At 72.1% G+C, this 56,426-nt stretch carries 51 protein-coding genes, 1 pseudogene and 1 riboswitch (1 of these 53 running past the window's edge); of the genes and pseudogenes, 38 read left to right on the top strand and 14 right to left on the bottom strand.

Annotated elements, in window-relative coordinates:
• The 9 genes from carA to metK form a co-directional block, all read left to right on the top strand.
• Window positions 1–923 carry the 3' portion of a glutamine-hydrolyzing carbamoyl-phosphate synthase small subunit gene (gene carA / locus ACYUD3_RS28985; RefSeq protein WP_470975982.1) on the top strand. 250 nt of this gene lie to the left of the window's left edge, so only the last 923 of its 1,173 coding nucleotides appear in the window; the start codon falls outside the window, past its left edge; it ends in the stop codon at window positions 921–923.
• Window positions 916–4,224 carry a carbamoyl-phosphate synthase large subunit gene (gene carB / locus ACYUD3_RS28980; RefSeq protein ID WP_470975979.1) on the top strand — a complete coding sequence of 1,103 codons (3,309 nt, stop codon included), beginning with the start codon at window positions 916–918 and terminating at the stop codon, window positions 4,222–4,224. Before carA ends, carB begins: the two co-directional genes overlap by 8 nt.
• Before the next feature lie 60 nt (window positions 4,225–4,284).
• The gene (locus ACYUD3_RS28975) at window positions 4,285–5,385 is read left to right on the top strand and encodes a quinone-dependent dihydroorotate dehydrogenase (RefSeq protein ID WP_470975977.1); all 1,101 of its coding nucleotides are present in this window, start codon (window positions 4,285–4,287) and stop codon (window positions 5,383–5,385) included.
• On the top strand, window positions 5,382–6,251 hold the full coding sequence (pyrF, locus tag ACYUD3_RS28970) for an orotidine-5'-phosphate decarboxylase (protein ID WP_470975974.1): 870 nt from the start codon (window positions 5,382–5,384) through the stop codon (window positions 6,249–6,251). The genes ACYUD3_RS28975 and pyrF overlap by 4 nt, the downstream gene beginning before the upstream one ends.
• A 244-nt stretch (window positions 6,252–6,495) precedes the next feature.
• On the top strand, window positions 6,496–6,819 hold the full coding sequence (locus ACYUD3_RS28965; RefSeq protein WP_003977346.1) for an integration host factor: 324 nt from the start codon (window positions 6,496–6,498) through the stop codon (window positions 6,817–6,819).
• Between the two features lie 60 nt (window positions 6,820–6,879).
• Window positions 6,880–7,473, top strand: a complete 594-nt coding sequence (gmk, locus tag ACYUD3_RS28960) for a guanylate kinase (protein WP_470975971.1) — start codon at window positions 6,880–6,882, stop codon at window positions 7,471–7,473.
• Window positions 7,474–7,529: 56 nt separating this feature from the next.
• On the top strand, window positions 7,530–7,802 hold the full coding sequence (rpoZ, locus tag ACYUD3_RS28955; RefSeq protein ID WP_470975969.1) for a DNA-directed RNA polymerase subunit omega: 273 nt from the start codon (window positions 7,530–7,532) through the stop codon (window positions 7,800–7,802).
• 142 nt (window positions 7,803–7,944) lie between these two features.
• The gene (gene coaBC / locus ACYUD3_RS28950) at window positions 7,945–9,147 is read left to right on the top strand and encodes a bifunctional phosphopantothenoylcysteine decarboxylase/phosphopantothenate--cysteine ligase CoaBC (RefSeq protein WP_470975966.1); all 1,203 of its coding nucleotides are present in this window, start codon (window positions 7,945–7,947) and stop codon (window positions 9,145–9,147) included.
• Window positions 9,148–9,386: 239 nt separating this feature from the next.
• Entirely contained in the window at window positions 9,387–10,595 is a 1,209-nt protein-coding gene (metK, locus tag ACYUD3_RS28945; protein WP_470975963.1) for a methionine adenosyltransferase, read from the top strand.
• Between the two features lie 64 nt (window positions 10,596–10,659).
• On the opposite strand, the gene ACYUD3_RS28940 is transcribed toward metK, so the two are convergent.
• Complete coding sequence (locus tag ACYUD3_RS28940; RefSeq protein ID WP_470975960.1) at window positions 10,660–11,187, bottom strand: toll/interleukin-1 receptor domain-containing protein; 528 nt, start codon at window positions 11,185–11,187, stop codon at window positions 10,660–10,662.
• Between the two features lie 103 nt (window positions 11,188–11,290).
• Here ACYUD3_RS28940 and ACYUD3_RS28935 point away from each other — a divergent pair, with 103 nt between their 5' ends.
• Window positions 11,291–13,432: a primosomal protein N' gene (locus tag ACYUD3_RS28935; protein WP_470975957.1), complete on the top strand. Its 2,142-nt coding sequence runs from the start codon at window positions 11,291–11,293 to the stop codon at window positions 13,430–13,432.
• A gap of 492 nt (window positions 13,433–13,924) precedes the next feature.
• Here the strand turns inward: ACYUD3_RS28935 and ACYUD3_RS28930 are convergent, their stop codons facing one another.
• Window positions 13,925–14,467: a hypothetical protein gene (locus tag ACYUD3_RS28930; RefSeq protein ID WP_470975954.1), complete on the bottom strand. Its 543-nt coding sequence runs from the start codon at window positions 14,465–14,467 to the stop codon at window positions 13,925–13,927.
• 262 nt (window positions 14,468–14,729) lie between these two features.
• On the opposite strand from ACYUD3_RS28930, the gene fmt reads away from it, so the two are divergent.
• The 10 genes from fmt to ACYUD3_RS28880 all read left to right on the top strand — a co-directional run bounded on the left by fmt (window position 14,730) and on the right by ACYUD3_RS28880 (window position 25,074).
• Window positions 14,730–15,662: a methionyl-tRNA formyltransferase gene (gene fmt / locus ACYUD3_RS28925; RefSeq protein WP_470975951.1), complete on the top strand. Its 933-nt coding sequence runs from the start codon at window positions 14,730–14,732 to the stop codon at window positions 15,660–15,662.
• Window positions 15,663–15,755: 93 nt separating this feature from the next.
• Window positions 15,756–17,168 (top strand): RsmB/NOP family class I SAM-dependent RNA methyltransferase, encoded by a 1,413-nt coding sequence (locus ACYUD3_RS28920; protein ID WP_470975948.1) that lies wholly within the window; start codon window positions 15,756–15,758, stop codon window positions 17,166–17,168.
• A gap of 96 nt (window positions 17,169–17,264) precedes the next feature.
• Window positions 17,265–17,945 (top strand): ribulose-phosphate 3-epimerase, encoded by a 681-nt coding sequence (gene rpe / locus ACYUD3_RS28915; RefSeq protein WP_470975946.1) that lies wholly within the window; start codon window positions 17,265–17,267, stop codon window positions 17,943–17,945.
• Between the two features lie 63 nt (window positions 17,946–18,008).
• Entirely contained in the window at window positions 18,009–19,052 is a 1,044-nt protein-coding gene (locus tag ACYUD3_RS28910) for a sugar-binding transcriptional regulator (RefSeq protein WP_470975943.1), read from the top strand.
• A gap of 93 nt (window positions 19,053–19,145) precedes the next feature.
• Window positions 19,146–19,565, top strand: coding sequence for a guanyl-specific ribonuclease (locus tag ACYUD3_RS28905; RefSeq protein ID WP_470975940.1), 420 nt, complete (start codon window positions 19,146–19,148; stop codon window positions 19,563–19,565).
• Window positions 19,562–19,876 (top strand): barstar family protein, encoded by a 315-nt coding sequence (locus tag ACYUD3_RS28900; protein ID WP_470975937.1) that lies wholly within the window; start codon window positions 19,562–19,564, stop codon window positions 19,874–19,876. The genes ACYUD3_RS28905 and ACYUD3_RS28900 overlap by 4 nt, the downstream gene beginning before the upstream one ends.
• A 152-nt stretch (window positions 19,877–20,028) precedes the next feature.
• A complete protein-coding gene (locus ACYUD3_RS28895) occupies window positions 20,029–21,471 on the top strand; it encodes a GuaB1 family IMP dehydrogenase-related protein (protein ID WP_470975934.1) in 1,443 nt (480 codons plus the stop codon).
• A gap of 155 nt (window positions 21,472–21,626) precedes the next feature.
• A complete protein-coding gene (locus tag ACYUD3_RS28890; protein ID WP_470975931.1) occupies window positions 21,627–22,079 on the top strand; it encodes an Lrp/AsnC family transcriptional regulator in 453 nt (150 codons plus the stop codon).
• 415 nt (window positions 22,080–22,494) lie between these two features.
• Entirely contained in the window at window positions 22,495–23,352 is an 858-nt protein-coding gene (locus ACYUD3_RS28885) for a carbon-nitrogen hydrolase family protein (RefSeq protein WP_470975928.1), read from the top strand.
• 21 nt (window positions 23,353–23,373) lie between these two features.
• Entirely contained in the window at window positions 23,374–25,074 is a 1,701-nt protein-coding gene (locus tag ACYUD3_RS28880) for a flavin monoamine oxidase family protein (protein WP_470975925.1), read from the top strand.
• 42 nt (window positions 25,075–25,116) lie between these two features.
• Here ACYUD3_RS28880 and ACYUD3_RS28875 read toward each other — a convergent pair whose 3' ends face one another.
• Together ACYUD3_RS28875 and ACYUD3_RS28870 are read right to left on the bottom strand one after the other, a co-directional pair.
• Complete coding sequence (locus tag ACYUD3_RS28875) at window positions 25,117–25,818, bottom strand: DUF5995 family protein (protein WP_470975922.1); 702 nt, start codon at window positions 25,816–25,818, stop codon at window positions 25,117–25,119.
• Between the two features lie 60 nt (window positions 25,819–25,878).
• Window positions 25,879–27,060 (bottom strand): MFS transporter, encoded by a 1,182-nt coding sequence (locus tag ACYUD3_RS28870; protein ID WP_470975919.1) that lies wholly within the window; start codon window positions 27,058–27,060, stop codon window positions 25,879–25,881.
• 138 nt (window positions 27,061–27,198) lie between these two features.
• Between ACYUD3_RS28870 and ACYUD3_RS28865 the strand changes: the two genes are divergently transcribed.
• Entirely contained in the window at window positions 27,199–28,749 is a 1,551-nt protein-coding gene (locus tag ACYUD3_RS28865; RefSeq protein WP_470975916.1) for an ROK family transcriptional regulator, read from the top strand.
• Window positions 28,750–28,804: 55 nt separating this feature from the next.
• Here ACYUD3_RS28865 and ACYUD3_RS28860 read toward each other — a convergent pair whose 3' ends face one another.
• The gene (locus tag ACYUD3_RS28860) at window positions 28,805–29,542 is read right to left on the bottom strand and encodes an SDR family oxidoreductase (RefSeq protein WP_470976345.1); all 738 of its coding nucleotides are present in this window, start codon (window positions 29,540–29,542) and stop codon (window positions 28,805–28,807) included.
• A gap of 125 nt (window positions 29,543–29,667) precedes the next feature.
• Window positions 29,668–30,552 (bottom strand): RNA polymerase sigma-70 factor, encoded by an 885-nt coding sequence (locus ACYUD3_RS28855; protein ID WP_470975913.1) that lies wholly within the window; start codon window positions 30,550–30,552, stop codon window positions 29,668–29,670.
• 195 nt (window positions 30,553–30,747) lie between these two features.
• A riboswitch (FMN riboswitch) is annotated at window positions 30,748–30,878 on the top strand.
• Between the two features lie 152 nt (window positions 30,879–31,030).
• Between ACYUD3_RS28855 and ACYUD3_RS28850 the strand changes: the two genes are divergently transcribed.
• The 9 genes from ACYUD3_RS28850 to ACYUD3_RS28810 all read left to right on the top strand — a co-directional run bounded on the left by ACYUD3_RS28850 (window position 31,031) and on the right by ACYUD3_RS28810 (window position 38,412).
• Window positions 31,031–31,624 carry a riboflavin synthase gene (locus tag ACYUD3_RS28850; RefSeq protein ID WP_470975910.1) on the top strand — a complete coding sequence of 198 codons (594 nt, stop codon included), beginning with the start codon at window positions 31,031–31,033 and terminating at the stop codon, window positions 31,622–31,624.
• Entirely contained in the window at window positions 31,621–32,241 is a 621-nt protein-coding gene (locus ACYUD3_RS28845) for a nicotinamide mononucleotide transporter family protein (protein WP_470975907.1), read from the top strand. The genes ACYUD3_RS28850 and ACYUD3_RS28845 overlap by 4 nt, the downstream gene beginning before the upstream one ends.
• Complete coding sequence (locus ACYUD3_RS28840; protein WP_470975904.1) at window positions 32,238–33,587, top strand: bifunctional 3,4-dihydroxy-2-butanone-4-phosphate synthase/GTP cyclohydrolase II; 1,350 nt, start codon at window positions 32,238–32,240, stop codon at window positions 33,585–33,587. Before ACYUD3_RS28845 ends, ACYUD3_RS28840 begins: the two co-directional genes overlap by 4 nt.
• Window positions 33,588–33,616: 29 nt before the next feature.
• Window positions 33,617–34,102, top strand: a complete 486-nt coding sequence (gene ribH, locus ACYUD3_RS28835) for a 6,7-dimethyl-8-ribityllumazine synthase (RefSeq protein ID WP_470975901.1) — start codon at window positions 33,617–33,619, stop codon at window positions 34,100–34,102.
• Window positions 34,103–34,136: 34 nt separating this feature from the next.
• Window positions 34,137–34,409, top strand: a complete 273-nt coding sequence (locus ACYUD3_RS28830) for a phosphoribosyl-ATP diphosphatase (protein WP_470975898.1) — start codon at window positions 34,137–34,139, stop codon at window positions 34,407–34,409.
• 42 nt (window positions 34,410–34,451) lie between these two features.
• Entirely contained in the window at window positions 34,452–35,300 is an 849-nt protein-coding gene (gene hisG, locus ACYUD3_RS28825) for an ATP phosphoribosyltransferase (protein WP_470975895.1), read from the top strand.
• A gap of 30 nt (window positions 35,301–35,330) precedes the next feature.
• Window positions 35,331–35,777, top strand: coding sequence for a PH domain-containing protein (locus ACYUD3_RS28820; RefSeq protein ID WP_470975892.1), 447 nt, complete (start codon window positions 35,331–35,333; stop codon window positions 35,775–35,777).
• Window positions 35,778–36,043: 266 nt separating this feature from the next.
• Window positions 36,044–37,369, top strand: a complete 1,326-nt coding sequence (locus ACYUD3_RS28815; RefSeq protein ID WP_470975890.1) for a hemolysin family protein — start codon at window positions 36,044–36,046, stop codon at window positions 37,367–37,369.
• Entirely contained in the window at window positions 37,366–38,412 is a 1,047-nt protein-coding gene (locus ACYUD3_RS28810; protein WP_470975887.1) for a hemolysin family protein, read from the top strand. The genes ACYUD3_RS28815 and ACYUD3_RS28810 overlap by 4 nt, the downstream gene beginning before the upstream one ends.
• A gap of 144 nt (window positions 38,413–38,556) precedes the next feature.
• On the opposite strand, the gene ACYUD3_RS28805 is transcribed toward ACYUD3_RS28810, so the two are convergent.
• Both ACYUD3_RS28805 and ACYUD3_RS28800 read right to left on the bottom strand, forming a co-directional pair.
• Entirely contained in the window at window positions 38,557–40,419 is a 1,863-nt protein-coding gene (locus ACYUD3_RS28805; RefSeq protein WP_470975885.1) for an AAA family ATPase, read from the bottom strand.
• Between the two features lie 499 nt (window positions 40,420–40,918).
• Window positions 40,919–41,503 (bottom strand): uridine kinase family protein, encoded by a 585-nt coding sequence (locus ACYUD3_RS28800; RefSeq protein WP_470976342.1) that lies wholly within the window; start codon window positions 41,501–41,503, stop codon window positions 40,919–40,921.
• 226 nt (window positions 41,504–41,729) lie between these two features.
• Between ACYUD3_RS28800 and ACYUD3_RS28795 the strand changes: the two genes are divergently transcribed.
• The 3 genes from ACYUD3_RS28795 (at window position 41,730) to ACYUD3_RS28785 (ending at window position 44,074) form a co-directional block, all read left to right on the top strand.
• Entirely contained in the window at window positions 41,730–43,067 is a 1,338-nt protein-coding gene (locus ACYUD3_RS28795; RefSeq protein WP_470975882.1) for a peptidase C39 family protein, read from the top strand.
• 96 nt (window positions 43,068–43,163) lie between these two features.
• Entirely contained in the window at window positions 43,164–43,304 is a 141-nt protein-coding gene (locus tag ACYUD3_RS28790; RefSeq protein WP_470975879.1) for an SCO1431 family membrane protein, read from the top strand.
• A 107-nt stretch (window positions 43,305–43,411) separates the two neighbouring features.
• Window positions 43,412–44,074 carry a TetR/AcrR family transcriptional regulator gene (locus ACYUD3_RS28785; RefSeq protein WP_470975876.1) on the top strand — a complete coding sequence of 221 codons (663 nt, stop codon included), beginning with the start codon at window positions 43,412–43,414 and terminating at the stop codon, window positions 44,072–44,074.
• 666 nt (window positions 44,075–44,740) lie between these two features.
• Here ACYUD3_RS28785 and ACYUD3_RS28780 read toward each other — a convergent pair.
• Window positions 44,741–45,190: a hypothetical protein gene (locus ACYUD3_RS28780; protein ID WP_470975873.1), complete on the bottom strand. Its 450-nt coding sequence runs from the start codon at window positions 45,188–45,190 to the stop codon at window positions 44,741–44,743.
• Window positions 45,191–45,454: 264 nt separating this feature from the next.
• Here ACYUD3_RS28780 and ACYUD3_RS28775 point away from each other — a divergent pair, with 264 nt between their 5' ends.
• The 4 genes from ACYUD3_RS28775 (at window position 45,455) to fxsA (ending at window position 49,671) form a co-directional block, all read left to right on the top strand.
• On the top strand, window positions 45,455–45,895 hold the full coding sequence (locus ACYUD3_RS28775) for an Lrp/AsnC family transcriptional regulator (protein WP_010357977.1): 441 nt from the start codon (window positions 45,455–45,457) through the stop codon (window positions 45,893–45,895).
• A gap of 80 nt (window positions 45,896–45,975) precedes the next feature.
• Window positions 45,976–47,574, top strand: coding sequence for an amidohydrolase (locus ACYUD3_RS28770; protein ID WP_470975869.1), 1,599 nt, complete (start codon window positions 45,976–45,978; stop codon window positions 47,572–47,574).
• A 610-nt stretch (window positions 47,575–48,184) separates the two neighbouring features.
• Window positions 48,185–49,012 carry a polyprenol monophosphomannose synthase gene (locus tag ACYUD3_RS28765; RefSeq protein ID WP_470975866.1) on the top strand — a complete coding sequence of 276 codons (828 nt, stop codon included), beginning with the start codon at window positions 48,185–48,187 and terminating at the stop codon, window positions 49,010–49,012.
• A 95-nt stretch (window positions 49,013–49,107) separates the two neighbouring features.
• Window positions 49,108–49,671, top strand: coding sequence for an FxsA family membrane protein (fxsA, locus tag ACYUD3_RS28760; protein WP_470975863.1), 564 nt, complete (start codon window positions 49,108–49,110; stop codon window positions 49,669–49,671).
• Window positions 49,672–49,813: 142 nt separating this feature from the next.
• On the opposite strand, the gene ACYUD3_RS28755 is transcribed toward fxsA, so the two are convergent.
• The 4 genes from ACYUD3_RS28755 to yczE all read right to left on the bottom strand — a co-directional run bounded on the left by ACYUD3_RS28755 (window position 49,814) and on the right by yczE (window position 53,242).
• On the bottom strand, window positions 49,814–50,188 hold the full coding sequence (locus tag ACYUD3_RS28755) for an RNA polymerase-binding protein RbpA (protein ID WP_470975860.1): 375 nt from the start codon (window positions 50,186–50,188) through the stop codon (window positions 49,814–49,816).
• Between the two features lie 277 nt (window positions 50,189–50,465).
• Window positions 50,466–51,797 carry an MFS transporter gene (locus ACYUD3_RS28750; RefSeq protein WP_470975857.1) on the bottom strand — a complete coding sequence of 444 codons (1,332 nt, stop codon included), beginning with the start codon at window positions 51,795–51,797 and terminating at the stop codon, window positions 50,466–50,468.
• Window positions 51,798–51,824: 27 nt separating this feature from the next.
• Window positions 51,825–52,592: a glycerophosphodiester phosphodiesterase gene (locus ACYUD3_RS28745; protein ID WP_470975854.1), complete on the bottom strand. Its 768-nt coding sequence runs from the start codon at window positions 52,590–52,592 to the stop codon at window positions 51,825–51,827.
• Window positions 52,589–53,242, bottom strand: coding sequence for a membrane protein YczE (yczE, locus tag ACYUD3_RS28740; RefSeq protein WP_470975851.1), 654 nt, complete (start codon window positions 53,240–53,242; stop codon window positions 52,589–52,591). The genes ACYUD3_RS28745 and yczE overlap by 4 nt, the downstream gene beginning before the upstream one ends.
• Window positions 53,243–53,342: 100 nt before the next feature.
• On the opposite strand from yczE, the gene ACYUD3_RS28735 reads away from it, so the two are divergent.
• A complete protein-coding gene (locus tag ACYUD3_RS28735) occupies window positions 53,343–54,851 on the top strand; it encodes an SCO1417 family PLP biosynthesis transcription factor (protein WP_470975848.1) in 1,509 nt (502 codons plus the stop codon).
• A gap of 77 nt (window positions 54,852–54,928) precedes the next feature.
• Here the strand turns inward: ACYUD3_RS28735 and ACYUD3_RS28730 are convergent.
• Window positions 54,929–56,344: pseudogene (locus ACYUD3_RS28730) on the bottom strand (hypothetical protein); the annotation flags it as partial.
• Window positions 56,345–56,426 lie beyond the last annotated feature (82 nt).

Here is a 56,426-nt window from a genome sequence, read left to right as displayed (position 1 = left end):
AGTCGGGCCGCATCTGGGTCTCCGGCTACGTCGTGCGCGACCCCGCGCGCGTGCCCTCCAACTGGCGCGCCAAGCGTTCGCTGGACGCTGAACTGGTGGCGCAGGACGTCGTCGGCATCCATGGCGTCGACACCCGCGCCCTCACCCGTCACCTGCGCGAGCGCGGCTCCATGCGCGCGGGCATCTTCTCCGGCGAGCGAATCGCCCCGGACGACGAACTCCTCGCCCGCGTCCAGGCCCAGCCCCCGATGAAGGGCGCCTCCCTGTACGAGGAGGTCGCCACCAAGGAGGCGTACGTCGTCCCCGCGATCGGCGCGAAGCGCTTCACGGTCGCCGCGATCGACCTCGGCATCAAGGGCATGACCCCGCACCGCATGGCCGAACGCGGCATCGAGGTGCACGTCCTGCCCGCGACGGCCACCGAGGCCGACGTGTACGCGGTCGACCCGGACGGCGTGTTCTTCTCCAACGGCCCCGGCGACCCGGCGACCGCCGACGGCCCCGTCGCGCTCATGACGGCGGTCCTGAAGCGGAAGACCCCGCTGTTCGGCATCTGCTTCGGCAACCAGATCCTCGGCCGCGCCCTCGGCTTCGGCACCTACAAGCTGAAGTACGGCCACCGGGGCATCAACCAGCCCGTGCAGGACCGTACGACCGGCAAGGTCGAGGTCACCGCGCACAACCACGGCTTCGCCGTCGACGCCCCGCTGGACAAGGTCAGCGAGACCCCGTTCGGCCGCGCCGAGGTCTCCCACGTCTGCCTCAACGACGACGTGGTCGAAGGGCTCCGGCTGCTCGACCAGCCCGCGTTCTCCGTCCAGTACCACCCCGAAGCGGCGGCAGGGCCGCACGACGCCGCCTACCTGTTCGACCGCTTCACGTCTTTGATGAGCACAGTCCTGTTGGAGGGCCAGCGTGCCTAAGCGCACCGATATCCAGTCCGTCCTGGTCATCGGCTCCGGCCCGATCGTCATCGGCCAGGCCGCCGAGTTCGACTACTCCGGCACCCAGGCCTGCCGCGTCCTGCGCGCCGAGGGCCTGCGGGTCATCCTGGTCAACTCCAACCCGGCGACGATCATGACCGACCCGGAGATCGCCGACGCCACCTACGTCGAGCCGATCACCCCCGGCTTCGTCGAGAAGATCATCGCCAAGGAGCGCCCCGACGCCCTCCTGCCCACCCTGGGCGGCCAGACGGCCCTCAACACCGCGATCTCCCTCGCCGAGAACGGCACCCTCGACAAGTACGGCGTCGAGCTGATCGGCGCCAACGTCGAGGCCATCAACAAGGGCGAGGACCGCGAGCTGTTCAAGGAGGTCGTCGAGGCCGTCCGCGCCAAGATCGGCCACGGCGAGTCGGCCCGCTCGGTCATCTGCCACTCCATGGACGACGTCCTCGCCGGAGTCGACACCCTCGGCGGCTACCCGGTCGTCGTGCGGCCCTCGTTCACCATGGGCGGCGCCGGGTCCGGGTTCGCGCACGACGAGGAGGAGCTGCGCCGCATCGCAGGGCAGGGCCTCACGCTCTCGCCGACCACCGAGGTCCTCCTGGAGGAGTCCATCCTCGGCTGGAAGGAGTACGAGCTGGAGCTGATGCGCGACAAGCACGACAACGTCGTGGTCGTCTGCTCCATCGAGAACTTCGACCCCATGGGCGTGCACACCGGCGACTCCATCACCGTCGCCCCCTCGATGACGCTCACCGACCGCGAGTACCAGATCCTGCGCGACATCGGCATCGCCGTGATCCGCGAGGTCGGGGTCGACACGGGCGGCTGCAACATCCAGTTCGCCGTCAACCCCGAGGACGGCCGGGTCATCGTCATCGAGATGAACCCGCGCGTGTCCCGCTCCTCCGCGCTCGCCTCCAAGGCGACCGGCTTCCCGATCGCCAAGATCGCCGCCAAGCTGGCCGTCGGCTACACGCTGGACGAGATCCCCAACGACATCACCCAGGAGACCCCGGCCTCCTTCGAGCCGACGCTCGACTACGTCGTCGTCAAGGCCCCCCGGTTCGCCTTCGAGAAGTTCCCGCAGGCCGACTCCACCCTCACGACCACCATGAAGTCGGTCGGCGAGGCCATGGCCATCGGCCGCAACTTCACCGAGGCCTTCCAGAAGGCGCTGCGCTCGCTGGAGAAGAAGGGCTCGCAGTTCGCCTTCACCGGCCCGGTGGGCGACAAGACCGAGCTCCTGGAGGCTTCCGTACGACCTACCGACGGTCGTATCAACACCGTCATGGAGGCCATCCGCGCGGGTGCCACCCCGGAGGAGATCTTCGCGTACACGAAGATCGACCCCTGGTTCGTCGACCAGCTCTTCCTGATCAAGGAGACCGCCGACGGACTGGCCGCCGCCGAGCGGCTCGACGCCGACCTGCTCGCCGAGGCCAAGCGGCACGGCTTCTCCGACCAGCAGATCGCCGAGATCCGCGGCCTGCGCGAGGACGTCGTCCGCGAGGTGCGCCACGCCCTCGGGGTCCGCCCGGTCTACAAGACGGTCGACACCTGCGCCGCCGAGTTCGCCGCGAGGACCCCGTACTTCTACTCGTCCTACGACGAGGAGAGCGAGGTCGCCCCGCGCGAGAAGCCCGCCGTCATCATCCTGGGCTCCGGGCCCAACCGCATCGGCCAGGGCATCGAGTTCGACTACTCCTGCGTCCACGCCTCCTTCGCGCTGAGCGACGCCGGGTACGAGACCGTGATGGTCAACTGCAACCCCGAGACCGTCTCCACCGACTACGACACCTCCGACCGGCTCTACTTCGAGCCGCTCACCCTGGAGGACGTCCTGGAGATCGTCCACGCCGAGCAGCAGGCCGGACCGGTCGCGGGCGTCGTCGTCCAGCTCGGCGGGCAGACCCCGCTGGGGCTCGCGCAGGCGCTCAAGGACAACGGCGTACCGATCGTCGGCACGCCCCCGGAGGCCATCCACGCGGCCGAGGACCGGGGCGCCTTCGGGCAGGTCCTCGCCGAGGCGGGCCTGCCGGCCCCCAAGCACGGCACGGCGACGACCTTCGCGGGCGCCAAGGCCATCGCCGACGAGATCGGCTACCCGGTCCTGGTCCGCCCCTCCTACGTCCTCGGCGGACGCGGCATGGAGATCGTCTACGACGAGGCCCGGCTGGAGACCTACATCGCCGAGTCGACCGAGATCAGCCCCTCGCGTCCGGTCCTCGTGGACCGCTTCCTGGACGACGCGATCGAGATCGACGTCGACGCCCTGTACGACGGCGAGGAGCTGTACCTGGGCGGCGTCATGGAGCACATCGAGGAGGCCGGCATCCACTCCGGCGACTCGGCGTGCGCCCTGCCCCCGATCACGCTGGGCGGGCACGACATCAAGCGGCTGCGGACCTCCACGGAGGCCATCGCGCGCGGGGTCGGCGTCCGCGGTCTGATCAACATCCAGTTCGCGATGGCCGGCGACATCCTGTACGTCCTGGAGGCCAACCCGCGCGCGTCGCGGACGGTCCCCTTCACCTCCAAGGCGACCGCCGTCCCGCTGGCCAAGGCCGCCGCCCGGATCTCCCTGGGCGCGACCGTCGCCGAGCTCCGCGCGGAGGGCCTGCTGCCCGCGCGCGGGGACGGCGGCGAGCTGCCCATGGACGCGCCGATCTCCGTCAAGGAGGCCGTCATGCCGTGGTCGCGCTTCCGCGACATCCACGGCCGGGGCGTCGACACCGTCCTCGGCCCGGAGATGCGCTCCACCGGCGAGGTCATGGGCATCGACTCCGTCTTCGGCACGGCGTACGCCAAGTCCCAGGCCGGCGCCTACGGACCGCTGCCCACCAAGGGCCGCGCGTTCATCTCGGTCGCCAACCGCGACAAGCGCACGATGATCTTCCCGGCCCGCGAGCTGGTCGCCCACGGCTTCGAGCTGCTGGCCACCTCCGGCACCGCCGAGGTCCTCAAGCGCAACGGCATCAGCGCCACGGTCGTGCGCAAGCAGTCCGAGGGCACCGGACCGGACGGCGAGCGGACCATCGTCCAGCTCATCCACGACGGCGAGGTCGACCTCATCGTCAACACCCCCTACGGCACCGGCGGCCGGCTCGACGGCTACGAGATCCGCACCGCGGCCGTGGCCCGCTCCGTGCCCTGCCTGACGACCGTCCAGGCGCTCGCCGCAGCCGTCCAGGGCATCGACGCCCTCGGCCGCGGGGACGTCGGCGTACGGTCCCTCCAGGAACACGCCGAGCGGCTGACGTCGGCCCGGGACTAGCAGCCAGCGACGAGGGGGACACCGGCGAGACGGTGTCCCCCTCACTCATGAGGACATGTGATGTACGGACTTTTCTTCCGCCTGTTCTTCCAGCGCATGGACCCCGAGAAGGCCCATTACCTGGCCTTCCGCTGGATCCGGCTGGCCGCCCGCGTCCCGGTGCTGCGCACCTTCGCCGCCGCCGCGCTCGCGCCGCGCCACAAGGAGCTGCGCACCGAGGCGTTCGGGCTGCGGATGCACGGCCCCTTCGGGCTCGCCGCCGGCTTCGACAAGAACGCCGTCGCGATCGACGGCATGGCGATGCTGGGCTTCGACCACGTCGAGATCGGCACCGTCACGGGCGAGGCGCAGCCCGGCAACCCCAAGAAGCGGCTCTTCAGGCTGGTCGCCGACCGGGCGCTGATCAACCGCATGGGCTTCAACAACGACGGCTCCCTGGCCGTCGCCGCCCGCCTGGCGTCCCGCGAGCCCGTCTTCAGGACGGTCGTCGGCGTCAACATCGGCAAGACCAAGGTCGTCCCCGAGGAGGAGGCCGCCGCCGACTACGTGAAGTCCGCCGAACGGCTCGCGCCGTACGCCGACTACCTGGTCGTCAACGTCTCCTCGCCCAACACCCCCGGGCTGCGCGACCTCCAGGCCGTCGACCACCTGCGCCCGCTCCTGGGGGCCGTGCGCGAGGCCGCCGACCGGGCCGTCCCGGGGCGCCGGGTGCCGCTGCTGGTGAAGATCGCCCCGGACCTCGCGGACGAGGACGTCGACGCCGTCGCCGACCTGGCGGTGGAACTCGGGCTCGACGGGATCATCGCGACGAACACGACCATCGCGCGCGAGGGACTGCTCTCCGAAGCCTCCTTGACGAAGGAGACCGGCGGCCTCTCCGGCGCGCCCCTGAAGGCACGCTCCCTGGAGGTGCTGCGGCGCCTCTACGCGCGCGTGGGCGACCGCATCACCCTGGTCGGCGTCGGCGGCGTCGAGACGGCCGAGGACGTCTGGCAGCGCATCCTGGCCGGCGCCACCCTGGTCCAGGGCTACAGCGCCTTCGTCTACGAGGGCCCCTTCTGGAACCGAGCCCTGCACAAGGGGCTCGCGGCCCGCCTGCGTACGAGCCCGTACGCGACCCTCGCCGACGCGGTCGGCGCCGACGTGAGGAAGACGGCATGACATCCCCGGGGACTTCTCTGGAAGCGCGGCCCGCTTTCGGCGCACGGCTGCGGCGGGCCATGGACGAGCGTGGCCCTCTGTGCGTGGGCATCGACCCGCACGCCTCGCTGCTCGCCCAGTGGGGCCTCAGCGACGACGTGGCGGGCCTGGAGCGGTTCAGCCGCACGGTCGTCGAGGCGGTGGCCGGCACGGTCGCCGTGCTCAAGCCGCAGGCCGCGTTCTTCGAGCGGTTCGGCTCGCGCGGGGTCGCGGTCCTGGAGCGGACCGTGGAGGAGGCGCGGGCGGCCGGGGCGCTGGTCGTGATGGACGCCAAGCGCGGGGACATCGGCTCGACGATGGCCGCGTACGCGGAGGCGTTCCTGTGCGAGGGCTCCCCGCTGTTCTCGGACGCCCTGACGGTCTCCCCGTACCTCGGCTACGGCTCGCTCGCCCCGGCCGTCTCCCTCGCCCGGGAGAACGGCTGCGGCCTGTTCGTGCTCGCGCTGACCTCCAACCCGGAGGGCGCCGAGGTGCAGCACGCGGTCCGCGAGGACGGCCGCAGCGTCGGCGCGACCGTCCTGGCCCACCTGGCCGCCGAGAACGCCGGCGAGGAGCCCCTGGGGTCCTTCGGCGCCGTCGTCGGGGCCACGCTGGGCGACCTGTCGGCGTACGACCTCGACATGGGCGGCGCGCTGCTGGCGCCCGGGGTGGGGGCGCAGGGGGCGACGCCCGCGGATCTGCCGAGGGTGTTCGGGGCCGCCGTCTCGCGGGTGGTGCCGAACGTGAGCCGGGGAGTGCTGCGGCACGGGCCCGACGCGAAGGCGCTGGCGGCTGCCGCGGAGCGGTTCGCGGCGGAGATCCGGGCCGCTGTGGGGGCCGCTGACTAGCGACTTCTCGCCGGTCCTGAGGTGGATACACCCTCAAATCAGGGGAGTTATGCCTGGAATGTCCGGTCCGACAGAGGCTGACCAGGACTTTTCCGCTGTTCTCGCTGACTCAGGCGGAGTTGGCCGCTAGTCTCCGACGGAGAGTGAAGGGCAAGCGTGTGTTGCTCGTAGCTCGCCAGGTGTGGGGCGACTAGGTTCCTCACCGGTCCGTATCCGACAGTTCGACATCCGAGGTGACGTAGGCGTGGCTCTTCCGCCCCTTACCCCCGAACAGCGCGCAGCCGCGCTCGAAAAGGCCGCCGCGGCTCGCCGGGAGCGGGCCGAGGTCAAGAATCGACTCAAGCACTCCGGCGCCTCCCTGCACGAGGTCATCAAGCAGGGCCAGGAGAACGACGTCATCGGCAAGATGAAGGTCTCCGCGCTGCTGGAGTCCCTGCCGGGCGTGGGCAAGGTCCGCGCCAAGCAGATCATGGAGCGGCTGGGCATCTCCGAGAGCCGCCGTGTGCGCGGTCTCGGTTCCAACCAGATCGCTTCCCTGGAGCGCGAGTTCGGCAGCACCGGCTCCTGATCCGGGGCGCGCCCGGGCAGGGCGTCCCGGGCACTCCGGGATTGCTGGAATAATCGCCCCATGGCTGCAACACCCCGGGGGACGACCCCCGAGCCCCCGGACGTACGTCCGCGGCTGACCGTGCTCTCCGGCCCCTCAGGGGTCGGCAAGAGCACGGTCGTCGCTCATATGCGCAAGGAACACCCCGAGGTCTGGCTCTCGGTGTCGGCGACGACCCGCAAGCCCCGCCCCGGCGAACGGCACGGCGTCCACTACTTCTTCGTCGGCGACGACGAGATGGACAAGCTGATCGCCAACGGTGAGCTCCTGGAGTGGGCCGAGTTCGCGGGCAACCGCTACGGCACCCCGCGCCAGGCCGTCCTCGACCGGCTGGAGAGCGGTGAGCCGGTGCTGCTGGAGATCGATCTCCAGGGCGCCCGGCAGGTCCGCGAGTCCATGCCCGAGGCCCAGCTGGTCTTCCTCGCGCCGCCCTCCTGGGAGGAGCTGGTGCGCCGGCTCACCGGGCGCGGCACCGAGCCGCCCGAGGTGATCGAGCGGCGGCTGGACGCGGCGAAGATCGAGCTGGCGGCGGAGCCGGAGTTCGACGAGACGCTGGTGAACACCTCCGTCGAGGATGTGGCGCGTGAGCTGCTAGCCTTGATGGATGTCGTGTGATCGTGACGATCACCGTGCTTTTTCATCCTTCTTTCCCATCCATCGGAAGGTAGAGCGTGTCCTCTTCCATCTCCGCGCCCGAGGGCATCATCAACCCGCCGATCGACGAGTTGCTTGAGGCCACGGACTCCAAGTACAGCCTCGTGATCTACGCGGCCAAGCGTGCCCGTCAGATCAACGCGTACTACTCGCAGCTCGGTGAGGGTCTGCTCGAGTACGTCGGTCCGCTCGTCGACACGCATGTCCACGAGAAGCCGCTGTCGATCGCGTTGCGTGAGATCAACGCGGGGCTGCTGACGTCCGAGGCCATCGCGGACCCGGTTCAGTAGTCCAGTAGCAGGACTCGGCTTAGGTAGTATTTTCGGCTTTTGGTTGAGTTATCCACAGGTCCGGCAGCGCGCTGTCGGACCTGTGGTGTGTCATGGAGTCGTACACGGAAGTCCGTACGCGGGTCGGGATCGGGGAGTGCCGGTGGAGAAGCCGAAGGTCGTCCTGGGGGTCAGCGGCGGGATCGCCGCGTACAAGGCGTGTGAGCTGCTGCGCCGGCTGACCGAGTCGGGGCATGACGTCCGCGTGGTGCCGACCGCCGCCGCGCTGCACTTCGTCGGCGCCGCCACCTGGTCCGCGCTCTCCGGGCACCCGGTGTCGACCGAGGTGTGGGACGACGTCCATGAGGTGCCGCACGTCCGCATCGGACAGGGCGCCGACCTCGTGATCGTCGCCCCCGCCACCGCCGACCTGCTCGCCAAGGCGGCCCACGGTCTCGCGGACGACCTCCTCACCAACACCCTCCTGACCGCCCGCTGCCCGGTGGTTTTCGCGCCCGCGATGCACACGGAGATGTGGGAGCACCCGGCGACGCGGGAGAACGTGGCGACCCTGCGCCGCCGCGGAGCTGTCGTGATCGAACCGGCGGTCGGCCGTCTGACCGGGGTCGACACGGGCAAGGGGCGGCTGCCCGACCCGGCGGAGATCTTCGAGGTGTGCCGAAGGGTCCTCGCGCGGGGGGTGCGCGAGCCGGACCTGGCCGGGCGGCACGTGGTGGTGAGCGCCGGCGGCACCCGCGAACCCCTCGACCCGGTCCGTTTCCTCGGCAACCGCTCCTCCGGCAAACAGGGCTACGCCCTGGCGCGCACGGCGGCGGCGCGCGGCGCGCGGGTCACGCTGATCGCGGCGAACACTAATCTCACAGACCCGGCGGGTGTGGATGTCGTCCAGGTGGGTACGGCGGTGCAGCTGCGGGAGGCGGTACTGAAATTCGCAGCGGATGCGGATGCAATCGTGATGGCCGCCGCGGTCGCCGACTTCCGTCCCGCGAACTATGCGAGCGGAAAGATCAAGAAGAAAGACGGCCAAGATCCGGAACCGGTCGCGCTGGTGCGTAATCCGGACATCCTCGCCGAGATATCGGCCGGACGCGCCCGGCCGGGCCAGGTGGTCGTGGGCTTCGCCGCGGAGACCGACGACGTGCTGGCGAACGGACGCGCGAAGCTCGCCCGTAAGGGGTGTGACCTGCTGGTCGTCAATGAGGTGGGGGAGCGCAGGACCTTCGGCTCGGAGGAGAACGAGGCGGTGGTCCTGGGCGCCGACGGCAGCGAGACGGCCGTGCCGCACGGGCCCAAGGAGGCTTTGGCCGAAATCGTGTGGGACCTGGTGACGGAACGCCTCGGCTGACGGTTGGATGCGCCTTCCGGACCCGTCGAGCCTCACTCGATTCGGGCGCGGCGCCTCTGGTCAACGGCGCGGAGCATTGGGCAGAATGCTCGTGCCGCAGGTCACGGCGCTCCCGAGAGGCGAGACACGTGGGCCCGTGGTGGGGTACGACCGATAAACTGTTCCCGGACACGCCGGGCGCAGCTCCCGTCGTGCCCACCAATGATCAGCCAGCAGCCGCTGCAACCACAGGGAGCGTTGTGTCCCGTCGCCTGTTCACCTCGGAGTCCGTGACCGAAGGTCACCCCGACAAGATCGCTGACCAGATCAGCGACACCATTCTCGACGCGCTGCTGCGCGAGGACCCCAAGTCCCGCGTCGCCGTCGAGACGTTGATCACGACCGGCCTCGTCCACGTCGCCGGTGAGGTCACCACCCAGGCGTACGCGCCGATCCCGCAGCTGGTCCGGGAGAAGATCCTGGAGATCGGCTACGACTCGTCGAAGAAGGGCTTCGACGGCGCCTCCTGTGGCGTCTCGGTCTCCATCGGCGCGCAGTCCCCTGACATCGCGCAGGGTGTCGACACCGCGTACGAGTCCCGGGTCGAGGGCGACGAGGACGAGCTGGACAAGCAGGGCGCCGGCGACCAGGGCCTGATGTTCGGCTACGCGTCCGACGAGACGCCCACCCTCATGCCGCTGCCGATCTTCCTCGCGCACCGCCTCTCCAAGCGCCTCTCGGACGTCCGCAAGAACGGGACCATCCCCTACCTGCGCCCCGACGGCAAGACCCAGGTCACCATCGAGTACGACGGCGACAAGGCGGTCCGCCTCGACACGGTCGTCGTCTCCTCGCAGCACGCGTCCGACATCGACCTGGACTCGCTGCTGACGCCGGACATCCGCGAGTTCGTGGTGGAGCCCGAGCTGAAGGCGCTCCTCGACGAGGGCATCAAGCTCGACACCGAGAACTACCGGCTGCTGGTCAACCCCACCGGCCGGTTCGAGATCGGCGGCCCGATGGGTGACGCCGGGCTCACCGGCCGCAAGATCATCATCGACACCTACGGCGGGTTCGCCCGCCACGGCGGCGGTGCCTTCTCCGGCAAGGACCCGTCCAAGGTGGACCGCTCGGCCGCCTACGCGATGCGCTGGGTCGCCAAGAACGTGGTCGCCGCCGGTCTCGCCTCGCGCTGCGAGGTCCAGGTCGCCTACGCGATCGGCAAGGCCGAGCCGGTCGGTCTCTTCGTCGAGACCTTCGGCACCAACACCATCGAGACCGAGAAGATCGAGAAGGCCATCGACGAGGTCTTCGACCTCCGCCCGGCCGCGATCATCCGCGACCTCGACCTCCTGCGCCCGATCTACGCCCAGACCGCCGCCTACGGCCACTTCGGCCGTGAGCTGCCGGAGTTCACCTGGGAGAAGACGGACCGGGTGGAGGCCCTGAAGAAGGCCGCCGGTCTGTAGTCCTGCTTGAGAGGCCCGGGGTTCCCTGAACCCCGGGCCTCTTTTGCATGTGGGTACGAACTGATCAGGCCCAGGCCGTGCTGCCAGAGGGCGCGGCATGGATGGCGTCGAGTCTGGCGAGCGAGGGAATCTGGCGTGTCAGCCTGTTCGCCAGGTGCTCTATGTCCGTGTCGAAGCGGTTCAGGTCCAGCCGGATGTACTGACGCGTCGCGAGCTTCGCTATGGACTCCGGCAAGCGGCCGGGGTCCAGTTGTCCTGCGTTACGGCTGATCAGCACAGGCACGACCAGAGTTTCCGCCGTGAAAGCCTCCTCGATCTCCCTGCGTACCCAGTCGGCCGGGTTGTCCAGGGCCCGGCGGCCGGGATGGTTCCGGTCAGGGGTGTCCAGCCATTCCTCCCCGATCAGGGCGAGGAACACATGGCAGTGCTGAGCGGCTTCGAGCAATGAGTCGGTGTAGTCGCTTCCGAGGGCGATCGACTTCCTGGCGAGGAAGACGCTGTTGTGGCCGAACCTCGTGGTCAGAGCGCGCTCGCACAGGTAGGCGAGTTCCTTGCCGTCTTTGGTCCGGTAGTTGACGAAGATCTCATGCATGGTTGTCCCCCTCCGAATGAGAACGGGTTCGCAGCGTTCTGATACGAGCTCCTCGGAGGGTTTGCGGGGAGGCGTTGTCAGTGGGGTTTGGTATTAATCGAGGGTGAGCGGTGTGCGTGGGGAGTCGGAGCCGGTGGGGGCTGAGCAGCTGGCTTTTATTCGGGAGAGTGTGCGGGAGCGGGCCAAGCCTCGGACCTGGCGGGGGGCCGCTGTGGCTTCCTCGTTGCCTGTGGCTCGGGTGCTGGTTGATAAAGGAGTTCTGCATCTGGATCGGTTGTTTGACTACGCCGTTCCCGCCGAGCTGGATGAGCTTGCCCAGCCGGGGGTTCGGGTTCGGGTGCGGTTCGGGGCCGGCGGAGGGAAGGTGCGGCAAGGGAGGCGGGAAGGCGGGGGACTTGTCGATGGGTTTCTGATCGAGCGCGTCGCTTCCTCCGAGTACTCCGGGGCCCTCGCCGCCCTCGCCCAAGTCGTCTCCGGCGAGCCCGTGTTGGAGCCGCCCCTCCTCGCGCTGGCCCGGGCCGTCGCCGACCGGTACGCGGGGAGTCTCGCCGACGTGGTGCAGCTGGCCGTGCCGCCCCGGTCGGCGCGGGCCGAGAAGCGGGACTCCGCCGCGCCGCTCGCGCCGCCCGCCGCGCCCGGTGCCGGGACCTGGGCGCGGTACGAGAAGGGGAGCGCGTTCGTCGAGGCGCTGGCCCAAGGGGGGGTGCCCCGGGCGGTGTGGAACGCGTTGCCCGGGCCGGAGTGGAGTGAGGAGATCGCCCGGGCCGTCGGGGCGGTGCTGTCCTCCGGGCGGGGGGCCCTGGTCGTCGTACCCGACGGGCGGGCCGTGGCCCGGGTCGATGCCGCGTTGACGCAGGTGCTGGGGGCGGGGCGGCATGCCGTGCTGACCGCCGATGCCGGGCCGGAGAAGCGGTACGCGCAGTGGCTCGCGGTGCGGCGGGGGGCCGTGCGGGCGGTGGTGGGGACGCGGGCGGCGATGTTCGCGCCGGTGCGGGAGCTGGGGCTCGTCGTCATCTGGGACGACGGGGACGGGAGCCACAGTGAGCCGCACGCCCCGCAGCCGCACGCCCGGGACGTGCTGCTGCTGCGGGCCGCCCAGGAGAAGTGCGGGTTCCTGCTGGGGAGTTGGAGCTGCACGGTCGAGGCGGCGCGGCTGGTCGAGAGCGGGTGGGCGCGGCCGGTCGTCGCCGCGCGGGAGCAGGTGCGGCGGGCGGTGCCGCTGGTGCGGACCGTGGGGGACCAGGATCTCGCGCGGGACGAGGCCGCCCGCGCCGCCCGGCTGCCCTCGCTGGCCTGGCAGGCCGTGCGGGACGGGCTGAAGAGCGGGCCGGTGCTGGTGCAGGTGCCCCGGCGGGGGTATGTGCCGCGGATGGCGTGCGCGCAGTGCCGGGAGCCCGCGCGGTGCCGGCAGTGCGCCGGGCCGCTGGAGGGGCGGGACGGGGGGGCGCTCGTGTGCGGGTGGTGCGGGAAGGGCGAGACCTCCTGGCACTGTCCCGAGTGCGGGGGGTTCCGGCTGCGGGCCCAGGTCGTGGGGGCCCGGCGGACCGCCGAGGAGCTGGGGCGGGCCTTTCCCGCCGTGCCGGTGCGGACGTCCGGGCGGGAGCATGTCCTCGACACCGTGCCGGGGGCGCCCGCGCTCGTCGTGAGTACGCCCGGGGCCGAGCCCGTCGCCGAGGGCGGGTACGCCGCCGCGCTGCTGCTGGACGGGTGGGCCATGCTCGGGCGGCCCGATCTGCGGGCCGGGGAGGACGCCCTGCGGCGCTGGATCGCCGCCGCCTCGCTCGTGCGGCCGCAGGGGGACGGGGGGACCGTGGTCGTCGTCGCCGAGCCGACGCTTCGGCCCGTGCAGGCGCTCGTGCGGTGGGACCCCGTCGGGCATGCCGTGCGGGAGTTGGGGGAGCGGGCCGAGCTGGGGTTTCCGCCGGTGTCGCGGATGGCCGCCGTGTCGGGGCCGCCCCGGGCTGTCGCCGACTTCCTCGCCGCCGTCGAACTGCCCGCGGAGGCCGAGGTGTTGGGGCCCGTACCGCTCGCGGTCACGCCGGTCGGGCGGCCTCGGGTCGTCGGGGGGCCGCCGCCGGGGGAGCGGTGGGAGCGGGCGCTGGTGCGGGTGCCGCCGGGGCGGGGCGGGGCGCTGGCCGCCACACTGAAGAACGCGCTGGCCGCTCGGACGGCTCGGCGGGGGAGGGGGAAGGGGGAGGAGGAAGGGAGGGTGGTTGTGCGGATCGATCCGCCGGATATCGGGTGAGGGGAGGGGGGTTCGCCGGTGCTTGCCGGGGGCTCGCCGCTGCCTGCCGGAGCTCGTCCGCCGTAGGTGCTTGCGCCGCCGCCGCAGATGCTGGCGCCTGCCTGCCGCCGCAGACGCATGGCTGCCTGCCGCCTGCCGCCTGCCGCCTGCCGTCGCATCGCCGCCTGCTGCCGCAGATGCCTGTGCTCGCCTGCCGCCGCATCGCCGCCTGCCGCCGCAAAGGTGCTCCCGCCTGCCGCCTGCCGCCGCAAACGCGTCGCTACCCGCCGCCGCATCGCCGCCCGCTGCCGCAGACGCATCGCTACCCGCCGCCGCCCGCCGCAGACGCATCGCCGTCCGCCCATCAGACGCCGTAAAGGCCCCTGCCGCCCGCCCGTCAGCCCCCGTAAAGGCCGCTGCCCAACGTCGTCCGGTGCTTCACTGCCCCCTCGGGTGCGGGCCGAAAGGGCAGTCCGGGGTCCTCTGGCAGGCGCCTTTCCTCCGGTGGGCGTCTCAGCCGTTGCGCGGGCCCGGGAACGCCGTCGGGCGGGGCTCCTCGCGCAAGGACGGGCTGCCCGCCGTCGGCTGGGTCGGCATCGAGCGGGCCGCCGGGACGGTGGGGACCGCCGAGATGCCCGCGCCCACGTTCACCGTGCGCGTCCCGGACGGCTCCGCGGCCAGCTCCGTCTCCTGCGCGGGCTGCGGGTTCGCCCTGCGGGCGCCGTACCGGCGGTGCACCGCCTGCTTCGTCACGCCCAGGGCCGAACCGACCGCGTCCCAGGAGAAGCCGAGGGAGCGGTCGAAGTCGACCGCCGCCGTCACCAGCGTCTCCACGCTGTCCCGCAGCTCCTGGGCCAGGCGGACCGTGGGGGCGGGGGCGCGGCCGTAGACGACGAAGCCTGTGGAGGGGCCGGAGCGGCGGGGGCGGTAGACGTTGCCCAGTTGGGCGGTGAGGGTGCGCAGTGCGTCCACCTGGCGGCGGACCCGCTCGATGTCCCGCACCAGCAAGTGCAGGCTGGCGCGGGCCTGGGCGTCGTGGGTTGCGTGGTCGGCCATCAACAAGCCTCTCGAACCGGCGTTAAGAGATAGGGGGTCAACTCTTTCTTGACCAACGCGACGGGCCTGCCGGGGGTCACGGTGTGGGGCGTATGGGCATATGCGTGCGCCCCCTTTGCCATCGGGTGCCCGGTTCGTGACGTCGGATGCCCATTTGGTGACGCCGGGTGCCCGAACAGCGGGACACGATGCGACGCGACGCCCTCCCCGGCTCACTAGACTTCTCAGGTCCCGCACCCCTCCCGAGAGGCCCCGCCCTTCCATGAAGCTCGTCTTCGCCGGTACCCCCGAAGTCGCCGTCCCCGCCCTGGACGCCCTGCTCACGTCGGGGCGGCACGAGGTCGCCGCGGTGGTGACGCGGCCGGACGCGCCGGCGGGGCGCGGGCGCAGGCTGGTGGCCTCGCCGGTGGCGGAGCGCGCGGAGGAGGCCGGCATCGAGGTGCTGAAGCCGGCCCGGCCCCGGGACCCCGCGTTCCTGGAGCGGCTCGCGGCCATCGCCCCGGACTGCTGCCCCGTCGTCGCCTACGGCGCCCTGCTGCCCCGCGCCGCCCTCGACATCCCCGCGCGCGGCTGGGTCAACCTGCACTTCTCCCTCCTGCCCGCCTGGCGCGGCGCCGCCCCCGTGCAGCGCTCGATCATGTCCGGCGACGAGATCACCGGCGCGTCCACCTTCCTGATCGAGGAAGGGCTGGACTCCGGACCGGTCTACGGCACCGTCACCGAGGCCGTCCGCCCCACCGACACCAGCGGCGACCTCCTCACCCGGCTCGCCTTCGCCGGCGCCGGACTGCTCGCCGCGACCATGGACGGCATCGAGGACGGCACCCTCACGGCCGTACCGCAGCCCGGCGACGGGATCAGCCTCGCGCCGAAGATCACGGTGGAGGACGCGCGCGTCGAGTGGAACGACCCGGCGCTGCGGGTCGACCGCGTCGTACGCGGCTGCACGCCCGCGCCCGGCGCTTGGACCACCTTCCGCGGCGAGCGGCTCAAGCTCATCCAGGTCACCCCCCTCCCCGACCGCGACGGCCTCACCCCCGGGCAGCTCGCCGTCGGCAAGAACAACGTCTACGTCGGCACCGGCTCGCACGCCGTCGAACTCCTCTGGGTCCAGGCCCAGGGCAAGAAGCCGATGCGCGCCGCCGACTGGGCGCGCGGGGTGCGGGGGGCGGACGGGGAGACCCTCGGCGCCTGAGCCCGCCCCGACGCCGGCCCGGCCCCCGACGCCGGCCCCGCCCCCGACGTACGCTTGACGCCCGTATCACCCATGTTTCCGGAGCACCTTTTCGTGAGCGACACCCCTCCCCGCAAGCCCGCCAAGCCCTACCGGCGGCCGAAGAAAGACCCCGTCCGCTTCCTCGCCTTCGAGGCGCTGCGTGCGGTGGACGAGCGGGACGCGTACGCGAATCTCGTGCTCCCGCCACTGCTGAGGAAGGCCCGGGAACAAGGGGAGTTCGACAGCCGGGACGCGGCCCTCGCCACCGAGCTGGTGTACGGGACACTGCGCCGGCAGGGGACGTACGACGCCGTCATCGCCGCCTGCGTCGACCGGCCGCTGCGCGAGGTGGACCCGCCCGTCCTCGACGTGCTCAGCCTCGGCGTGCACCAGCTCCTCGGGACGCGCATCCCCACGCACGCCGCCGTCTCCGCCTCCGTCGAGCTCGCCCGGGTCGTCCTCGGCGACGGACGGGCCAAGTTCGTCAACGCCGTGCTGCGCAAGGTCGCCCAGCACGACCTCGACGGCTGGGTCGAGAAGGTCGCGCCGCCCTATGACGACGACCCCGAGGACCACCTCGCCGTCGTCCACTCGCACCCCCGCTGGATCGTCTCCGCCCTCTGGGACTCCCTCGGCGGCGGGCGCGCCGGGATCGAGGAGCTGCTGGCCGCCGACAACGAGCGGCCCGAGGTCACGCTGGTCGCGCGGCCGGGGCGGGCCTCAGTCGGGGAGCTGCTGGAGGAGGACGCGGCCGTCGAGGGGCGCTGGTCGCCGTACGCCGTGCGGCTCGCCGAGGGCGGGGAGCCGGGGGCCGTGCCGGCCGTCCGTGAGGGGCGGGCCGGGGTGCAGGACGAGGGCAGCCAGCTCGTCGCGCTCGCCCTCGCCAATGCCCCCGTCGACGGAAGCGACGCGCTCTGGCTCGACGGCTGTGCCGGGCCCGGCGGCAAGGCAGCGCTGCTCGCCGCCCTCGCCGCCGAGCGCGGCGCGACCCTCCTCGCCGCCGAGAAGCAGCCCCACCGCGCCGGGCTCGTCGGGAAGGCGCTGCGCGGCAACCCCGGTCCCTACCAGGTCATCACCGCCGACGGGACGCGTCCGCCGTGGCGGCCCGGCGTCTTCGACCGGGTGCTCATGGACGTGCCGTGCACCGGACTCGGCGCCCTGCGACGCCGTCCCGAGGCGCGCTGGCGGCGCCGGCCCGAGGACCTCGAGGGGTTCGCGCCGCTCCAGCGGGACCTGCTGCGCACGGCCCTGGAGTCGGTGCGGGTCGGCGGGGTCGTCGGGTACGCCACCTGCTCGCCGCACCTCGCGGAGACCCGGGCCGTCGTCGCCGACCTCCTCAAGCAGTTCCCGCACGCCGACCTCATCGACGCGCGGCCCCTGCTGCCGGGCGTGCCGCAGCTCGGCGAGGGGCCCGACGTACAGCTGTGGCCGCATGTGCACGGGACCGACGCGATGTATCTGGCGCTGATCAGGAGGAACGGGTGAGGTGAGAGCAGCGGCGGCGGGATGATCGTACGAATAGTGCCTCTTCCGGTACCCCGCCGGTGCTCCCGTCCCTTCCGGGCATGGGAGGCTTGACCCATGCCCGTGCAGATCAACCCCAGCATCCTGTCCGCCGACTTCGCCCGTCTCGCGGACGAGGCGAAGGCGGTCGACGGCGCCGACTGGCTCCACGTCGACGTCATGGACAACCACTTCGTCCCGAACCTCACCCTCGGCGTGCCGATCGTGGAGTCGCTGGCGAAGGCGACGGACACCCCGCTGGACTGCCACCTGATGATCGAGGACCCGGACCGCTGGGCCCCGCAGTACATCGAGGCGGGCGCCTCCTCCGTCACCTTCCACGTCGAGGCCGCCGCCGCGCCGGTCCGCCTCGCGCGGGAGATCCGGGCCAAGGGCGGCCGGGCGTCGATGGCCCTGAAGCCGGCTACGCCCATCGAGCCGTACGAGGACCTGCTGCCCGAGCTGGACATGCTGCTGGTCATGACCGTCGAGCCGGGCTTCGGCGGGCAGGCGTTCCTCGACATCATGCTGCCGAAGATCCGCCGCACCCGGCAGCTCATCGACCAGCACGGGCTCCAGCTGTGGCTCCAGGTCGACGGCGGGGTCTCGGCCTCGACCATCGAGCGGTGCGCCGAGGCCGGCGCGGACGTCTTCGTCGCCGGCTCGGCCGTGTACGGCGCCGAGGACCCCGCCGCCGCCGTCCGGGCCCTGCGCGTGCAGGCCGAGGCGGCATGCGTCCATGGGGCCACGGGCAAGTGAACGAAGCCCTTCCGGGCTGATCAAGCACGCCGGATCTGCGAGGATGAACGGCGAGTCCAGAGTGTGAACAGCAGTGAGGAGAACGCCGTGTCGGGTATGTCGGCGGGCCGGTCAGCCATGCGGATGGGACCCGCTGAGCTGGTCCAGGCGGCGGCCATGGCCCGCCGCTTCTACCTGGAGGGCAAGTCCAAGATCCAGATCGCGGAGGAGTTCGGCGTCAGCCGCTTCAAAGTGGCCCGGGTCCTGGAGACCGCCCTGGAACGGGACCTCGTCCGCATCGAGATCCGGGTCCCGGCCGAGCTGGACGCCGACCGCTCCGACGCGCTGCGCGCCCGCTACGGCCTGCGGCACGCGGTCGTGGTCGAGTCCCCGGCCGAGGCGGCGGATTCCCCCGACCCCGAGAACCTCGGGGAGGTGGCCGCCGAACTGCTCGGTGAACTCGTCAACGAGGGCGACATCCTGGGCCTCGCCTGGGGCCGCTCCACCATCCACATGGCGGCGGCCCTCGACCGGCTCCCGCCCTGCACGGTGGTGCAGCTGACCGGGGTCTACGACGCGGGGACCGCCGAGCGCGGCTCGGTGGAGGCGGTGCGCCGGGCGGCTCAGGTGTCCGGCGGCGACGCCCACCCCATCTACGCCCCCATGCTGCTGCCGGACGCGGCCACCGCGACCGCGCTGCGCAGCCAGACCGGGATCGCGCGGGCCTTCGAGTACTTCGACAAGGTCACCGTCGCCTGCGTCTCCATCGGCTCCTGGGAGCCCGGCATCTCCACGGTGCACGACATGCTGACCGAGGAGGAGCGGGCCCACTACTCCACCCTCGGGGTCGCCGCCGAGATGTCCGCGCACCTCTTCGACTCCGACGGCCGCCGCGTCGGGCGCGACCTCGGCGAGCGGTGCATCACCGTCAAGGCCGACCAGCTGCGCCGCATCCCCGAGGTCGTCGCGATCGCGGGCGGGCAGCGCAAGGCCGCCGCGATCGACGCGGTGCTGCGCTCCGGGCTGGTCACCAGCCTCGTCACCGACACCTCGGCGGCGGACTACCTGATGACCGCCGGACCCACCCCCAAGCCGGCGCTCGCGCGGACCGACCCGGACGGGCCCTGAGCCACCCGTAAGGGATCTGTTCGGGGGCCTCTCGGGGTCTTTTCAGGGGCCGGCCGGATTTTTCGCCGGGGGCGGCCGTGACAGCATCTCCTCATGCTGTTCCGGTTCGTCCCCCGCGTACTGCTCGCCTGTCTGCTGGTCCTGCTGGCGGGCTGCGGGTCATCCCACAAGACCAGTCCTACGACCACGGCGTCGTCCCCCGGCGCCTCCGCTTCCGCCCCCTCCTGGGCGGCCGGTCTGCGCACCGTGCGCGCCGCCGGCCTCCCCGCCGAGGCCCGCTCCACGCTCGCCCTCATCGACAAGGGCGGCCCCTACCCCTACTCCCGTGACGGCATCGTCTTCGGCAATTACGAGGGCCTGCTGGCCAAGCACAAGCGCGGCTACTACCACGAGTTCACCGTCAAGACCCCGGGCGTGCAGACCCGGGGCGCCCGGCGCATCATCACCGGCGAGGACGGGGAGATCTACTACACCGATGATCACTACAAATCGTTCAGGGCGGTGCTGAGATGAGCCGGTACGAGGTCACACTGGACCTTGCGGGCGTGACGGACAAGGCGGGTCTGATGGACCGCGCCGCACAGGCGCTGTCGCTGCCGGACTGGTTCGGGCGCAACTGGGACGCGCTGGTCGACTCCCTCTCCGACCCCGGCGTCTGGCCCGCGCCCGCCGCCGAGGCGGGCCTGCGGATCGTGGTGCGCGACTGGCAGCGGTACGCCAAGGCCGCGCCCGAGGAGTGGGACGTCGCGCAGGCGGTGTTCACCGAGGCGGTCGACCGGGCCGAGGGGCTGTCGGTACTCCTCGCCTTCGGTAACCGCAAGTAGCTTTTTGGACGTTCCTCCGAGCACCCTTCCGGCCGCCCTGGATGTTTGCCCCAGATCGGTCGATCGGGTGTTCGTGGGACACTGAAGTACGTGCTTCTTCCCCCTGGCGGACCGTCCCGGGGGTCACTCTGAACGACTGGGATGTGCGGCACGTGCGTTTCCTCAATGACATCCGGCCCGCGTACGACCTGACGTACGACGACGTCTTCATGGTCCCGAGCCGCAGCTCGGTGGGCTCCCGGCAGGCCGTGGACCTGCGCTCGCCGGACGGGACGGGGACGACGGTCCCGCTCGTCGTCGCCAACATGACCGCCATCGCCGGGCGCCGCATGGCCGAGACGGTCGCGCGCCGGGGCGGGCTCGTCGTCATCCCGCAGGACATCCCGATCGACGTCGTCACCGACGTCGTCCGCTGGGTCAAGAGCCGGCACCTCGTCCTGGACACCCCGATCGTGCTCGCGCCGCACCAGACCGTCGCCGACGCCCTCGCGCTGCTGCCGAAGCGGGCGCACAACGCCGGTGTCGTCGTCGACGACGAGCGGCGGCCGGTCGGTGTCGTCACCGACCAGGACCTCACCGGCGTCGACCGCTTCACCCAGCTCGCCGAGGTCATGTCCCGCGACCTGCTGCTCCTCGACGCCGACATCGACCCGCGCGAGGCGTTCAACACCCTCGACGCCGCGAACCGCCGCTACGCCCCGGCGGTCGACACCGACGGCAAGCTGGCCGGCATCCTCACCCGCAAGGGCGCCCTGCGGGCCACCCTGTACACCCCGGCCGTCGACGCCGCCGGGCGGCTGCGCATCGCCGCCGCCGTCGGCATCAACGGCGACGTCGCGGGCAAGGCCAAACAGCTCCTCGACGCGGGCGTCGACACGCTGGTCATCGACACGGCCCACGGCCACCAGGAGTCGATGATCAGCGCGATCCGCACGGTCCGCGCGCTCTCGCCCTCGGTCCCGATCGCCGCCGGCAACATCGTCTCCGCCGAGGGCGTCCGCGACCTCATCGAGGCCGGCGCCGACATCATCAAGGTCGGGGTCGGCCCCGGCGCGATGTGCACGACGCGGATGATGACCGGCGTGGGCCGGCCGCAGTTCTCCGCCGTCCTCGAATGCGCCGCCGAGGCCCGCAAGTTCGGCAAGCACGTCTGGGCCGACGGGGGCGTCCGCCACCCGCGCGACGTCGCCATGGCGCTGGCCGCCGGCGCGTCCAACGTGATGATCGGCTCCTGGTTCGCCGGGACGTACGAGTCCCCCGGCGATCTCCAGCAGGACGCCAGCGGGCGCCTGTACAAGGAGTCCTTCGGCATGGCGTCGGCCCGCGCGGTCCGCAACCGGACCTCCGACGAGTCCTCCTACGACCGCGCCCGCAAGGCCCTGTTCGAGGAGGGCATCTCGACGTCCCGCATGTACCTCGACCCGGCGCGGCCCGGCGTGGAGGACCTGATCGACTCGGTCATCGCCGGGGTGCGGTCGTCCTGCACGTACGCGGGGGCGGGGTCCTTGGCCGAGTTCGAGGAGAAGGCGGTCGTCGGGATCCAGAGCGCGGCGGGGTATGCGGAGGGGAAGCCGTTGCACGCGAGCTGGAGCTAGCGGCTGCGCTTTTCCTGGCAGACCCCCTGGCGGACCCCCTGGGGGACTTCCTGGGGACTTCTTGGCGGACGGCGTCGCTTGTCGTGGGCGGCGCCGGACCGGCATCGGGCGGCTGAGCTGCTGGTGTCTTATCGGCGCGTGTTCTACTGCGGTATGTGTTGAACGACCTGGACGAACGTATCGTGCACGCCCTCGCCGAGGACGCCCGGCGGTCCTACGCCGACATCGGGCAGCTCGTCGGGCTCTCCGCGCCGGCGGTGAAACGGCGGGTGGACCGGCTGCGGGAGAGCGGGGCGATCACGGGGTTCACGGTGCGGGTCGATCCGGCGGCGCTGGGGTGGGAGACCGAGGGGTTCGTCGAGATCCACTGCCGGCGCAACACCTCTCCGGAGACGATCCGGCGCGGGCTCGAGCGGTACCAGGAGGTGGTCGCGGCGTCCACGGTCACCGGGGACGCCGACGCCATCGCGCAGGTCTTCGCCGCTGACATGCGGCACTTCGAGCGGGTGCTTGAGCGGATCGCCGGGGAGCCGTTCGTGGAACGGACGAAGTCGGTGCTGGTGCTGTCGCCGCTGCTGAGGAGGTTCTCTTCGGGGGCGCCGGCTTGAGAGTGCGGGGCGCCGGCTTGAGCAGGGGTTCTTGGAGGGGCGCGTGCTTGAGGCGGGGTTCTTGAAGGGCGGGCTTCGGGCTGAGGGGTGTTTGAGGGGGGCGTGTTTCGGGCTGAGCGGTCGTTGAGGGGGCGCGTGTTTCGGGCTGGGCGGTGTCTGAGGGGGCGGGCTTCGAGTTGAGCGGTGTTTGAGAGGGCGGGCTTCGGGCTGGGCGGTGTCTGAGAGGACGCGTTGTGAGCTGAGCGTTGCTTCCTCTGTGGCCTAGCTCTCCCCGCGCAACGAATCGCCGCCCCGCCCAAGATCCACGCAACGAAAAGCTCACCCGCGCGCAACAGCTCCGCCTTGTCCGGTGAAACCGGCGGCCGTAGCGTCTACGTGGCCCCCCAACCCCCTCTTCTCCCAGGTGAGGACACGTATGCGCACCGCTCTGCTCCAGAGCTCCGGACGTCCCGGTTCCGTCGGCGGCAACCTCAAGGCGCTGGACGACGCGGCGGCCCGCGCGGCCGAGGCGGGGGCCGGACTGCTGATCGCGCCGGAGCTGTTCCTCACCGGATACGCGATCGGCGCGGCCATCGAACGCCTCGCCGAACCGGCGGACGGGGAGTCGGCGGACGCGGTGGCGGAGATCGCGGGGCGGTACGGGGTGGCCATCGCGTACGGGTATCCGGAGCGGGCCGGGGAAGCCGGGGGCGCCGGGGAAGCCGGGCGCGGCGAGAGCTCCGGGGGCGCCGGAAGTCCTGAGGCCGCCGGCCCCGTCCACAACTCCGTCCAGCTCATCTCCCCCGACGGCACCCGCCTCGCCAACTACCGCAAGACCCACCTCTTCGGCCCCTTCGAGCGCGACCACTTCACCCCCGGTGAACAGGCCGTCGTGCAGGCGGAGTTGGGTGGGGTGACCGTCGGGCTGATGATCTGCTACGACGTCGAGTTCCCGGAGAACGTCCGCGCCCACGCCCTCGCCGGGACCGACCTGCTGATCGTGCCGACGGCTCAGATGCATCCGTTCGAGTTCGTCGCCGAGTCGATGATCCCGGTGCGGGCCTTCGAGAGCCAGATGTATGTCGCGTACGTCAACAGGGTCGGCGTGGAAGGGGGGTTCGACTTCGTCGGGCTGTCCGCGCTGGCCGGGCCCGACGGGCTCGTACGCGTACGGGCGGGCCGGGGCGAGGAGTTGGCGGTCGCCGACGTGGACCCGGAGCTGCTCGCCGCCTCCCGCGCGGCCAACCCCTATCTCGCGGACCGGCGGCCCGGTCTCTACCGTTCCCTCATCTGACCGCCAGGAGTTCGAAACCCCATGACGTCCATGGTGCCCAACGCCGTCGAGCACGCAGACGGGCAGCGGCAGCCGATCACGATGTTCGGCCCCGACTTCCCTTACGCCTACGACGACTTCCTCGCCCACCCGGCCGGGCTCGGGCAGATCCCGGCGACCGAGCACGGGGCCGAAGTCGCCGTCATCGGGGGCGGGTTGTCGGGGATCGTGACGGCGTACGAGCTGATGAAGATGGGGCTCAGGCCGGTCGTGTACGAGGCCGACCGGATCGGCGGGCGGCTGCGGACCGTCGGGTTCGACGGGCAGGGCGCCGAGGGGCTGACGGCGGAGATGGGCGCGATGCGCTTCCCGCCCTCCTCGACGGCCCTCCAGCACTACATCGACCTGGCCGGCCTGACCACCCGCCCGTTCCCCAACCCCCTTGCGGAGGTGACCCCTTCGACGGTCGTCGACCTCAAGGGCGAGACGCACTACGCGCGGACGGTCGCCGAACTCCCGCAGATCTACCGGGATGTGGCCGACGCCTGGGCCAAGTGCCTTGAGGAAGGCGCCGAGTTCACCGCGATGAACCGCGCGCTGCGCGAACGGGACGTGCCGCGCATCCGCGAGATCTGGTCCCGGCTCGTCGAGCGGCTCGACAACCAGACCTTCTACGGATTCCTGTGCGCCTCCGAGGCGTTCAAGTCCTTCCGCCGCCGCGAGATCTTCGGCCAGGTCGGCTTCGGCACCGGCGGCTGGGACACCGACTTCCCCAACTCGATCCTGGAGATCCTGCGCGTCGTCTACACCGAGGCCGACGACCACCACCGGGGAATCGTCGGCGGCTCCCAGCAACTGCCGCTCAGGCTCTGGGAGTCCGAGCCGCCGAAGGCCGTGCACTGGCCGTACGGGACGTCGCTCGCGAGCCTGCACGAGGGCGGCGCCCCGCTGCCCGCCGTGACCCGGCTGCACCGCACCGCCGGGGACCGGATCACCGTCACCGACGCGGCCGGCGGCATCCGCACCTACCGGGCCGTCGTCTTCACCGCGCAGTCCTGGATGCTGCTGTCCAAGGTGGTCTGCGACGACGACCTCTTCCCGGCCGACCACTGGACCGCCATCGAGCGCACCCACTACATGGAGTCCAGCAAGCTCTTCGTCCCCGTCGACCGCCCGTTCTGGCTCGACAAGGACCCGGAGACCGGGCGGGACGTGATGTCGATGACCCTCACCGACCGCATGACGCGCGGGACTTACCTCCTCGACGACGGTCCGGACCGGCCGGCGGTGATCTGCCTGTCGTACACCTGGTGCGACGACAGCTCCAAGTGGCTGCCGCTGTCGGCGGGGGAGCGGATGGAGGTGATGCTGAAGTCGCTGGGGGAGATCTATCCGAAGGTCGACATCCGCAAGCACATCATCGGCAGTCCGGTGACCGTGTCATGGGAGAGCGAGCCGTATTTCATGGGCGCGTTCAAGGCCAATCTGCCGGGTCATTACCGGTACCAGCGGCGGCTGTTCACGCATTTCATGCAGGAGGGGCTGCCGGCCGGGCGGCGGGGGCTGTTCCTCGCGGGGGACGACATCTCGTGGACCGCAGGGTGGGCGGAGGGGGCCGTGCAGACCGCGCTGAACGCCGTGTGGGGAGTGATGCGGCACTTCGGCGGGGCCACGGACGCGGCGAATCCGGGGCCCGGGGACGTGTTCGACGAGATCGCTCCGGTGGAACTGCCGGAGGACTGAGGGGAGTTGGGGTGCGGCCTTATGGGTCAGGGGAGTTGGGCGTCAGTCCGGCAGCGGCGTGAGCAGCATGCGGCCCGCGAAGCCGACGGCCGCGTCCAGGCGGTCGGCGAAGTCCTCGGCCAGCTCGGGGAGTTGACGTAACGCCCAGAGCGCGCGGGCCGCCGCCCACGCCGCCGCCCTGGCCCGCTCCAGACTCCAGGAACCCACCAGATGGGTGAGCGGATCGGCGAGCTGGAGCAGATCCGGGCCCGGCATCAAGTCCTCGCGGATGCGCTCCTCCAGCGCCACCAGAATGTCCCCGACCTGGTCGAACTCGTCCTCCAGATCCGCTGGTCGGCAGTCCAGACTGTGACAGGCGTCCACGACGGCGAGCGCCAGGTCGTGCCCGATATGGGCGTTGATCCCGGCCAGCGCGAACTGGAGCGGCCGTACGCCCGGATGGCGGCGCATCTGGAAGAGGGGGCGCCAACAGGCGGGCGGGCGCAGGCCGTTGGTCTCGGCGTCGACGGCCTTCAGGTACCGCTCGGCGAACCGCACATCGAGCGTGGCCGCCGCGCGGGCGTCCTCGAACGCGCCCCTGTCGATTCGCCGGTCCACCTCCTCGGTCACCGTCAGATACACCCGGTTGAACACCCCGACCCCGTCCCGCTCGGGCAGGCCCGCGCCCAGCGCCCGCATCCGCGCGATCACGGCGTCCACGGCGGCGGGCGGGGCGGCCGGGGCGAACTCCTCCAACTCCGTCATGGGGGAAGCGTGCCAGCCGGAACGGGGAAAAGGGGCGGAGTTCCCCGAAAGGGGGACGTGTCAGGGTTTCGGCACCGGCACCTCCCAGGCCGCCGGCGCCACACTGCGGTCCGCCCCCTTGAGCACGTTCGCGAAGAGGACGAGCCCGAAGGCCAGCGCCGTCACCACACAGAACGACACCATCAGACTGGACAGTTGGGCCACCCCGCCGATGAGACTGGGCGCGATCAGCCCCGAGGTGTACGTCACCGTCGCCACCCCCGCGATCGCCTGGCTCGGATTGGGCCCGCTGTGCCCGGCCGCCGCGAAGCACAGCGGGACGACGACGGCGATGCCGAGCCCGGTCAGCCCGAAGCCGGCCATCGCGACCGGCGGTTCGTCCGCCACGACGATCAGCAGCCCGCCCAGCGCCGCCAGCACCCCGCCCAGCCGCACGGTCCGTACGCTCCCGAAGCGGTTCACCACCGCGTCCCCGGCCAGCCGGGCGATCGCCATCGTCAGCATGAAACCGGTCGTGCAGGCCGCCGCCAGCGCCGCCGAGGACTCCAGCCGGTCCTCCAGGTACACCGCCGACCAGTCCATGCTCGCGCCCTCCGCGAACACCGCGCAGAACCCGACCGCGCCGATCAGCAGTGCCGAACGCGGCGGCAGCGCGAAGCGCGGGGGCGGTTCCTCGTCCGCCGTCGGACGCAGGTCCAGCACCCACGAGCAGGCGACGGCGCCGAGGACCGTCAGCGTGAGGGCGGCCAGCGCGTGGTGCAGGCGGGCGTCCGCGCCGAGATGCGCCGCCAGCGTGCCCGCCGCCGAGCCGGTCAGCGTGCCCGCGCTCCACATGCCGTGCAGCCCGGACATGATCGACTTCTTCAGCCGGTGCTCCATCTCGACGCCGAGCGCGTTCATCGCGACGTCCGCCATGCCCGCCGAGGCGCCGTAGACGAACATCGCCAGGCACAGGGTGAGCAGGCCCGGGGCCAGCGACGGCAGCGTCAGCGACAGCGTCCACAGCGCGAGGAGTCCGCGCAGCGCCGCCCTGCTGCCGAACCGGTGCGTGACGCGGCCCGCGAGCGGCATCGCGCAGGCGGCGCCGAACGCCGTGAACGCCAGCGCGAACCCCAGCTCGCCGGTGCTCACGCCGGCGTGGTCCTGGATCCACGGCACCCGCGTCGCGAACGAGCCGGTGACCCCGCCGTGCACGGCGAACACCGCCGCCAGCGCGTACCGGCCGCGTCGCACGTCGCCCATCGGACCACTCCTCTTGATACCTCGGTGTCAGTGTCGGGGCGTAAATTATCAGGAAGGCTGCCTGATAAATAGGGGGTAAGCGGAGTGCACGGAAGCAGCGGTCGTTCGAGGGCGCCGGGGCCATGGGAGACTCCCGGCATGCCCGCATCACCGAGTACCGCCCGAGCCATCAACGACCGGCTGGCGCTCGGCCTGTTGCAGCAGGAGGGCCCCCTCACGGCGGCCCAGCTGAAACAGCTCACGGGCCTGTCCCGCCCGTCGGTCGCCGACCTCGTCGAACGCCTCACCGCCGCCGGGCTGATCGAGGTCACGGGGGAGGCGGGCGCGCATCGCCGGGGGCCGAACGCGAAGGTGTACGGGATCGTCGGCGGCCGGGCCCATCTGGCGGCGCTGGACGTGCGTACCGAAGGGGTCGCCGTCGTCGTCTCCGACCTCGTCGGCCATGTGCTCGCGGAGGCGTCCGTGCCGATCGGCGGGGACACCGGCACCGGGCCCGCCGTCGAGCAGGCGGTGACGCTGCTGGAGCGGGCCGTCAAGGAGGCCGGCGCGGACGCCCTGCACACCGTGTGCGTCGGCGCGCCCGGGCTCATCGACCCCGGCAGCGGGGAACTCCGTGACTCCACCGGCCTGCCGACCTGGCACCGCCGGCTCGCCTCGGCGATCCAGGAGCGCTTCCCGAAGGTGCGGGTGCTGGTCGAGAACGAGGCCAACCTCGCGGCCCTCGCCGAGCGGGCCGACGGCGTCGTCCAGGACCGCGACACCTTCGTCTTCCTCTGGCTCGCCCACGGCATCGGCGCGGCGGTCTTCCTGGACGGCCGCCTCCGCAGAGGAGCCTCCGGCGGAACCGGCGAGATCGGCTTCCTGCCGGTCCCGGGGGCGACGGGGTTGCCGTCGGCGCGGGACTGCGACGGGGGGTTCCACACGCTGGTGGGCGCGGCGGCGGTGCTGGGGCTGGCGGGGGAGTTCGGGGTACGCGGGGGGTCGGGGGCGGCGGGGGTGGTGCGGGAGGCTGCGCGGGTGGCTGAGGAGGGGCGGCGGGGGGTGGCGTCGGGTTCTGCGGCGGGGGGTGGTGAGGAGCCGGTCGATGTGGTGCCGGGCGGCGGGTCTTCGCGGCCGGCGGACGGCGTGCAGCCGGTCTCTACGGCGCCGGACGACGGGCCTTCACGGCCAGTCCCTGCGGCGCTGGGTGGCGGGTCTTTGCGGTCGGCGGCCGACGTGCGGGCGGTCTCTGCGGTGCCGGGCGGTGTGCAGCCGGTCTCGGTGCCGGGCGGCGGGCCTTCGCGGCCGGTCTCTGCGGTGCCGGGCGGCGGGTCTTTGCGGCCCGCGGCCGATGTGCAGCCGGTCTCTGTGGCGCCGGACGGCGAGCAGTCGTCCCCCGTGAGACCCCGTCACGAACCCCCGCTCCGGCCCGCCGCCCCCGCCTTCCTCGATGCTCTCGCCGAGCGCATCGCCCTCGGTGTCGTTTCCGCCGTGGCCGTGCTTGATCCGGGGTGTGTCGTGCTGGGTGGGGAGGTTGGGCAGGCTGGGGGAGTTGAGTTGGCCGGGCGGGTTGCGGAGCGGGTTCGGGGGATGGTTCCGCTGGCCACCGAGGTACGGGCCAGCGGGCTTGGTGACGGGGCCGTGCTGCGGGGGGCGTTGCTGACGGCTCGGGGGGCGGCGCAGGATCAGTTGTTCGACACGGCGGGGTGACGGCGTCGTACGTATGGGGCGCAGTCTCTCCGGCTCGCTCCCAACTCCCCGCCTACTAACCCCTGTTCGCCAAGTACTCCTCGAACGTCCCCTTCCCCACCGCCTGTTCCGGGGTCAAGTGGCCGCCCGCTCGGAAGCCCCGGTATGCCGCTCCCCATAGCGGGATCCTGAGCAGTGGGCGGTGTTTGGCCTGGGAGCGCAAGTAGGCGCGGGCCAAGTCCTCGAAGGAGCGGATCTCCGGGCCGCCCATGTCCGGGACCCGGCCCGCAGGGGCGGCGGTCGCCAACTCGGCCAGGCGGGACGCCACTTCGGTGACCTCGATCGGCTGGTCCCGGACATGGGCGAGGACCGGGACCACAGGGGACCTCGTCAGGCCCGCCAGCAACTGAGCCACCAAGTCGTGGAATTGGGTCGTCCGGAGGATCGTCCAGGGCAACTCCGAAGCCATGACGAGGCGTTCGACCGCCAGCTTGGACTTGTAGTAGCCCAGAGGGACTCGGTCCACGCCCACGATCGAGATGTACACCACGTGCCCCACCCCGGCCCGCCGCGCCGCGTCGAGCAGATGGCCGGCGGCCTCCTCGTCGCCGCCGCGAGGCGAACTCGCGCAGTGCACGACGACGTCCGCCCCCGCCAGCGCCGTGTCCAGCCCCGCCCCGCCCGCGCGCAGGTCCACCGGATGGCGCTCGCTGCGGCGGCTCACCACCCGTACCTCGTGGCCGTCCGCCCGCAGCCGTTCGACGACGGGCCGGCCGAGCGTTCCGGTTCCGCCCGTCACCAGCACCGTGAGCATCCTGGTCATGACGTCCAGCCTTCCCGTGCGGCGGGCGGCCCCTGGTGGAACGCCCTCCGCTCAACAGACCGGACGGCGGCGCCGGATGTGACAAGGGTGGGCGACCTGTTTCCGGGGGATCGGCCTTACCTCCCCAACTGGCCTTGCAGATAACGCAACTTGTCCGGGTTCAGGACCGCCCACATGTCCACGATCCACCCGTCCCGGTACGTGAAACCGACCGTCCCCATCAGCCGGTCCCCGTCCCACGCCAGCAGCGCCGGCGCCCCGTTCAGCTCCGCGTGCTCGAACGTCATCGTCAACAGGAACCGCTCGCGGATGCCGTTCAAGAAACGGGCGACCTTGTCCAGGCCGACCACCGGCCGCAGCGCCGCCGTGACCTTGCCGCCGCCGTCCGCCCACCACGTCACGTCCGCCGCCAGCAGCTTCTCCAACTGGGGGAGGTCGCCGTCCTGAGCCGCCGCGAGAAAGGACGCCACCAGCTCGGCCTGCCGTTCAGGGGCGGGCTCGAACCGGTGGTCTTCTTCCGCCACCCGCCCCACCGCCCGCCGATACACCTGCCGGCAATTCCCCTCCGAAAGATCCAGCACCTCCGCGATCTCCCGGTGCCCGTACCCGAACGCCTCCCGCAGCACATACACCGCCCGTTCCGTCGGCGTCAGCCGCTCCAGCAGGACCAGCATCGCCATGGACACGGCGTCGCGCTGCTCCGCCGATTCGAGCGGGCCGAGGGCGTCGCCTGAGGTGGCCACCGGCTCCGGGAGCCAGGCGCCGACGTACCGCTCCCGGCGGGCCCGCGCCGAGGTCAGCCGGTTGAGGCAGAGGTTGGTGACGGTCTTCGCCAGCCAGGCGCCGAGGTGCTCGATCGCGGACCGGTCCGCGCCGTCGAGCCGCAGATAGGCGTCCTGCACGGCGTCCTCCGCCTCCTGGGCGGAGCCCAGCATGCGGTAGGCGAGACCGAACAGGCGGGGACGGTGGGCCTCGAACTCGGCGGCGAGCGCGGTCGTCATGGGGACACTGTGCCCGAGCGCACGGGCCCGGCCGCCCCCGGCCCGAAGCGTCGACGCCCCGGCCGCCCGAAGCCGCCGCCGGCCATCACAGAAGCTGACGCAGCGGAAGCCCGGCACCACCCTCTGTGACCCACACCACACCCCTCACCCGTATGGACCACCCCCGCCCGTGGCACACTGACTCTGTACCAGTAGCAGCGCACTCCGGGGTCGGTGAAAGTCCGAACCGGCGGTTATAGTCCGCGACCCGATCGCTTTCAGTGATCGGTTGACCAGGTGGAATTCCTGGACCGACGGTTAAAGTCCGGATGGGAGGCAGTGCGCGGCGGGCAGGCACCTGTGGTGCGCCGCCGTATGCGTACTCGTCCGCGTCGGCGGATGAGTGTGTCCGGCGTCCTCCTCAGTGCGTGTGCCCGTGTTCTGTCGTCTCTCGACAGGCCCCGGAGTCCGTGCCCCATGAGGCAGGAGGACCCGGGAAGTGTTCACCGGAATCGTCGAAGAGCTGGGTGAGGTCACCGCCGTCGAGAACCTCGGCGACGCCTCCCGCTTCCGGCTGCGCGGCCCCGTCGTCACCGACGGCGCGAAGCACGGCGACTCCATCGCCGTCAACGGCGTCTGTCTGACCGTCGTCGAGCACGAGGGCGACGAGTTCACGGCCGACGTCATGGCCGAGACCCTGAACCGCTCCAGCCTGGGCGCCCTCGCCGCAGGCTCCCGCGTCAACCTCGAACGCCCCACGGCCGTCGGCGCCCGCCTCGGCGGACACATCGTCCAGGGCCACGTCGACGGCACCGGCGAGATCCTCGCCCGCACCCCCTCCGAGCACTGGGAGATCGTCAAGGTCTCCCTCCCGGCCGGCCTCGCGCGCTACGTCGTCGAGAAGGGCTCGATCACCGTCGACGGCATCAGCCTCACGGTCGTCGAGGCGGGCGCCGACTTCTTCACCGTCAGCCTCATCCCCACCACCCTCGACCTGACCACGCTCGGCCTCAAGCAGCCCGGCGACCCGGTCAACCTCGAGGTCGACATCGTCGCCAAGTACGTCGAGCGGCTGATGGGAGCGGGGAAGTGAACGCGCTGAACTCCGAGGCGTTCGTCCTGTTCGGCCAGCACATCCTGTGGTCGGACATGATCGGCAACATCCTCGGCCTCACCGCCCTGGCCCTCGGCTGGCGCCGCTACGTGCTGACCTGGCCGGTCCAGTTCCTCTCCGGACTCGTCCTGTTCGGCGCGTTCTACGGCCATCTCGCGGGCAGCGCCGGCAAGCAGGTCATCGTCATGGTGGTCGCGGCGTACGGCTGGTGGCAGTGGGGGCGCAAGCAGAAGGGCGGGGTCGTCCCGCGCTTCGCCACCTGGTCCGAGCGCGGCGCGATGACCGCCGCCGGAGCCGTCGGCACGGTCGCCGTCGCCCTGCTCTTCCAGGCGTTCCCCACCCTGTCCTGGGACCCCTGGCCGGACGCGTACATCTTCGTCGGCACGGTCGTCGCCATGTACGCCCAGGCCAAGGGCATGGTCGAGTTCTGGATCGCCTGGCTCCTCGTCGACCTCGTCGGCGTCCCGCTCAACTTCGCCAACGGCTACGCCTTCTCCGGCTTCGTCTACGTCATCTACGGCGCCCTCGTCCTGTGGGGCATGCGCGACTGGTGGCTGCGTTCACGCCGGCCCGTCCTGGAAGGAGCGCCCGCATGAGCATCAGCACACCGACCGCCCGGTACGAGATCGGCGCCGGCCTCGGCCTCGCCGCGGAAGACCTCACCCTCGACCCCGTCGCCCAGGCCGTCGCCGACATCGCCGCCGGCCGCCCGATCGTGGTCGTCGACGACGAGGACCGCGAGAACGAGGGCGACCTCGTCGTCGCCGCCGAGAAGATCACCCCCGAGATCGTCGCGTTCATGATGAGCGAGTGCCGGGGACTGATCTGCGCGCCCATGGAGGGCCCCGAACTCGACCGGCTCGCGCTGCCGCAGATGGTCCAGGACAACACCGAGTCCATGAAGACGGCGTTCACCGTCTCCGTCGACGCGGGCCCCGCCCACGGCGTGACCACCGGCATCTCCGCCGCCGACCGCGCCACCACCCTGCGCCTGCTGGCGGGCGGCGAGGCCGAGCCCGCCGACTTCGTCCGCCCCGGCCACATCTTCCCGCTGCGCGCCCGCCCCGGCGGCGTCCTCGCCCGCGACGGCCACACCGAGGCCGCCGTCGACCTCGCCCGCCTCGCGGGGCTGCGCCCGGCCGGAGCCATCGTCGAGATCGCCGGCGAGGACGGCCGGATGCTCCGCCTCCCCGAACTCGTCCCGTTCGCCCGCAAGTACGGTCTGACGATCATCTCGATCGAGGACCTGATCGCGTACCGGCGGGAACGGGAGGGCGAGCCGGAAGGCCCCGTCGACTTCAAGGCACCCACCGCACCCGTCGTACAGCGCGAGGCGGTCACCGAACTGCCCACCGCGCACGGCACGTTCACCGCCTACGGCTACCGCGCGGCCGACGGTGTCGAGCACGTCGCCCTGGTCCACGGGGACATCGGCGACGGCCAGGACGTCGTCGTCCGCATCCACTCCGAATGCCTCACCGGCGACGTCTTCGGCTCGGTCCGCTGCGACTGCGGGCCGCAGCTGGAGGCGGCGCTCGGGCGGGTGCAGGAGGAGGGGCGCGGGGTCGTCGTCTATCTGCGCGGGCACGAGGGGCGCGGGATCGGGCTGCTGTCCAAGCTGCGCGCGTACGAGCTCCAGGAGCGCGGCCGGGACACCCTGGACGCCAACCTGGAGCTGGGGCTGCCCGCCGACGCCCGGGACTACGCGGCCGGGGCGCTGATCCTGGCCGATCTCGGGGTGCGCGGGGTGCGGCTGCTGACCAACAACCCCGCGAAGTCCGAGGCGCTGGTCCGGCACGGGCTGACGGTCACCGCCCGCGAGCCGATGCCCGTCCAGGCGGGCGAGCACAATCTGCGGTATCTGCGCACGAAACGGGACCGGATGGGCCATGACCTGCCCTGGCTGGAGCAGGCTCCGGCGTCCCGGTGCGCGAATCAGTGAGCGAACGAGCGAAAGCAAGTAGGAGAGACGTGAGCGGCAAGGGTGCACCGGAGCTGTCCGTACACGACGTGGGTGACCTGCGGGTCGCCGTCGTCGCGGCGCAGTGGCACGAGAAGGTGATGGACGGCCTGGTCGACGGCGCCCTGCGCGCCCTGCGCGACCTCGGCGTCGGCGAACCGGCCCTCCTGCGGGTCCCGGGCAGCTGGGAGCTCCCGGTCGCCGCCAAGGTCCTCGCCGGGCGTGGCTACGACGCGGTCGTCGCCCTGGGCGTCGTCATCCGCGGCGGGACGCCCCACTTCGAGTACGTCTGCCAGGGCGTCACCCAGGGCCTCGCCCAGGTGTCCGTCGAGACCGGCATCCCCGTCGGGTTCGGCGTGCTGACCTGCGACACCGAGGAGCAGGCCCTGGACCGGGCCGGGATCGCGGGCTCGAACGAGGACAAGGGGCACGAAGCGGTGACGGCGGCGCTGGCGACGGTCGCCGCCCTGCGCTCGGTATCCGAACCCTGGCGGTAGGCCCGCGGGCCCGTGCAATAAGGTGGGCGTCACCATGTCCAAGAAGACGTTCGAGGAGCTGTTCACCGAGCTCCAGCAGAAGGCCGCCACCGGCGACCCCGCCACCTCCCGCACCGCGGAACTGGTCGGGAAGGGCGTCCACGCCATCGGCAAGAAGGTCGTCGAAGAGGCCGCCGAGGTCTGGATGGCCGCCGAGCACGAGAGCAAGGACGCCGCTGCCGAGGAGATCTCGCAGCTGCTCTACCACGTCCAGGTGATGATGGTCGCCCGCGGCATCTCGCTGGACGACGTGTACGCCCACCTCTGAACCATCCCCCCGACACCCCACCGAGCAAAGGAAGCCGCCCTCATGCTGCGCATCGCCGTCCCCAACAAGGGTTCCCTCTCCGGCCCTGCGGCGGACATGCTGCATGAGGCCGGCTACCAGCAGCGCCGCGAGTCCAAGGAGCTGCGGGTCGTCGACCCGGTCAACGAGGTGGAGCTGTTCTACCTCCGCCCCCGCGACATCGCGATCTACGTCTCCTCCGGCCGCCTCGACATCGGCCTGACCGGCGAGGACCTGCTGGTCGACTCGGGCGCGAACGCGGAGGTCATCCTCCCGCTCGGCTTCGCCCGCTCCACGTTCCGCTTCGCCGCCAAGCCGGGTACGGCCACGAGCGTCGCGGACCTCAACGGCAAGACGGTCGCCACCTCCTACGAGGGCATCGTCGCCAAGTACTTCGCCGACAACGGCATCGACGCGTCCGTCGTCCACCTCGACGGCGCCGTCGAGACGGCCATCGAACTGGGCGTCGCCGAGGTCATCGCCGACGTCGTCGAGACCGGAACCTCCTTGCGCAACGCGGGACTTGAGGTCTTCGGCGAGCCCATCATGAAGTCCGAGGCCGTCGTCGTCCGGCGCACCGGCGCGGACGCCGAGGACCCGAAGGTCCAGCAGTTCCTGCGCCGCCTCCAGGGCGTCCTGGTCGCCCGGACCTACGTGATGATGGACTACGACTGCCGCGTCGAGCAGCTGGAGAAGGCCGTCGCCCTCACCCCGGGCCTTGAGTCCCCGACGGTCTCCCCGCTGCACAACGAGGGCTGGGTCGCCGTCCGCGCGATGGTCCCCGCCAAGGAGGCCCAGCGGATCATGGACGACCTCTACGACATCGGCGCGCGCGCCATCCTGACGACGGCCATCCACGCCTGCCGTCTCTGACCCGCCCGCGGCCTCCCGAGGAACCCTGTCATGCCGGACCACCTTCCCGTCACCTTCCGGCCGGGCCGCACCCGCGCGGTGCTGCTCACGGCCGGGGTGCTGATCTTCCTCACCATCTCCGCGGTCGCCCTGCTGCTCGAACAGCTCGGCCCCGGCGAGCGGCTCAGCTTCATCGTCACCGGCGCGCTGATCTTCTGGGTGCTGTCGCTGCTCGCCCGGGTCCGGGTCCTCGCCGAGACTTCCGGCGTCACGGTCGTCAACATCGCGAGCCGGCGGCGCCTGGACTGGGCCGAGATCCTTCAGGTCAACCTCCGTCCGGGTGACCCCTGGGTGTTCCTGAATCTGAGCGACGGAACGAGCCTGCCCGTGCTCGGCATCCAGCCCGGCATCAACAAGGAACAGGCCATCGCCGACGCCCGCAGCCTGCGCGCTCTCGTCGAGGCGCACTCCGTCCAGGACCCCGAGAACCGCACCTGAGAGGGTCTCGGGGACATCCCTGAGAGACCCCTGGGACCCGGCGGCGGCAAGATCAGGGCTGACTCGGGGCCGTCGGGCCTGCCGCTGGGGGCCTTGTCTTGATTAATCTGGTGCCGGAGGCGCGCTCCTTGCACCTCCGCCCCTGCCGTGCCGTGCCCGGCGCGCGGGGGGCCACCTCTACCCGAGGAGTGACTCCCTCCGGCAATGGACGGACCGTCCTGTAGTACCTGCGCCGCCCCCTCCCTCACCTCTGAGGCGGCGGCAACATGACCACCCCGCTACTTCTCCTGGCCGCCGCCTTCGTCCTGATCCTGGCCAACGGCTTCTTCGTGGCCGCCGAGTTCGGCCTCGTCACCGTGGAACGCCCGGACGCCGAGAAGGCCGCCGCCGACGGCGACAGACGCGCCCGTACGGTCGTCGAGTCGCTGAAGGAGCTCTCCTTCCAGCTCTCCGGCACCCAGCTCGGGATCACCATCACGTCCCTGGTCGTCGGCATGCTCGCCGAACCCGCCCTGGCCCAGCTGCTCGACGGGCCGTTCGAGGCGATCGGCGTCCCCGACGGCGCGGTCTCCGGCGTCGCCGTCGTCGTCGGCATGCTGCTGGCCTCGGCCGTGCAGATGGTCATCGGTGAACTCGTGCCCAAGAACTGGGCGGTGTCCAAGCCGCTCCAGGTGGCGCGGTTCGTCGCCGGGCCGCAGCACACGTTCTCCCGGCTGTTCCGGCCGGTGATCGCCGCCCTCAACACCGTCGCCAACCGGCTCGTGCGCGCCATGGGCGTCGAGCCCGCCGAGGAGCTGGCCTCCGCCCGCACCCCCGGCGAGCTGGTTTCCCTGGCCCGGCACTCGGCGCAGGCCGGCGCCCTGGAGCAGGACACCGCCGACCTGTTCGTACGGACCCTCTCCCTGGCCGAGCTGACCGCGCAGCACGTGATGACGCCGCGCGTGAAGGTCAGCGCCCTCCAGGCGTCGGCCACCGCCGAGGACGTGGTCAACCTGACCCGCGCCACCGGCCTGTCCCGCTTCCCCGTCTACCGCGACAAGATCGACGAGATCGCCGGAATGGTCCACCTCAAGGACGCCCTCGCCGTCCCGGTCCACGAACGGCTGCGCACCCCCGCCGCCCGGATCGCCCGCCCCGCCCTCCTGGTCCCCGAGACCCTCCCCGTCCAGCCCCTCCTCGCCCGGCTGCGCAGCGAGCAGCCCATCGCCGTCGTCGTCGACGAGTACGGCGGCACGGCCGGGGTGGTCACGCTGGAGGACATCGTCGAGGAACTCGTCGGCGAGGTGCGCGATGAGCACGACGGACTGGACACCCCCGAGCTGGCGCAGCTCCCCCCGGAGGACGGCCGCCCCGCGTGGGACGTCGACGGCAGTTGCCGCGTCGACATCCTCCAGCGCATAGGCCTCGACGTCCCCGAGGGGCCGTACGAGACCGTGGCGGGCCTCGTCGCCGACCTCCTCGGCCGGATCCCGGCCGTCGGTGACCGGGCCGAGCTGCCCGGCTGGCGGCTGTCGGTGCGCCGGGTCGGGCACTACCGCGCGGAGCGGGTCCGGCTGGTGCGGACCGGCGCCGCCGTGGAGGCCGCCCGATGAGCGTCCTCCAACTCGTCTTCGCCGCCCTGCTGGTCCTCACCAACGGGTTCTTCGTCGGCGCCGAGTTCGCCCTGGTCTCGGTCCGCCGCAGCCAGATCGAACCGCTCGGCACCGCCCGCGCCCGGCAGGTCCTGCACGGCCTGGAGCGGCTGCCGCAGATGATGGCGGCGGCCCAGTTCGGCATCACGCTGTGCTCCCTCACCCTGGGCGCGGTCGCCGAACCGACGGTCGCCGAACTCCTGGAGCCGCTGTTCGAGGCGGTCCACCTCCCGCACGGCATGATCCATCCGCTCGGGTACGTCATCGCCCTGGCCGCGGTGGTCTTCTTCCACCTCGTCATCGGCGAGATGGTCCCGAAGAACCTCGCCATGGCCGCCCCCGAGAAGGCCGCGCTGTGGCTGAGCCCCGGCCTGGTCTGGTTCGCCCGCCTGTGCAAGCCGGTCACCATCGCGCTCGGCGCCTGCGCCCAGGGCATCCTGCGGGTCTTCCGCGTGGAGCCCAAGGACGAGGTGGAGGCCGTCGTCACCAGCGAGCAGCTGAACCGGCTGCTGGAGGACTCCGGCCAGGCCGGGTTCCTCGGCCCCGAGGAGCGCGAACGGCTGGAGGACGCGCTGGAGCTGGGCTCGCGCCCGGTGACGGACGTCCTGCTCAAGCGGGAGGCCCTGGTGACGGTCGCGCCCTCGGTGACGCCGGGCGAGATCGTCTCCCTCACGGCCCGTACGGGCTACTCCAGGTTCCCGATAGCGGCCGAGACCGGCGCCTTCATGGGCTATCTGCACGTCAAGGACGTCCTCGACCTGGAGGAGTCCGAGCGGGCGGTGCCGCAGCAGATCTGGCGGCCCATGACGACGCTGCGGTCCGAGCTGCCGCTGGACGACGCGCTGACCGTCATGCGGCGGGCGGCGACCCATCTGGCGCAGGTCGCGGACGCCTCGGGGAAGGTGCTGGGGCTGGTGGCTCTGGAGGACGTGCTGGAGCTGCTGGTGGGGGAGGTGCGGGATCCGGCGCATCGGGAGGTGCCGGAGCAGGTGCTGGCGAGCTGAGGGGCGCGCGCCGCTGAAGGTGGGCGCGCTGCCGGCTGAGGCTGGGGCGCGCGCCGTCGGGGGCGTGCCGCCGAGGCGGGGTTCCCCGCCGGGAATTGGGGCGCGTTGCTCAGGCGGCGCGCCCCTTTCCCTCGTAACGAGCCCCTACAGCGCCGACGGATCCTGCGGTCCCCTCCCCGACAGCACCTCCCCGTACGCCTGCATCAGGTCCGGCAGGCGCAGGGTCGACAGGTCGTCCCGGGACAGGGGGCCGTTGTACATCGACAGCCGCAGGTCCCGGTACGCGCAGCTCTTCTCGTACAGGGTGCGCAGGAAGCGGCCGTTGCCGAGTTCGTCGATCCAGCCCTGTTCCACCACGTGCCCGGCGATGGAGCGCAGCTCGTCCAGGGCCTCCTCGTCCCAGACGTCCCCGTTCTCCGCGGCCAGCACCTCGCCGATCGAGGTGAGTTCCATGGGGCGGTAGGACGGGAAGTCGACGCGGGTCGTGAAGCGCGAGGAGAGACCGGGGTTGGCGGTGAGGAGGCGGTCCATGCCCTCGGGGTAGCCGGCGAGGATGACGACGAGGTGGTCCCGGTTGTCCTCGGCCCGCTTCAGCAGGACCTGCAACGCCTCGTCGCCGTACGCGTCGCCTTTGCCGTAACCGGAGTTGGAGAGCGAGTAGGCCTCGTCGACGAAGAGCACACCGCCCAGCGCGGAGTCGATCAGCTCGTTGGCCTTGACGGCCGTCTGGCCCAGGTACTCGCCGACCAGGTCCGCCCGCTGGGCCTCCACCAGGTGGTCGCCGCCGAGCAGGCCGAGGGCGTAGAAGACGCGGCCGAGGATGCGGGCGACGGTGGTCTTTCCGGTGCCGGAGGGGCCGGAGAAGACGAAGTGCCGTTTCGGCGGCTGGACCGGCAGCCCCTGACCGGCGCGCAGCCGGGCCATGTTGAGCTGTGCGGAGAGCGCCTTGACCTGGCGTTTGACCGGTTCGAGCCCGACCATCCGCTCCAGTTCGGCGAGGGCTTCCTCAAGTAAGCCGGGGTCGGTGGGGCCGGGCGGCAGCACGGAGGCGGGCCCCGACTTCTCCCGTACGCCGGGGTCGCCGACAGGTATCGGCAGGGCCGGCGGCAGCTCGCCCGGCTCGGGCAGCTTCAGATCCCGGCCCTCGGTCCCGAAGAGCGGGTCGAACCCGTCGGGCCCGTCGACGCTGTCCTGCCCGAACCCGGTGAGGGTGATCGCGGCGAGGTCGGAGGAGTCGTCGTACCCGTCGCCCTCGGCGATCGCCGCGAGGCGGGCCGAGGTGTCCATGAAGGCCGCGTCGACGCGGTGGACCGCGCGGTAGAGGGGGAGCGCGGCGGCGGAGCGGCCGGTGCCCTCGTGGGCGCGGGCCAGCCAGTAGCGCAGCTCCTTGCGCTGCGGCTGCTCGCTGCGGCAGCGCATCAGGGCGGTGGACAGCAGGGGTTCGGCCTGGCCGTACATCTCCAGTCTGACGCGAGCCATCCCGCCGAAGAGGCCGGCCTCGATGCCGAGCAGCGGATCGTCGAGCAACTGGTCGGTGTTGCGTACCAGTTGCTCCCAGTCCTTGACCAGGTAGGCCCGGCAGGCGTGCAGGAAGCGGACCTGGTGGTCGGTGTCGACCGGAGGCAGTCCCGCCAACGCCCGGTCCAGCTCGGGGACATGGCGTCCGTCGAGCCAGTGCGAGGCGTGCGCGAGCAGCAGATCGCGCGGGCTCTCCAGCACCGGCTGCACCCACCAGCCCAGCCAGTACCAGGAGTTGAGGGTGCGGCGGTGCCGGGTGCGCTGTTCGCCGAAGCGCTCGCGGTGGCGGAACATCCGCAGCAGCGCCGTCGTCGTGTCCACCCGCAGCGCGTGCAGCCCGAGCCAGCCGTCGGCCATGCCCGGGTCGATCCGCACCGCGGTGCGGAACTCCTCCTCCGCCTGCGGATAGGCGCCCATCGTGTAGGCGTCCAGGCCCCGCAGCCAGGCGAGGTCGGCCGGGGCCTCGGGTCCCCGTGTGCCGAAGTCCATCACGTCCCCCACAAACCGTGCCCCCGTCGGATAGCCGCCGGGCCTCGCCCGACGGGTCCTTGAGTCGAACCGCTGTGCCGCGGACCGGAGTTGAGATGTGCGCGAAGCAGCTGTCCGGTAGGTCGCACCGGACAAGCGTACCCGCGCCGACCGGGCACACCGAAGGGTGCCGCACAGGACGTTTGGCGAGGTGGGAGCAGATGTGACAGATCGCGGACGGTGACCCAGGGTGAGCGGAAATGGCCAACTCCCGGCGGGAAAACACGCCTTGGGAGGGGCTTCGAGGGGCCCCGGAAGGACTTCCGGGCAGAACGAAGCCCCCGATCACGGGGGAACAACCGGGGGCTTCGCGTCCAAAGGCGGCTTCGAATGCCGCACATTGAGAACGTAAGTCCTGTACGGCCCGTCGGTCAAGCCGAGTTGAGGGACTTGGTCACAATCTTCGGCCAGCCTCTTCACAGGTTCACCACAACACGAGGAGTCGGTCACGCTACGTGACTCATTGGTCCGCACCAAGTCGTCCCGCGGGCCCCGCCAGCACCTCGTACCCCTCAACTCCCTGCCGTACCAGCCAATTTGAGTACGGCCGTGAAGGGTCTTCGGCGAAATGTGCCTCCTCCGCGCGGACCCAGCCGTCCCAGAACCCCCGCAGCCCCGCCCCGTCCCGCGCCCGCCCCCGCTCCCACGCCCGCTCCCGGCCCAGCTCCATCCACACCAGCCCCGCCAGATACGGCCGCAGCGCCCGCCGCCCGGCCCCGACCCCCTCGACCAGCACGACCGGCGCCGGCGGAACCACCCGCTCCGCCCCGAACCGCCGCGCCTCCCAGTCGTACGGCGCGTACCGCGCGGCCTCCCCGCGCGCGAACGGACCGGCCACCTGCCCCAGCAGCCGCCCGGTCCAGCCGAACAGCTCCTCGTGGGTGGCGAAGTCGTCGAGATGCAGCACGGGCGCGCCGCCGAGGGCCGCCGCGAGCCGCCCGGCGAACGTCGACTTCCCGGACCCGGCATGCCCGTCGATCCCGACCAGCCGGACGGGGCCGCAGGAGGGGGCGAGGCGGGGGAGGGCGCTGGTGAGGGGGTGGATGGCGGGTCCTGGGGGTCGTAGGGAGGGGTGGCGCCAGCTTAGGGGGGCGGGGATCGGGGGGCGCGGGGAGGTGCCGGGTCCTTGCGGGTGTGGGCCGGGGTGCGGGGAGGCGCTGAGTACGGGCGGCTGCCGAAACTCGCGGCGCGGCCGTCCGGGATGCTGGCCGCGTGGGGGTCCGCGCGGCCATAGTGGCGCGCGTACCGTCCGCCGAACCCCGGGGTCCCGCATGAACAGCGCCGCACACCCGTCCCGCCGCACCGTCCTGGCCGCGGCCCTGGTCACCGCCGTCGCCGCGGGGAGCGGCCCGGCCGCCGCCGAGACAGAGGAGCAGCACAGCGTGGACTACCGGGGCTGGACGTCGTACACGGACTGGCGGGGCGGGGAACACGGCGGGACGCGGGCCGTCGCGGGGCGGCGGCCGGGGGTGGTGATCGCGGCGCCGGCGGGTACGACGGACTACACCGACCCGCACACCGGCACCAAGTCCACCTGGGAGTACGCCACTTGGACCTCGCCGGCGCACCCGCTCCCCTTCGGCGCCACCGAGGCGATCGCCTCCTGGAACGCGCACACCCCCGAAGGCACCTGGCTCCAGGCCGAGTTGAGCGGCACGTACGCCGACGGCACAGCCACCCCCTGGTATGTGATGGGCCGTTGGGCGGCGGGCGACCAGGACATCAAGCGGACCTCGGTCGACGGCCAGAAGGACGGCAAGTCCAGCATCTCCACGGACACTTGGGCGCTGGACGACCCGGCGGAGGGACCGCGCCTCACGTCGTACCGCCTGCGCGCGACTCTTTACCGGCGCCCCAACTCCCGCCTCACGCCCACCCTTTGGCGACTGGGCGCGATGGCCTCAGCCGTCCCCGACCGGTTCACCGTCCCCGCCTCCACCCCGACGCCGGCCCGCGAACTCACCGTCCCGCGCTACTCGCAGGAGATCCACAAGGGGCAGTACCCGGAGTACGACGGCGGCGGCGAGGCGTGGTGCAGCCCGACCTCGTCCCAGATGATCGTCGAGTCCTGGGGCAAACGGCTGTCACCGGAGCAACTCGCCTGGGTGAACCCGCAGTTCACCGACCCCCAGGTGTGCCACGCGGCCCGCTATACCTACGACCACCAGTACGAGGGCTGCGGCAACTGGCCCTTCAACGCCGCCTACGCGGCCACCTTCCCCGGCCTCCAGGGCGTGATCACGCGACTGCGCTCGCTCACCGACCTGGAGACCCTGATCGCGGCCGGCATCCCGGTGATCACCTCCCAGTCCTTCCTCAAGGAGGAGCTGACCGGCGCGGGGTACGGGACGCCGGGGCACCTGATGACCGTGATCGGGTTCACGGCGGACGGCGACGTGATCGCGAACGACCCCGCCGCGCCCACCGACGACGGGGTGCGGCGGGTCTACCGGCGGCGGGAGTGGGAGAACATCTGGCTGCGGACCAAGCGGTACGACGCGCAGGGGAAGGTGTCCTCCGGGAGCGGGGGAGTCTGCTACCTGTACTTCCCGGCGCGGCCCAACCCCCTTCAGCGGGCGGCGCTTTCGAAGGTGGGGGTGCGGGCCTGACCCGTTCGGGCGACCCCGGAGCGGGCGGCGCTGTGAGCTGCGTCTCGTGAGCAACGTCTCCGCCGCGAAAGCCGTGTCCGATGGCAAGGTGGACGAATGACAGCAAACTCCGCTCTCGCCGCCCGCGTCCGCACCGGCGGGCCCAAGGACGACGGTCCCCAGCTGGCCGAGCACGTCATGGGCTGGGTCCTCGTCGTGGTCGTCGCGATGCTCGTGACCGCCCTGGGGCTGCTGTGACCCGGCGGCGGTGCCGTGGCCCGATCAGTCGGCTGATGTGACCTGACCCACCCTTGACCTGACATACTGCGGGGGTCCCACAGGCCGCCCGAGACCAGGGTCGAGTATTGAACATCAGCCGACAGCGCGACGCCGTCAGCCCCCGGGCCCGCGGCACCGAGCGCTCCGTGGCGCGGCGCGCCGAACTCATTTCCATCGGGCGGAAGTTGTTCGCCGACACGTCCTACGACGCGCTGTCGATGGACGACATCGCGCGCCAGGCGCAGGTCGCCAAGGGGCTGATCTACTACTACTTCCAGTCCAAGCGCGGCTACTACCTGGCGATCATCCAGGACTCCGTCGCCGACCTGGTCACCTTCGCCGCCAGCGGCCTCGAACTGGCCCAGGTGGACCGGGTGCAGCGCACCATCGACGGCTATCTGCGCTACGCCGAGCACAACCAGGCCGCCTACCGGACGATCGTCAGCGGCGGCGTCGGCTTCGACACCGAGGTGCACGCCATCCGCGACGGCGTCCGCGAGGCCATCGTCGCCACCATCGCCGACGGCGCCTACGGCCACACCGACATCGCCCCGCTCGCCCGCATGGGCCTGCTGTCCTGGGTGTGCGGCGTCGAGGGCGCCACCCTCGACTGGGTCGACCGGCCGGGCCTCCTCACCCGTACGGAGATGGGGGAACTGCTGGTGAAGACGCTGGGCGGAGCGATGCGGGCGATCGAGGAACTGGACCCGGAGTACCCGGCGCCTAAGGCGGCGCAGCGGGAGGAGTGAGGGGGGAACTCGGGGGAGGGGGAGGGGAGTTGAGGCGTACCGGGGGTGAGTTGGCGCCGCCGGAGACCGAGTCGGCGAACCGGCGCCCCCGGAAAGCGAGTCGGCGAACCGGCGCCGCCGGACGGCAAGTTGACGAACCGGAGCCGCTGGACGGCCAGTTGAGCCGCTCCACCCGCGCCTGGCAACCCCGAGCCTTGTAACTCTGAGCCGCGCAACCCCGAGCCGCGCAACCCCTCACCGCCTCATAACCCCCCGCCGAACTCCCCCGGCCGCACCACCGGCGCCGCCAGCCGCGCCCACTCCGGGTCGTGCCGGCCCGGCACCGTACGCCCCCGGTCCTCCCAAGTCCGCATCAGGTCACGGTAGATGGGCGGATCCGGCACGGGCGTCTGCGGGGTGCGGGATATGAACTGGGGCGGGGACGGCACGTAGCTCAGCCGGCGCGGTGTCGAATATGCGGCAGTCATGCCTGGGCCAACGCGCCCCGCCGGGCTGAGGTCACCGCACCGCCCGCTCGGGCGTCAGTTCGTGGGATGCCCCGGTCAGGTGCGCGGCCGACCGGGAAAACGTCAACTCCCGTATCTCACAGGCCACTTGGAGTGGGCGGCGGGCCGGGTCAAGGCGCGCCGACGCCGAGGAGGTACGGGAGCTGGAGGCGTGCGGGCCTCAGGCGGCCTGCCGGCGCAGCACCGGCACCCGCACCGGGCGCATCGGGCGCGAACCCGGGCCACCGACGTGCGAGAAGGGCTGGGTGCGCCAGTCGAGCCCCTGCGGCAGCGTCAGCAGGATCGCGGTCTCCTGCTCCTGCGGCTGCTCGAACGATTCGTCGGCGGAAGGAGCGTCGGCGGCGGCCCGGCCGGTACCGGCGCACACCGTGAGCCCGAACGGGTTCCACGGGGAGGCGTACAGCGCGTGCTCCGGGAGCACCTCGTCGTCCGCGAGCAGCGCGATCGGCTGCGCGCAGTCCGGGCAGACCACCCGGAGCAGGTCGAGCGTGTCGTACGCGTCGGGCTCCGCGGAGTCGAAGTCGTCGGGTTCGACGCCCTCCGGCTCGGGCGGGGCGACCGAATGGAGCCGCTTGGGCGCGGGGCGACCAGGGCGCTGAAGACTCTGCATGGGATTCTCCCCCTCGGGCTGGGCCGTGAAGGCACTGCGGCCTCGACCACAGCAAGCACTTCCCAGCGGGTCCGCGCGGTAATCACGGGCCCATCACGAAGCCCGCCCAGGTGATGTGGCGTTCGTCACATGCCATCCGCGTGTGCCGGACCCGCCGCACACCCCCTCACCCGCCCCAGCGGCCCCGCCCGCCGCACAAGAACCCGCTATGACCTGCGCTGCATAGGTATACGAGGGCAACGGTGGCCCTGTAGGTTCAGCGCCATGGAGGAGCTGGACCGACAGATCGTGCAGCTGCTCGTCAAGGACGGGCGGATGAGCTACACCGACCTGGGCAAGGCCACGGGCCTGTCCACGTCGGCCGTGCACCAGCGCGTGCGCCGGCTGGAGCAGCGGGGAGTCATCCGCGGCTACGCGGCCGTCGTCGACCCGGAGGCCGTCGGGCTGCCCATGACCGCGTTCATCTCGGTCAAGCCCTTCGACCCCAGCGCCCCCGACGACATCGCCGACCGCCTCTCCGGCGTCCCCGAGATCGAGGCCTGCCACAGCGTCGCGGGCGACGAGAACTACATCCTCAAGGTCCGCGTGGCGACCCCGCACGAACTGGAGGAGCTCCTGGGCCGGCTGCGGGCGCTGGCGGGGGTGTCGACCCGGACGACGGTGGTGCTCTCCACGCCGTACGAGGCCCGGCCGCCGCGGATCTAGCGGCGCGCGCGGGCTGATCGTCGTACGAGACGACAGGCCCTGTGGATGGAGCGGACCCCCCAAGCGGGACACTGTTGTCCATGAGTGAGCGCACCCCCGATCCCCAGACCGTCCTGCTGCGCCGAGGGGAGGTCCACAGCCCCGCCGACCCGTTCGCGACCGCCATGGTCGTCGAGCGCGGGCAGGTCGCCTGGGTGGGCTCGGAAGGGGCCGCGGACGCGTTCGCGGCCGGGGTCGACGAGGTGGTCGACCTCGACGGCGCCCTGGTCACCCCCGCGTTCACCGACGCCCACGTCCACACCACCGCCACCGGCCTCGCCCTGACCGGCCTGGACCTCTCCACCGCGCCCACCCTGGACGACGCCCTCGCGCGCGTACGGTCGTTCGCCGCCGCCCGCCCGGCCGACAAGGTGCTCCTCGGCCACGGCTGGGACGCCTCCCGCTGGCCCGGCGGACGGCCCCCCACGCGCGCGGAGCTCGACGAGGCGACCGGCGGGCGCCCGCTGTACCTGTCCCGCATCGACGTCCACTCGGCGGTCGTCAGCACCGCCCTGCTGGATCTGACCGGCCTCGGCCGCCCCGAGGGCCCCCTGACGGCCGGCGCCCACCACGCCGTCCGCGCGGCGGCGTACGCGGCCGTGACACCGGCCCAGCGCGCCGAGGCCCAGCGCACCGCCCTCGCCCGCGCGGCCTCCCTCGGCATCGGCTCGGTCCACGAGTGCGGCGGCCCCGAGATCTCCTCCGAGGACGACTTCACCGCCCTGCTGCGGCTCGCCGCCGAGGGGAGCGGCCCCCGGGTCGTCGGCTACTGGGCCGAACAGGACGTCGCCAAGGCCCGCGCACTGGGCGCGGCGGGCGCCGCCGGGGACCTCTTCGTCGACGGCGCCCTGGGCTCCCACACGGCCTGCCTGCACGAGCCGTACGCCGACGGACCCGGAACCGGCCTCGCCTACCTGGACGCGGACGCCGTCGCCGCCCATGTCGTCGCCTGCACCGAGGCGGGCCTCCAGGCGGGCTTCCACGCGATCGGCGACGCCGCCGTCACCGCCGTCGTCGACGGCATCCGCGCGGCCGTCGGGAAGGTCGGCCTCGCCCGCGTCCGCGCCGCCCGCCACCGCGTCGAGCACGCCGAGATGCTCACCCCCGAGACCATCGCCGCCTTCGCCGAGCTGGGCCTGACCGCGTCCGTGCAGCCCGCTTTCGACGCCCTGTGGGGCGGCGCCGAAGGAATGTACGCCCAGCGGCTCGGCGCGGACCGCACGCGGGGGCTCAACCCCTTCGCCGCCCTCCTGCGCGCGGGCGTACCCCTCGCCTTCGGCTCCGACAGCCCCGTCACCCCCCTGGACCCCTGGGGCACGGTCCGCGCCGCCGCCTTCCACCACACCCCCGAGCACCGCGTCTCCGTCCGCGCGGCCTTCACCGCCCACACCCGCGGCGGCTGGCGCGCGACCGGCCGCGACGACGCCGGCGTCCTCGTCCCCGGCGCCCCCGCCGACTACGCCGTCTGGCACACCGGCGAACTGATCGTCCAGGCCCCCGACGACCGCGTCGCCCGCTGGTCCACCGACCCCCGCTCCGGCACCCCCGGCCTGCCCGACCTCACCCCGGGCCGAGAACTGCCGGTGTGCCTGCGGACGGTGGTCGGGGGGCGGACGGTGTACGAGCGTCTCGGTAGGTGAGTGCGGGGGGCGTCGTAGCCCCAAAGGCAGCTGTACGTCTTTCGTACGGCCGCCCGAGTGACCCGAGCCCCGCGCCCGCCCCAAGATCACCCGTCTGCGCGGGCTCACGCGGAACGTTCCGCCTCTGCCCTGACCAGGGCATTGCTGGAAGACCCGCAGGTCGAACGGGTGTTGACAGCGGGCGGCGGAGGGCCGGTAGGTTCGGCCGAGTCCACCACCGGACGCCCCGACGGCAGACCTCCACGGCTCGCCGCGGCGCCGCTGGGTCAGGGGCGGTGCCCAAGAAGCGCCGCCACTGGGAGCCAGGCCCAGCGCCCGCGCAGCGGCGACGGAACGTTCCGCCGATCGGGGAGGTGTGACCCGGATGGGGCCCGGGAGCTCAGTAGACAACGGCTCTCGGTCGACCCGCAGCCAGCGGGCCCCAGGTCGGCCCGAAGGGCGCCGGGCCCCCATCCGCAGCCCCGTTCACCTCGCCCCCGCGCGGGGTTCACCGCCCGGCCGCCGGGAAAAAAGCCTCTTACCCCGCTCTTGGGGAATCGACACCGCTGTGTGAAGGTTCTGTCCCGTCATCGCAGGCGGCGCGCACTATGGTGGTGCTCTGCGCACGGACATGAATGGGGCAGCAGTGAACGACGACGGGACCCTTGAGGCACAGGACTGGGGGAGGCGGTTCGGGCCGCTCGGCACCGCCTTGGTGATCATTCCGACCTACAACGAGGCGGAGAACATCAAGAGCATCGTGGGCCGGGTCCGCGAATCGGTCCCCGACGCCCACGTCCTCGTGGCCGACGACAACAGCCCCGACGGCACCGGCAAGCTCGCGGACGAGCTCGCGGCCTCCGACGGCCAGGTCCACGTCCTGCACCGCAAGGGCAAGGAAGGCCTCGGCGCCGCCTACCTCGCGGGCTTCCGCTGGGGCATGGAGCACGACTACGGCGTCCTCGTCGAGATGGACGCCGACGGCTCCCACCAGCCCGAGGAACTGCCCCGCCTGCTGACCGCCCTCAAGAGCGCCGACCTCGTCCTCGGCTCCCGCTGGGTCCCCGGCGGCCGGGTCGTCAACTGGCCCAAGTCCCGCGAGTTCATCTCCCGCGGCGGCAGCCTCTACTCCCGCGTCGCCCTCGACCTCCCGCTGCGCGACATCACCGGCGGCTACCGCGCCTTCCGCCGCGAGACCCTCCAGGGCCTCGGCCTCGACGAGGTCTCCTCCCAGGGCTACTGCTTCCAGGTCGACCTCGCGCGCCGCGCGGTCAAGGCCGGCTACCACGTCGTCGAGGTCCCCATCACGTTCGTCGAGCGTGAGCTGGGCGACTCGAAGATGAGCAAGGACATCCTGGTCGAGGCGCTGTGGCGGGTCACCGCGTGGGGCGTGGGCGAGCGGGTCGGCAAGATCGCCGGCAAGGGGGCCGCGCCGCAGCCGCGTCCGCAGGGGCAGTAGGAGCGGCAGCAGGGGGCCGTATCGCGCATTTGCTCACAGCTCCGTCCGACCATGCGCTTATGCCGCTCTGAGGCGTGTCCAGGCACACTGGGAGCATGACGACTGGCGCTTCGACCCCCACGTACCCCGCCCGGCCTCCGCGCTCCCGCCTGCGGACGTTCCTGCCGCTGGGGATCGCGGCCTGGCTGGTGCTGGAGATCTGGCTGCTGACCGTGGTCGCCGAGGCGGCGAGCGGGTTCGTGGTCTTCCTGCTGCTGATCGCCGGGATCGTGCTCGGCGCGGTGGTCATCAAGCGGGCCGGCCGCCGGGCGTTCCGCGCGCTGAACGAGTCCCTCCAGCGCGGCGGCTCCCCCTCGGCCAGCGGCGGCAACGGCCTGATGATGCTCGGCGGCCTCCTCCTGATGCTCCCCGGCCTGATCTCCGACGCCCTCGGCCTCCTGCTGCTGATCCCCCCGGTCCAGAAGGCGATAGCGGCCTACGCGGAGCGCGCGGTGGAGCGCAGACTCCGCGCGGCGACCCCGGGCAGCCTGGGCGACGCCTTCCAGCAGGCCCGCATCCACCGCCCCGACGGCAAGGTCGTCCAGGGCGAGGTCATCCGCGAGGACGGAACGCCGGCGGGCCCGCAGAACGAGGGCCCGAGGCGCCCGCTGACCTACTGAGCGGGGCTTTCCAAGCTGTTCGGCCCAGATCCGAGCTGTTCGGTCCAGATCCGTAAAAAGACCGCGGGCGCCGTACGTAACCTCACGTACGGCGCCCGCGGTCATAAACGTGCGCTGATCAGCCGGCCCGAGCCCCGAAGGGCTACGCCGACTTACGGCTGTCTCGGGGATGCACCGCGAGATTCATCGCACCGGACCGCAGTACGGCGAGACGCTCCTCAAGGACCTCCTCAAGTTCCTCGCGGGTACGCCGCTCCAACAGCATGTCCCAATGCGTACGCGCGGGCTTGGCCTTCTTCTCCTCAGGGCCGTCGCCGTCCACGAGGAGTGCCTGCGCTCCGCAGACCTTGCACTCCCACTCCGGCGGAATCTCCGCCTCGACCGAGAAGGGCATCTCGAAGCGGTGCCCCTTCTCGCATGCGTACTCCACGGCCTGGCGCGGGGCCAGGTCGATGCCGCGGTCCGTCTCGTAGCTGGTCACCACGAGGCGCGTGCCGCGAAGAGCTCGCTCACTCATGAATCGTGCCTCCCGGGCTTGTCGCCCACAGGACAGGTGTCGCTGTCGTCGTCATCCGGTCAACGTCCGGTCGGCGGTAAAGATTCCCGTTCCGAGTCCCGTTCCGGGTCAAGCTCGCCGTCGTGGCCGCAGCCTTGTCAACCAGTGCAGTACCCACCGGCGCCCGGTTTGTCACCTCTGCTATGAGATGTCACCCAGCGTTTCGGCATCTTTGACGCGCAGTAACGGTACGCCTGGCAGGCCAAACGCGTACACTACCGCCCTTTCGCCGTGAGCGCTAAATCTTCTCGGGAACGGGATTTCCCGCGTCGCCGATGGCCCGCCGCACCGGGACCCTCACCAGCAGGGCGAACCCGATGACGAAGAAGGCCACCAGCGAGATGATCGCGTCCCGGTAGCTTCCCGTCAGCTGGTAGGTGATCCCGAACAACAGCGGGCCCAGCCAGCTCATGCCCCGGTCGCTCATCTCGTATGCGGAGAAGTACTCGGCCTCTTTGCCCGGCGGCACCAGATGGGAGAACAGGGACCGGGAGAGGGCCTGGCTGCCGCCGAGGACCATGCCGATCGCCGCCGCCAGCGCGAAGAACCCGGCGGGCGCTCCTGCGGGCAGGAAGTAGCCGGCGCCCAGGATGACCGCCCAGGCCACCAGCGAGCCCAGGATCGTGCGCTGAGCGCCGTACACGCGGGCCAGGCGGCCCATGCCCAGGGCGCCCGCCACCGCGAGCACCTGGACCAGCAGGACCGCCGCGATCAGGGTGGACTGGCTCAGGCCCAGCTCCTCGGAGCCGTAGACGGACGCCTGGGAGATCACGGTCTGGATGCCGTCGTTGTAGATCAGATAGGCCAGCAGGAAGGACAGGGTCAGACGGTGGCGGCGCATGTCCCGGAAGGTCGCCGCCAGCTGCCGCAGGCCCGGCGCGGTGGCCTCCGCGCGCGGGGCGGCGGGGCGGTCGCGCAGCCGCAGCAGCGGGATCAGGGTGAAACCGCCCCACCACAGGCCCGCCGAGGCCAGACAGATCCGCACGGCCGTCGTCTCCGAGACCCCGAAGGAGTCGTGCGCCAGATACAGCACCAGGTTGACGACCAGGACCAGCGACCCGGCCGCGTACCCGAACGCCCACCCGCGCGAGGAGACCGCGTCCCGCTCCTCAGGGCCCGCGATCTGCGGCAGGTAGGCGTTGTAGAGCATCATCCCGACCGACTGGGCCGCGTTCGCGACGATCAGCAGCAGCCCGCCCAGCAGATAGCGGTCGCCGTCCAGGAAGAACATCGCGGTCGTCGCGGCGGCCCCGGTGTAAGCGGCGGCGCCCAGGAAGGGCTTCTTACGTCCCGTGCGGTCGGCCGCCGCGCCCACCAGGGGCATCATCAGGACGGCGACGATCACCGACAAGGACACCGAGTACGCGAAGAACGACCCCGCGCGCACGGGTATGCCCAGGGGGTGGACGTACCCGTCGGCGTCGGCGGCGCGCTCGGCGACCGACGTCAGATAGGGGCCCAGGAACACGGTCAGGACGCTCGTCGAGTAGACGGAGCACGCCCAGTCGTAGAAGTACCAGCCGCGCCGCTCGCGTCCGGTGTCCGTGGCCTCGGCCGTCTCGGTGCTCAACCCTTCGCCTCCCCCGCGCGCGGGGCGTCAGTTCCAGACGCCCCGCTCCTGCATGACCGTCCGCAGCGTGTCGATGTGATCGGTCATGATGCCATCGACACCCAGGTCCAGGAGGCGGTGCATCGGCCCGGGTTCGTTGACGGTCCAGACGTGGACGTGCAGCCCGCGCGCGTGCGCGATGTCCACGAACCGCCGGTCGACCACAGGGATGCCCGACTGGGACTGCGGCACCTGAGCGGCCACCGCCGACCGGCGCACCCCCACCGGCACCCCCCAGGACCGCAGCCGCAGGTTCAGCACCCCCCGGGTGCCGTACGAGGTCGCCAGGCGCGGGCCCGCCAGGCGCTGGGCGCGCACCACCCGGGCCTCCGAGAAGGAGCCGACGCAGACCCGGTCCCAGGCGTCCGCGCGGGCGATCAGGTTCAGCAGCGGGTGCAGCGCGGGCTCCGCCTTGAGGTCGACGTTCCAGCGCACCTCGGGGAACGTCTCCAGCAGCTCCTCGAAGAGCGGCACGGGCTCCTTGCCGCCGACGCGCGCCTGGGAGACGTCCGCCCAGGGCAGCTCCCCGATCCGGCCCGCGCCGTCGGTGACCCGGTCCAGCGTCGCGTCGTGGAAGGCCGCCAGCTTGCCGTCCAGGGTCGCGTGGACGTCCGTCTCGATGTACCGGTAGCCCGCCGCGACCGCGCGCCGGAACTGCGCCACGGTGTTCTCCAGGCCGTCCGCGGCCCCGCCGCGGTGCGCGAACGGGATGGGCCCCGGGTGGTCGAGGTACGGATGGCGTGTCTGGGTGGTCACCGCCGCAGTATGGCCCCCCGCGGTGTCCCGGCGGCAACGGCCGCCGGACCGGCCGGTGCCGGGGCGACGGCGAACACCTTGAGGAACACCTGGGCGAGCGGCCCGATGGCCACCGCGTACAGCACCGTCCCCACCCCCAGGGTCCCCCCGAGCGCGAACCCGGCCGCCACGACCGCGACCTCCACGGCCGTGCGCATCAGCCGGATCGACTTCCCCGTCCGCCGGTGCAGCCCCGTCATCAGCCCGTCCCGCGGCCCGGGCCCGAACGCGGCGGCGATGTACAGCCCCGTCGCCACCCCGTTGAGCACGATCCCCGCCAGCAGCAGCGGAACCTGTACGACGAGCCCATGGACGTCCGGTACGAGGGACAGCGTGCCGTCCATCGCGAGGCCCAGCACGAACACGTTGGAGACCGTCCCGAGCCCCGGCCGCTGACGCAGCGGTATCCACAGCAGCAGCACCAGAGCCCCTACGACGATCGACACCACCCCGATCGTCAGCCCGGTCAGTTCGGCGAGCCCCTGGTGCAGCACACCCCACGGCTCCAGACCGAGCCCCGCGCGCACGAGGAGCGCCGAACTGACGCCGTACAGCACGAGACCGGCGTAGAGCTGGACGAGCCGTCGGCCGAGACGGCGGTTGGTGGCCAAGGAGGACCCCCTGCTGGTCGAAGTGGACTGCCGCGTGCCACTCTGTGGGGAGACAGGACGGACCATCCATGGCCAATTCGAGGAAGGTGGACTGATCCGTATGGCGCAGTGGACCTCGGCGATCGGGCCGGCGCAGCTCGCGCGGCTGCTGACCTCCCAGCAGGAGCGCCCCGCGGGCGCCGCGACCCGCCGCCCGCCCGCCTACAGGGCGCTCGCCGACGGCGTACGCCTCCTCGTCCTGGAGGGCCGCGTCCCCGTCGCCGCCCGCCTCCCCGCCGAACGTGAACTCGCCGTGGCCCTCGCGGTGAGCCGTACGACCGTCGCGGCGGCCTACGAGGCGCTGCGCGCGGAGGGGTTCCTGGAGTCGCGGCGCGGGGCCGGCAGCTGGACCGTCGTACCGGCCGGGAACCCGCTGCCCGCGCGCGGGCTCGAACCGCTGCCCCCCGAGACCCTCGGGTCGATGATCGACCTGGGCTGCGCCGCCCTGCCCGCGCCCGAGCCCTGGCTCACCCGGGCCGTCCAGGGCGCCCTGGAGGAACTGCCGCCCTACGCGCACACCCATGGCGACTATCCGGCCGGGCTGCCCGCGCTGCGCGCCATGATCGCCGAGCGGTACACCGCGCGGGGCATCCCCACGATGCCCGAGCAGATCATGGTGACGACCGGCGCGATGGGCGCGATCGACGCCATCTGCCACCTCTTCGGCGGGCGCGGCGAGCGGATCGCCGTGGAGTCGCCCTCCTACGCCAACATCCTTCAGCTGATGCGGGAGGCGGGCGCGCGGCTGGTGCCCGTCGCGATGGCCGAGGGGCTCGCCGGGTGGGACATGGACCGCTGGCGGCAGATCCTCAGGGAGGCCGCGCCGCGCATCGCCTATGTGGTCGCCGACTTCCACAATCCGACCGGGGCGCTCGCCGACGAGGACCAGCGGCGGCAGCTCGTCGAGGCCGCGCGGTCGGCCGGGACCGTGCTGGTGGCCGACGAGACCATGAGCGAGCTGTGGCTCGACCCCCTGGAGGGCGCGGGCATGCCGCGCCCGGTCTGCGGGTTTGACCCCGCCGGGTCCACCGTGATCACCGTCGGCTCCGCCAGCAAGGCGTTCTGGGCCGGGATGCGCATCGGCTGGGTGCGGGCCGCGCCCGACGTGGTGCGCAGCCTGGTCGCCGCGCGCGCGTACGCCGACCTGGGCACGCCGGTGCTGGAGCAGCTGGCCGTGAACTGGCTGTTCGCGACCGGGGGGTGGGCCGAGGCCGTCGAGCTGCGCCGGGTGCAGGCCCGGCAGAACCGGGACGATCTCGTCGCCGCCGTGCGCAAGGAGCTGCCCGGGTGGGAGTTCGCGGTGCCGCGCGGGGGGCTCACGCTGTGGGTGCGGGCCGGGGGGCTGTCCGGGTCGCGGCTCGCGGAGGCGGGGGAGCGGGTCGGGGTGCGGGTGCCCTCGGGGCCGCGGTTCGGGGTGGACGGGGCGTTCGAGGGGTATGTGCGGCTGCCGTTCACCGTGGGGGGCGCGGTCGCGGAGGAGGCCGCCTCACGGCTCGCCGCGGCGGCCCGGCTGGTGGAGAGCGGGAAGTGGGGGAGTGGCGGGGAGGGGCCTCGGACGTTTGTGGCGTGAGGGGGGTGAGGGGGGTGTGCGCATGTGTAAGGGGCGCCCTCTATTGAGGACGCCCCTTACACAGACCTCTATAGGAGTTACGCCTTCTCCATGGACACCGTCTCCACCGACACCGTGTCCTCGTCCACCGGGGCGCTGCGCTGCGGCAGGAGGTCCAGGACGGCTTGGCGGTGGGCGTCGCTCGTGGCGTCGTCGTAGGGGTCCGGGGTGGCCGGGACCTGGAGGCGGTGGACCGGGCCCGCGCCGAGGCGGGCGTAGCCGCGGCCCTGGGGCATGTGGTCGACCGGGGTGGTGTGCGGGGGCGTGCCCAGGACCGCCGCGAGGTGGCCGTGGGAGGCGGGACCGAGGACCACGCGCGCGCGGGTGTGCTGGCGGACGGCGTCCGTCAGGGCGTCCAGCGCGTCGAACTGTTCCGCCACGACGACCGTCACCGCCGCGGCGCGGCCGTGCCTCAGGGGGACCTGGAGGAAGCTCTGGGGGTCGCGGCGGCCGTCGGCGGCGGCGAGGTGGCTGAACGAGGTCGGGCGGTCCAGGAGGAGCCACAGGGGGCGCTTGGTGTCCTCCGGCGGGGCGTGGCCGGCCTGGCGGGCGCGGTTCGCGGCGATCAGCCGGCGCTCGGTCTCCTGCGCCGCCCACTCCAGGCTCGCCAGCGCGCCCGCGAGACCCACCTCGACGGCCAGGACGCCGTCACGGCCGGTCAGGCACGCGTACTCGCCGGTGCCGCCGCCCTCGACGATCAGGACGTCGCCGTGGCGCAGCGCCTGGAGGGCGATCGAGCGCAACAGGGTGGAGGTGCCGGCGCCGGGGTGGCCGACGGCCAGGAGGTGGGGTTCGGTGGAGCGGATACCGGTGCGCCAGACGACGGGGGGGACGTCGCGCCGCTCGTCCTCGTACGTGAGGGGGAGCGTGCGCTGCACCAGGGAGGGGTCGGTGAAGCCGAGGACCGTTTCGCCTGGGGAGGTGACGAAGGGCTGGGCGGCGATGTCGGCGGGGAGCGGGGCGAGGACATCGACGGTCAGCTCGTTGCCCTCCTCGTCCCAGCGGAAGAGGTACTCGCGGCCCCGGCCGGCCTTCGCGGCGAGCAGCTGCTCCACGCGCGCGCGGGCTTCCGGTTCGCCGTCGGGGAAGTAGGCGGGGTAGCGGATGCTCAGCCGGGTGACGCGGCCGGAGGTGTCGAACTCGTGGGACGGGAACGCCTTCTCCCAGTCGCCGCCGTGGCAGTAGAGCGGGCTCGGGTCCTCGGCGGTGGAGAAGTACGGGACGAGCGCCTCGTACAGCGACCCGAGCCGCGCCGTCTGGGCCTCGTCGGGGCCCTCGGGAGCCGGTGGGGTACGGTCCCGGCCCTGCCAGGCCGCCGCGCCCATCAGGGTGACGACGGCGAGCAGCGGCCCGTACGGCGCGAGCGCGACGACCAGGATCACCGAGGCCGCCAGGAACAGCAGCGGCCCGCGCTTGTCCTTGGGGGTCTCGGTCCACCTGCGCCGGCCGGCCGCGGGGGGGAGGGGGGGGGCCAGAGTGGGCGGGGTTCGAGGGGGGGGGGAGGCGGGGGGGGGTTTCTCCTCCCTTCCGGATCAA

This window comes from Streptomyces sp. AMJ-169, from assembly GCF_055597585.1.
This window is presented reverse-complemented; position numbering and strand designations above follow the sequence as displayed.

Excerpts from the sequence above, each read along its gene's own strand:
- ACYUD3_RS28975 (WP_470975977.1), top strand. The coding sequence starts at position 4,285 with ATGTACGGACTTTTCTTCCGCCTGTTCTTCCAGCGCATGGACCCCGAG.
- pyrF (WP_470975974.1), top strand. The coding sequence starts at position 5,382 with ATGACATCCCCGGGGACTTCTCTGGAAGCGCGGCCCGCTTTCGGCGCA.
- gmk (WP_470975971.1), top strand. The coding sequence starts at position 6,880 with ATGGCTGCAACACCCCGGGGGACGACCCCCGAGCCCCCGGACGTACGT.
- ACYUD3_RS28940 (WP_470975960.1), bottom strand. The coding sequence starts at position 11,187 with ATGCATGAGATCTTCGTCAACTACCGGACCAAAGACGGCAAGGAACTC.
- ACYUD3_RS28930 (WP_470975954.1), bottom strand. The coding sequence starts at position 14,467 with ATGGCCGACCACGCAACCCACGACGCCCAGGCCCGCGCCAGCCTGCAC.
- fmt (WP_470975951.1), top strand. The coding sequence starts at position 14,730 with ATGAAGCTCGTCTTCGCCGGTACCCCCGAAGTCGCCGTCCCCGCCCTG.
- rpe (WP_470975946.1), top strand. The coding sequence starts at position 17,265 with ATGCCCGTGCAGATCAACCCCAGCATCCTGTCCGCCGACTTCGCCCGT.
- ACYUD3_RS28905 (WP_470975940.1), top strand. The coding sequence starts at position 19,146 with ATGCTGTTCCGGTTCGTCCCCCGCGTACTGCTCGCCTGTCTGCTGGTC.
- ACYUD3_RS28900 (WP_470975937.1), top strand. The coding sequence starts at position 19,562 with ATGAGCCGGTACGAGGTCACACTGGACCTTGCGGGCGTGACGGACAAG.
- ACYUD3_RS28885 (WP_470975928.1), top strand. The coding sequence starts at position 22,495 with ATGCGCACCGCTCTGCTCCAGAGCTCCGGACGTCCCGGTTCCGTCGGC.
- ACYUD3_RS28880 (WP_470975925.1), top strand. The coding sequence starts at position 23,374 with ATGACGTCCATGGTGCCCAACGCCGTCGAGCACGCAGACGGGCAGCGG.
- ACYUD3_RS28875 (WP_470975922.1), bottom strand. The coding sequence starts at position 25,818 with ATGACGGAGTTGGAGGAGTTCGCCCCGGCCGCCCCGCCCGCCGCCGTG.
- ACYUD3_RS28870 (WP_470975919.1), bottom strand. The coding sequence starts at position 27,060 with ATGGGCGACGTGCGACGCGGCCGGTACGCGCTGGCGGCGGTGTTCGCC.
- ACYUD3_RS28865 (WP_470975916.1), top strand. The coding sequence starts at position 27,199 with ATGCCCGCATCACCGAGTACCGCCCGAGCCATCAACGACCGGCTGGCG.
- ACYUD3_RS28860 (WP_470976345.1), bottom strand. The coding sequence starts at position 29,542 with ATGCTCACGGTGCTGGTGACGGGCGGAACCGGAACGCTCGGCCGGCCC.
- ACYUD3_RS28855 (WP_470975913.1), bottom strand. The coding sequence starts at position 30,552 with ATGACGACCGCGCTCGCCGCCGAGTTCGAGGCCCACCGTCCCCGCCTG.
- ACYUD3_RS28840 (WP_470975904.1), top strand. The coding sequence starts at position 32,238 with ATGAGCATCAGCACACCGACCGCCCGGTACGAGATCGGCGCCGGCCTC.
- ACYUD3_RS28830 (WP_470975898.1), top strand. The coding sequence starts at position 34,137 with ATGTCCAAGAAGACGTTCGAGGAGCTGTTCACCGAGCTCCAGCAGAAG.
- hisG (WP_470975895.1), top strand. The coding sequence starts at position 34,452 with ATGCTGCGCATCGCCGTCCCCAACAAGGGTTCCCTCTCCGGCCCTGCG.
- ACYUD3_RS28820 (WP_470975892.1), top strand. The coding sequence starts at position 35,331 with ATGCCGGACCACCTTCCCGTCACCTTCCGGCCGGGCCGCACCCGCGCG.
- ACYUD3_RS28815 (WP_470975890.1), top strand. The coding sequence starts at position 36,044 with ATGACCACCCCGCTACTTCTCCTGGCCGCCGCCTTCGTCCTGATCCTG.
- ACYUD3_RS28810 (WP_470975887.1), top strand. The coding sequence starts at position 37,366 with ATGAGCGTCCTCCAACTCGTCTTCGCCGCCCTGCTGGTCCTCACCAAC.
- ACYUD3_RS28805 (WP_470975885.1), bottom strand. The coding sequence starts at position 40,419 with ATGGACTTCGGCACACGGGGACCCGAGGCCCCGGCCGACCTCGCCTGG.
- ACYUD3_RS28795 (WP_470975882.1), top strand. The coding sequence starts at position 41,730 with ATGAACAGCGCCGCACACCCGTCCCGCCGCACCGTCCTGGCCGCGGCC.
- ACYUD3_RS28790 (WP_470975879.1), top strand. The coding sequence starts at position 43,164 with ATGACAGCAAACTCCGCTCTCGCCGCCCGCGTCCGCACCGGCGGGCCC.
- ACYUD3_RS28780 (WP_470975873.1), bottom strand. The coding sequence starts at position 45,190 with ATGCAGAGTCTTCAGCGCCCTGGTCGCCCCGCGCCCAAGCGGCTCCAT.
- ACYUD3_RS28775 (WP_010357977.1), top strand. The coding sequence starts at position 45,455 with ATGGAGGAGCTGGACCGACAGATCGTGCAGCTGCTCGTCAAGGACGGG.
- ACYUD3_RS28770 (WP_470975869.1), top strand. The coding sequence starts at position 45,976 with ATGAGTGAGCGCACCCCCGATCCCCAGACCGTCCTGCTGCGCCGAGGG.
- ACYUD3_RS28765 (WP_470975866.1), top strand. The coding sequence starts at position 48,185 with ATGAATGGGGCAGCAGTGAACGACGACGGGACCCTTGAGGCACAGGAC.
- fxsA (WP_470975863.1), top strand. The coding sequence starts at position 49,108 with ATGACGACTGGCGCTTCGACCCCCACGTACCCCGCCCGGCCTCCGCGC.
- ACYUD3_RS28755 (WP_470975860.1), bottom strand. The coding sequence starts at position 50,188 with ATGAGTGAGCGAGCTCTTCGCGGCACGCGCCTCGTGGTGACCAGCTAC.
- ACYUD3_RS28735 (WP_470975848.1), top strand. The coding sequence starts at position 53,343 with ATGGCGCAGTGGACCTCGGCGATCGGGCCGGCGCAGCTCGCGCGGCTG.